At 72.0% G+C, this 43,528-nt stretch carries 40 protein-coding genes, 1 rRNA gene and 1 pseudogene (2 of these 42 running past the window's edge); 32 read left to right on the top strand and 10 right to left on the bottom strand.

The annotated features are described in order from the left end of the window. Positions 1 to 526, top strand: the 3' portion of a protein-coding gene (ftsH, locus tag KCH_RS24605; protein WP_035866535.1) for an ATP-dependent zinc metalloprotease FtsH. The gene continues 1,379 nt to the left of window position 1, outside the view; 526 of the gene's 1,905 nt are visible here — the last part of the coding sequence; its start codon lies beyond the left edge, outside the window; it ends in the stop codon at positions 524 to 526. On the opposite strand, the gene KCH_RS46160 is transcribed toward ftsH, so the two are convergent. Further along, positions 513 to 1,322, bottom strand: a complete 810-nt coding sequence (locus KCH_RS46160; protein WP_051653413.1) for a class I SAM-dependent methyltransferase — start codon at positions 1,320 to 1,322, stop codon at positions 513 to 515. The two genes, ftsH and KCH_RS46160, sit on opposite strands and share 14 nt — an antisense overlap. Positions 1,323 to 1,567: 245 nt before the next feature. Between KCH_RS46160 and proS the strand changes: the two genes are divergently transcribed. The 18 genes from proS (at position 1,568) to KCH_RS24700 (ending at position 19,294) form a co-directional block, all read left to right on the top strand. After that, the gene (gene proS / locus KCH_RS24615; RefSeq protein ID WP_035866545.1) at positions 1,568 to 2,980 is read left to right on the top strand and encodes a proline--tRNA ligase; all 1,413 of its coding nucleotides are present in this window, start codon (positions 1,568 to 1,570) and stop codon (positions 2,978 to 2,980) included. 423 nt (positions 2,981 to 3,403) lie between these two features. Beyond that, positions 3,404 to 3,982: a hypothetical protein gene (locus KCH_RS24620; protein WP_035866559.1), complete on the top strand. Its 579-nt coding sequence runs from the start codon at positions 3,404 to 3,406 to the stop codon at positions 3,980 to 3,982. Between the two features lie 353 nt (positions 3,983 to 4,335). Next, positions 4,336 to 4,764: a 30S ribosomal protein S16 gene (rpsP, locus tag KCH_RS24625; protein WP_014138264.1), complete on the top strand. Its 429-nt coding sequence runs from the start codon at positions 4,336 to 4,338 to the stop codon at positions 4,762 to 4,764. A gap of 2 nt (positions 4,765 to 4,766) precedes the next feature. After that, positions 4,767 to 5,006, top strand: coding sequence for an RNA-binding protein (locus tag KCH_RS24630; protein WP_014138265.1), 240 nt, complete (start codon positions 4,767 to 4,769; stop codon positions 5,004 to 5,006). Between the two features lie 185 nt (positions 5,007 to 5,191). After that, positions 5,192 to 5,899 carry a ribosome maturation factor RimM gene (gene rimM, locus KCH_RS24635; RefSeq protein WP_035866563.1) on the top strand — a complete coding sequence of 236 codons (708 nt, stop codon included), beginning with the start codon at positions 5,192 to 5,194 and terminating at the stop codon, positions 5,897 to 5,899. 5 nt (positions 5,900 to 5,904) lie between these two features. Next, the gene (trmD, locus tag KCH_RS24640) at positions 5,905 to 6,723 is read left to right on the top strand and encodes a tRNA (guanosine(37)-N1)-methyltransferase TrmD (protein ID WP_035873546.1); all 819 of its coding nucleotides are present in this window, start codon (positions 5,905 to 5,907) and stop codon (positions 6,721 to 6,723) included. Between the two features lie 156 nt (positions 6,724 to 6,879). Then, positions 6,880 to 7,230 (top strand): 50S ribosomal protein L19, encoded by a 351-nt coding sequence (gene rplS, locus KCH_RS24645; RefSeq protein ID WP_030458810.1) that lies wholly within the window; start codon positions 6,880 to 6,882, stop codon positions 7,228 to 7,230. Positions 7,231 to 7,295: 65 nt separating this feature from the next. After that, entirely contained in the window at positions 7,296 to 8,192 is an 897-nt protein-coding gene (gene lepB / locus KCH_RS39985; RefSeq protein WP_084223904.1) for a signal peptidase I, read from the top strand. 372 nt (positions 8,193 to 8,564) lie between these two features. Continuing rightward, positions 8,565 to 9,347 carry a signal peptidase I gene (gene lepB / locus KCH_RS24655; RefSeq protein WP_084223905.1) on the top strand — a complete coding sequence of 261 codons (783 nt, stop codon included), beginning with the start codon at positions 8,565 to 8,567 and terminating at the stop codon, positions 9,345 to 9,347. Positions 9,348 to 9,561: 214 nt separating this feature from the next. Continuing rightward, positions 9,562 to 10,473, top strand: coding sequence for a signal peptidase I (gene lepB / locus KCH_RS24660; protein ID WP_035873552.1), 912 nt, complete (start codon positions 9,562 to 9,564; stop codon positions 10,471 to 10,473). A 167-nt stretch (positions 10,474 to 10,640) separates the two neighbouring features. Next, a complete protein-coding gene (gene lepB, locus KCH_RS24665) occupies positions 10,641 to 11,387 on the top strand; it encodes a signal peptidase I (protein WP_063750178.1) in 747 nt (248 codons plus the stop codon). A 70-nt stretch (positions 11,388 to 11,457) separates the two neighbouring features. Beyond that, entirely contained in the window at positions 11,458 to 11,931 is a 474-nt protein-coding gene (locus KCH_RS24670; RefSeq protein ID WP_035866566.1) for an NUDIX hydrolase, read from the top strand. A 56-nt stretch (positions 11,932 to 11,987) separates the two neighbouring features. Beyond that, the gene (locus KCH_RS24675) at positions 11,988 to 12,314 is read left to right on the top strand and encodes a DUF2469 domain-containing protein (RefSeq protein WP_030458804.1); all 327 of its coding nucleotides are present in this window, start codon (positions 11,988 to 11,990) and stop codon (positions 12,312 to 12,314) included. A gap of 292 nt (positions 12,315 to 12,606) precedes the next feature. Then, positions 12,607 to 13,077 carry a YraN family protein gene (locus tag KCH_RS24680; protein WP_084224258.1) on the top strand — a complete coding sequence of 157 codons (471 nt, stop codon included), beginning with the start codon at positions 12,607 to 12,609 and terminating at the stop codon, positions 13,075 to 13,077. 1 nt (position 13,078) lies between these two features. Next, the gene (locus KCH_RS24685; RefSeq protein WP_084223906.1) at positions 13,079 to 14,731 is read left to right on the top strand and encodes a YifB family Mg chelatase-like AAA ATPase; all 1,653 of its coding nucleotides are present in this window, start codon (positions 13,079 to 13,081) and stop codon (positions 14,729 to 14,731) included. Positions 14,732 to 15,254: 523 nt separating this feature from the next. Beyond that, entirely contained in the window at positions 15,255 to 16,439 is a 1,185-nt protein-coding gene (dprA, locus tag KCH_RS24690) for a DNA-processing protein DprA (protein WP_244305417.1), read from the top strand. 1,141 nt (positions 16,440 to 17,580) lie between these two features. After that, complete coding sequence (gene whiG, locus KCH_RS24695; protein WP_084224259.1) at positions 17,581 to 18,468, top strand: RNA polymerase sigma factor WhiG; 888 nt, start codon at positions 17,581 to 17,583, stop codon at positions 18,466 to 18,468. Between the two features lie 214 nt (positions 18,469 to 18,682). Continuing rightward, positions 18,683 to 19,294, top strand: a complete 612-nt coding sequence (locus KCH_RS24700; RefSeq protein ID WP_084223908.1) for a TetR/AcrR family transcriptional regulator — start codon at positions 18,683 to 18,685, stop codon at positions 19,292 to 19,294. Positions 19,295 to 19,301: 7 nt separating this feature from the next. On the opposite strand, the gene KCH_RS24705 is transcribed toward KCH_RS24700, so the two are convergent. Next, positions 19,302 to 19,715 (bottom strand): M23 family metallopeptidase, encoded by a 414-nt coding sequence (locus KCH_RS24705; protein WP_208865978.1) that lies wholly within the window; start codon positions 19,713 to 19,715, stop codon positions 19,302 to 19,304. A gap of 841 nt (positions 19,716 to 20,556) precedes the next feature. Here KCH_RS24705 and rpsB point away from each other — a divergent pair. The 6 genes from rpsB (at position 20,557) to rlmN (ending at position 26,271) form a co-directional block, all read left to right on the top strand. After that, positions 20,557 to 21,429: a 30S ribosomal protein S2 gene (rpsB, locus tag KCH_RS24710; RefSeq protein WP_035866573.1), complete on the top strand. Its 873-nt coding sequence runs from the start codon at positions 20,557 to 20,559 to the stop codon at positions 21,427 to 21,429. Between the two features lie 131 nt (positions 21,430 to 21,560). Further along, positions 21,561 to 22,400: a translation elongation factor Ts gene (gene tsf / locus KCH_RS24715; RefSeq protein WP_035866576.1), complete on the top strand. Its 840-nt coding sequence runs from the start codon at positions 21,561 to 21,563 to the stop codon at positions 22,398 to 22,400. A 284-nt stretch (positions 22,401 to 22,684) separates the two neighbouring features. Next, a complete protein-coding gene (gene pyrH / locus KCH_RS24720; RefSeq protein ID WP_035866578.1) occupies positions 22,685 to 23,440 on the top strand; it encodes a UMP kinase in 756 nt (251 codons plus the stop codon). 79 nt (positions 23,441 to 23,519) lie between these two features. Then, entirely contained in the window at positions 23,520 to 24,077 is a 558-nt protein-coding gene (frr, locus tag KCH_RS24725; protein ID WP_035866581.1) for a ribosome recycling factor, read from the top strand. 139 nt (positions 24,078 to 24,216) lie between these two features. After that, the gene (locus tag KCH_RS24730) at positions 24,217 to 25,083 is read left to right on the top strand and encodes a phosphatidate cytidylyltransferase (protein WP_035866584.1); all 867 of its coding nucleotides are present in this window, start codon (positions 24,217 to 24,219) and stop codon (positions 25,081 to 25,083) included. An 87-nt stretch (positions 25,084 to 25,170) separates the two neighbouring features. Continuing rightward, positions 25,171 to 26,271, top strand: coding sequence for a dual-specificity RNA methyltransferase RlmN (gene rlmN, locus KCH_RS24735; protein ID WP_035866595.1), 1,101 nt, complete (start codon positions 25,171 to 25,173; stop codon positions 26,269 to 26,271). 73 nt (positions 26,272 to 26,344) lie between these two features. Here the strand turns inward: rlmN and KCH_RS37755 are convergent, their stop codons facing one another. The 5 genes and pseudogenes from KCH_RS37755 to KCH_RS24755 all read right to left on the bottom strand — a co-directional run bounded on the left by KCH_RS37755 (position 26,345) and on the right by KCH_RS24755 (position 30,281). Further along, on the bottom strand, positions 26,345 to 26,725 hold the full coding sequence (locus KCH_RS37755; protein WP_051653418.1) for a hypothetical protein: 381 nt from the start codon (positions 26,723 to 26,725) through the stop codon (positions 26,345 to 26,347). Then, positions 26,722 to 27,132, bottom strand: a complete 411-nt coding sequence (locus tag KCH_RS41625; protein ID WP_157032181.1) for a hypothetical protein — start codon at positions 27,130 to 27,132, stop codon at positions 26,722 to 26,724. Before KCH_RS41625 ends, KCH_RS37755 begins: the two co-directional genes overlap by 4 nt. Before the next feature lie 350 nt (positions 27,133 to 27,482). Then, a pseudogene (locus tag KCH_RS24745) lies at positions 27,483 to 28,202 on the bottom strand (ABC transporter ATP-binding protein); the annotation flags it as partial. A gap of 214 nt (positions 28,203 to 28,416) precedes the next feature. Next, positions 28,417 to 29,811 carry an aspartate aminotransferase family protein gene (locus KCH_RS24750; protein WP_035866597.1) on the bottom strand — a complete coding sequence of 465 codons (1,395 nt, stop codon included), beginning with the start codon at positions 29,809 to 29,811 and terminating at the stop codon, positions 28,417 to 28,419. Beyond that, positions 29,808 to 30,281, bottom strand: coding sequence for an Lrp/AsnC family transcriptional regulator (locus tag KCH_RS24755; RefSeq protein WP_014138339.1), 474 nt, complete (start codon positions 30,279 to 30,281; stop codon positions 29,808 to 29,810). The genes KCH_RS24750 and KCH_RS24755 overlap by 4 nt, the downstream gene beginning before the upstream one ends. A 265-nt stretch (positions 30,282 to 30,546) precedes the next feature. Here KCH_RS24755 and KCH_RS24760 point away from each other — a divergent pair, with 265 nt between their 5' ends. Then, positions 30,547 to 31,992 carry a gamma-aminobutyraldehyde dehydrogenase gene (locus tag KCH_RS24760; protein ID WP_035866600.1) on the top strand — a complete coding sequence of 482 codons (1,446 nt, stop codon included), beginning with the start codon at positions 30,547 to 30,549 and terminating at the stop codon, positions 31,990 to 31,992. Positions 31,993 to 32,152: 160 nt separating this feature from the next. After that, the gene (locus tag KCH_RS24765; protein ID WP_035866601.1) at positions 32,153 to 33,511 is read left to right on the top strand and encodes an aspartate aminotransferase family protein; all 1,359 of its coding nucleotides are present in this window, start codon (positions 32,153 to 32,155) and stop codon (positions 33,509 to 33,511) included. 284 nt (positions 33,512 to 33,795) lie between these two features. On the opposite strand, the gene KCH_RS24770 is transcribed toward KCH_RS24765, so the two are convergent. After that, positions 33,796 to 35,442 carry a PucR family transcriptional regulator gene (locus tag KCH_RS24770; protein WP_035866602.1) on the bottom strand — a complete coding sequence of 549 codons (1,647 nt, stop codon included), beginning with the start codon at positions 35,440 to 35,442 and terminating at the stop codon, positions 33,796 to 33,798. Between the two features lie 184 nt (positions 35,443 to 35,626). On the opposite strand from KCH_RS24770, the gene KCH_RS24775 reads away from it, so the two are divergent. The 4 genes from KCH_RS24775 (at position 35,627) to KCH_RS24790 (ending at position 40,090) form a co-directional block, all read left to right on the top strand. Next, positions 35,627 to 37,141 carry a gamma-aminobutyraldehyde dehydrogenase gene (locus KCH_RS24775; RefSeq protein ID WP_035866605.1) on the top strand — a complete coding sequence of 505 codons (1,515 nt, stop codon included), beginning with the start codon at positions 35,627 to 35,629 and terminating at the stop codon, positions 37,139 to 37,141. A 122-nt stretch (positions 37,142 to 37,263) separates the two neighbouring features. Next, positions 37,264 to 37,719 carry a hypothetical protein gene (locus KCH_RS24780; RefSeq protein WP_035866606.1) on the top strand — a complete coding sequence of 152 codons (456 nt, stop codon included), beginning with the start codon at positions 37,264 to 37,266 and terminating at the stop codon, positions 37,717 to 37,719. Positions 37,720 to 37,737: 18 nt separating this feature from the next. Beyond that, a complete protein-coding gene (locus tag KCH_RS24785; protein WP_035866608.1) occupies positions 37,738 to 38,460 on the top strand; it encodes a hypothetical protein in 723 nt (240 codons plus the stop codon). Between the two features lie 106 nt (positions 38,461 to 38,566). After that, positions 38,567 to 40,090, top strand: a complete 1,524-nt coding sequence (locus tag KCH_RS24790; protein ID WP_035866610.1) for a CoA-acylating methylmalonate-semialdehyde dehydrogenase — start codon at positions 38,567 to 38,569, stop codon at positions 40,088 to 40,090. 69 nt (positions 40,091 to 40,159) lie between these two features. Here the strand turns inward: KCH_RS24790 and KCH_RS24795 are convergent, their stop codons facing one another. Both KCH_RS24795 and KCH_RS24800 read right to left on the bottom strand, forming a co-directional pair. Next, on the bottom strand, positions 40,160 to 40,801 hold the full coding sequence (locus KCH_RS24795) for a TetR family transcriptional regulator (protein ID WP_035866611.1): 642 nt from the start codon (positions 40,799 to 40,801) through the stop codon (positions 40,160 to 40,162). 48 nt (positions 40,802 to 40,849) lie between these two features. Then, positions 40,850 to 41,578 carry a DUF4166 domain-containing protein gene (locus tag KCH_RS24800; protein WP_051653419.1) on the bottom strand — a complete coding sequence of 243 codons (729 nt, stop codon included), beginning with the start codon at positions 41,576 to 41,578 and terminating at the stop codon, positions 40,850 to 40,852. Between the two features lie 1,552 nt (positions 41,579 to 43,130). Between KCH_RS24800 and KCH_RS24805 the strand changes: the two genes are divergently transcribed. Next, positions 43,131 to 43,528 (top strand): 16S ribosomal RNA (locus tag KCH_RS24805); it runs 1,119 nt beyond the window's last position.

A 43,528-nucleotide genomic window follows, 5' to 3' on the forward strand; every position in this document is an offset into this window, starting at 1 on the left:
CGGGCACGCCCTGCTCGGCATGCTCCAGCCCGGCGCCGACCCCGTCCGCAAGGTCACCATCGTGCCGCGCGGCCGCGCCCTCGGCGTCACCCTCTCCACCCCCGACACCGACCGCTACTCCTACACCGAGCCCTACCTGCGCGGCCGGATCATCGGCGCGCTCGGCGGCATGGCCGCCGAGCAGGTGGTGTACGGCGTGGTCACCACCGGCGCCGAGAGCGACCTCGAACAACTCACCACCATCGCCCGCTCGATGGCCGGCCGCTGGGGCATGAGCGACCGGGTCGGCCGGGTCACCGCCATCCCCAACGACAGCCAGTCCCCGTACGGCCTGGCCGCCGCCCCCACCACCCTGGACGCCGTCGACGAGGAGGCCCGCCGGATCGTCGCCGAATGCTGGCAGGAGGCCGTCGCCCTGCTGCACCGGCACCGCGACCGCCTCGACTCCCTCGCCGCCGCCCTGCTGGAGGCCGAGACCCTCGACGAGGAAGCCGCCTACGCCGCCGCCGGGCTCAGCCGCAGCTAGCGCCCTCCGGCCGGACGCCCGCGGCCCAGCGGAACTCGTCCACCATCCGCACCGAGCCGTCCGGTTGCAGGAACGGGTGCAGCGCCTCCTCCAACTCCTTGGCCACCAGCGCCGCCCCCGCCCGCTGCTCCGCCCCGTCGAACAGGCCGGTCGCCAGCAGACCGCGGACCGCCGAGTCCAGGCCCGGGTACGCGAACGGACAGGCCACCCGGCCGGACGCCGACGGGCGCAGACCCGCGGCGGACAGCAGCGACTCCAGCCCGCCCGGCGCGGGTGCGTCCCCGACGTCCGCCGGAGCGTGCCGGTGCGCCACCTCCAGCACCGCGGTGCTCCCGCAGCGCTCCGCCGGACCCCGGTCCGCGACCACCAGCAGTCCGCCGGGGAGCGTACGCTGCGCCGACCAGGCGACCAGCGCGGGCGTCGGCGACTGCTCGAAAACCGTCACCAGGGAGTGCGCCGCCCGGGGGACGGGGTGCGCCGAACGGGTGATGCTCCCGCCGGGCGCCACCTGCAGCCCGCGGGCCGCCGCCAGCTCCCGCAGCTCCTCGTCCCACTCCACCCCCGCGACCTGCGCGCCGCGCCCCTCGGCTAGCAGCAGCGACAGGCCGGACCGGCAGCCCACCCCGAGCAGGCTGGTCGCCGCGCCGACCTCCAGCCGCCGGTAGACGTCCAGGTAGAGGGGGACGAGCATGCGCTCCTGGATCTCCGCCCAGTCCCGCGCCCGACCCCGCCGCTCCGCCGGACCGGCCGCTCCGACCCGGTCCACGGTGCTGCCGGTCACCTGCGCTGAAGCCATCGCGGCCTCCCAATCGGTCCACGTCGGTCCTCGGAATCGGCTGCGTCTGCCGCAGCCCGGCACCCCCCGGCCCCTCTCAGCGAACAGCGGGTCGCCGCCGTCGTCCAGAGGGGTGCAAGCAGGTGTCCGCGCGCCGCAGGTGTGCGCCCCGGGGTGTGCGCGGGCGCACCGCCGCCCGGGCCGCGGCCCCGCGCGGACGGAAACGGATTCACAGTCCGGTCGCCGCTCCCCGTACCATTCGGCCCATGGCTAAGGCACCCGTTCTCACCCCCCAGGCGGAAGACTTCCCCCGCTGGTACCAGGACCTCATCAACAAGGCAGAGCTGGCCGACAACGGTCCGGTGCGGGGCACCATGGTCATCCGACCGTACGGCTACGGCCTGTGGGAGCGGATGCAGCAGGAGATGGACGCCCGGATCAAGAAGGCCGGCGCCCAGAACGCGTACTTCCCGATGTTCATCCCGCAGTCGTACCTGACCAAGGAAGCCGAGCACGTGGAGGGCTTCGCCCCCGAGCTCGCGGTGGTCACCCACGGCGGCGGCAAGGAGCTGGAGGAGCCGGTCGTCGTCCGGCCCACCTCCGAGACGATCATCAACGAGTACTTCTCCAAGTGGGTGCAGAGTCACCGCGACCTGCCGCTGCTGATCAACCAGTGGGCCAACGTGGTCCGCTGGGAGCTCCGCCCGCGCGTCTTCCTGCGCACCACCGAGTTCCTCTGGCAGGAGGGCCACACCGCCCACGCCACCTACGAGGACGCCCGCGCGTACGCCTCGCGGATCCACACGGACGTCTACGGCGACTTCATGACCAACGTCCTCGGCATCGACGTGGTGCTCGGCCGCAAGACCGCCCGGGAGCGCTTCGCGGGCGCCATCAACACCCTCACGCTCGAAGGCATGATGGGCGACGGCAAGGCGCTGCAGATGGGCACCAGCCACGAGCTGGGCCAGAACTTCGCCAAGGCCTTCAACACCACGTACCAGCTGCAGGGCGCCGAGCGCGAGTTCGTCTGGCAGACCTCCTGGGGCGTCTCGACCCGCATGGTCGGCGGCCTGATCATGTCCCACGGCGACGACAACGGCCTGCGGGTCCCGCCGCGGCTGGCCGCCGTCCAAGTCGTCGTCCTGGCCATCAAGGGCGAGGACGCGGTGCTGGCCAAGGTCCGCGAGATCGGCGCCCAGCTGGAGGCCGCCGGCGTCCGCGTGGTCGTCGACGACCGCACCGACACCCCGTTCGGCCGCCGCGCCGTCGACTGGGAGCTCAAGGGCGTTCCGCTGCGCATCGAGGTCGGCCCGCGCGACCTGGAGGCCGGCACCGCGATGCTGGTCCGCCGGATCGCCGGCGGCAAGGAGCCGGTCCAGGCCGACTCCCTGGCCGCGGTCGTCCCCGGCATCCTGGAGGAGGACCAGGCGCAGCTGCTGCGCGAGTCCCGCGAGCGCCGCGAGGCCCGCACCGTCGACGTGAAGACCATCGACGAGGCCGTCGAGGCCGCCGCCACCGGCTGGGGCCGGATCTCCTGGGCCGACCTCGGCCCGGAGGGCGAGGCGAAGTTGGCCGAGCAGGGTGTGTCGGTCCGCTGCCTGGTCGCTGCCGACGGCACCGTGCCGGCCGCCGACGACCAGGACGGCAACGTCGCCCTGGTGGCCCGCGCGTACTGATCCGCAATCGCCGCGAACGTCCCCGGGCCCCGGCCCGGGGACGTTCGCGCGAGGCCACTGCCGCGGTGAGCTGTGGAAGCCCGGGTTGGGCCGGAGAATTCCCGAACCCCGGTTCGTGTGCTGGCAGTTGAGACTACTCACCAGTCAACTCCCGGGAGTACCTGACAAGCGGTACGGTATACGGCCCGTGGCCCTGTCAATTTTCGGACAGGTCGCGGGCCGTCCGCCGTGGGGATGTTGGGCTCCGCGACGGGTGCCGAGAGCCCGGCGAGCCCGCCGGGCCCAAACGTGCAGGGGGTTGGTCTTGCGTCAGTTCGGAACCGCGCAATTCGCGTGCGGAAGTGCATTCCTGAGAGTCCGCTGGGAATTCCCGGAGCACGGGGTCCGGCGGAACATCGGCTCTCTCCCCATCGTTGGTACAGCGTGAGCACGACACAGCCCCTCGTCCTTGCGGCCGAACTGGCCGCCGCCTGGAGCGACATCCAGGCCCACCACCGGGACCTGCCCGACCTGGCGTCTCCCGAGGCGCTGATCGGCGAGTCCTCGTCGGCCTGCGGCACCCAGCTCAACTTCGAGCGCCTGCTGCACGAGGCCGCGCACGGCCTGGCCGCCGCCCGGGAGATCCGCGACACCTCGCGGGCCGGTCGCTACCACAACCGCCGCTTCCTGCTGCTCGCCTCCGAGCTGGGCCTCGCCCACCCGGTCGAGCCGCACGCCAGCAGCGGCTTCTCCCAGGTGACGATGGGGCACGAGACCCGCGAACGCTACGCCGAGACCATCGAGCGTCTCGACCGCGCGCTCGGGGCGCACCAGCTCGCCGTCGCCGGCGAGGGCAACCACCGCGCCTTCCGCGGACCTGCCGCCCGGCACGGTTCCTCGGGCGGCGGCGTCCGGGTCAAGGCGGTGTGCGGCTGCGGTCGCAACGTCCGCGTCGTCCCGTCCGTGCTGGCGCAGGCCTCGATCGTCTGCGGCGCCTGCCAGCAGCCGTTCAAGATCGCTTGATCCGGGCCGCGGGCGGGGTGCCCGCGGACCGGCCGCGAGTCGGCCGGCCCCCTTGTCCGGGGGACGGTCGACGCCACACCTCCGGGCCCGATTGCCGGAGTCGAACGCCCTTCGGGAGTACTGCTGTCGCCCGGGCCGAGCGGCCCGACGACGCCCAAGAGGTCCTGCCGAGCCGTGCGGGGGCGCGGTCCGGGGGACCTCGGCCATGTGGCAGAATGGACAGCTGAGTACTCGGCAGCCAGGCAGGACCCTCTCTCCTAACGGCTGGCGTGTCCCTTGAACGGCACCTCGCGCCGCAGCCCCACGCGGCGGAGCGCTGCTCACCCACGTCAAAACCAGGAGAATCCACACCCGTGGCTGTCAAGATCAAGCTGAAGCGTCTGGGCAAGATCCGCTCCCCGCACTACCGCATCGTCGTCGCCGACTCGCGCACCAAGCGTGACGGCCGCGCGATCGAGGAGATCGGCATCTACCAGCCGACCTACAACCCCTCGAAGATCGAGGTCGACGGCGAGCGCGCCCAGTACTGGCTGTCCGTCGGCGCCCAGCCGACCGAGCCGGTGCTCGCCATCCTCAAGCTGACCGGCGACTGGCAGAAGTTCAAGGGCCTGCCGGCTCCGGAGCCGCTGAAGGTCGCCGAGCCCAAGGTCGAGGACTTCTCGCACCTGTTCGCCAAGGCCGTCGCCGGCTTCGAGGACGCCACCACCGGTGTCGCCATCACCCCGAAGGCCAAGAAGTCGGACAAGGCTGACGAGGCCGAGGCCGCTTCCACCGAGGCCTGAGCATGATCGAGGAAGCCCTCGACCACCTGGTGAAGGGCATCGTCGAGCACCCCGACGAGGTGCAGGTCCGCTCGCGCAACCTGCGCCGCGGTCACACCATCGAGGTGCGGGTGCACCCCGACGACCTCGGCAAGGTGATCGGCCGGGGCGGCCGCACGGCTCGCGCACTGCGCACCGTGGTCGGCGCCCTCGGCGGTCGCAACGTCCGGGTCGACCTGGTCGACGTGGACAGCCTTCGCTGACTCCTCGATCGACCGGCAACGTCGACCGACAGGTCGACCACCGGGTTTCTGGACCGGCCGGGACGCATCCGTCCCGGCCGGTCCTTCCCGTTTTCCGGGTTCCCCCGCCTTCCCGGGGGCTCCCGCCCCACCACCTCGTTCGCCCCAACCGGGCTCATCTCGCGCATCTCAGGAGAACGATCACCGTGCAGCTCGTCGTCGGGAAGATCGGCCGTGCCCACGGCATCCGCGGGGACGTCAGTGTCGAGGTCCGCACCGACGAGCCCGAGCTGCGGCTCGGGCCCGGCGCGGTCCTGCTCACCGACCCGGCCGGCATCGGACCGCTGACCGTCGAGTCCGGCAAGGTGCACAGCGGGCGACTGCTGCTGCGCTTCGCCGGCGTCAAGGACCGCACCGCCGCGGAGGCGCTGCGCGGCACCTTCCTGATCGCCGAGGTCGACCCGGAGGAGACCCCCGACGACCCCGACGAGTACTACGACCACCAGCTGATCGGCCTGGACGTCGTCCTCACCGACGGCACCCTGATCGGCGAGCTCACCGGGGTCGTCCACCTGCCCTACCAGGACCTGCTCACCGTCCAGCGGCCCGACGGCACCGAGGTCCTCATCCCCTTCGTCGAGCAGATCGTCCCCGTCATCGACCTGGACGAGCAGCGCGCCGTCATCACCCCGCCGCCCGGCCTGATCGACCCGGCGGACGCGGTCGTCGCGTCGACGCGGGAGGCTTCGGCGGCGGGCGAGGCGAGCGAGGGTGCTGCGGGCGCTTCGGCGGGCGAGGGCGCGGAGGGCGCTGCGGCTGAGGCGGGCGAGGGCGCGGAGGGCGCTGCGGCTGAGGACTCGGGCGGTTCCGGTGGCGCGGCCGGCTCCGAGGACTCGACGGGGGGTGCGGCGTGAGCGACATGCGGATCGACGTCGTCACGATCTTCCCCGAGTACCTGGAACCGCTGAACGTCTCGCTGGTCGGCAAGGCGCGGGCCCGCGGCCAGCTCGACGTGCACCTGCACGACCTGCGCTCGTGGACCACCGACATCCACCGGACCGTGGACGACACCCCCTACGGCGGTGGCCCCGGCATGGTGATGAAGCCCGAACCGTGGGGCGCGGCGCTGGACGCCGTCCTCGCGGCCGGACCCGAGGGCGAGGTGCCGACCCTGGTCGTCCCCACCCCCAGCGGACGGTCGTTCACCCAGGAACTCGCCCAGGACCTGGCCTCCCGCAGCTGGCTGGCCTTCGCGCCCGCCCGCTACGAGGGCATCGACCGGCGGGTCATCGAGGAGGCCGCGACCCGGATGCCCGTGGTCGAAGCCTCCATCGGCGACTACGTGCTGGCCGGCGGCGAGGTCGCCGTGCTGGTGATGGTCGAGGCGATCGCCCGCCTGCTGCCGGGCGTGCTCGGCAACGCCGAGTCGCACCGGGACGATTCCTTCGCCCCCGGCGCCATGGCCGACCTGCTGGAGGGCCCGGTGTACACCAAGCCCGCCGAGTGGCGCGGCCGGGAAGTGCCGGAGATCCTGCTCAGCGGCCACCACGGGAAGATCGCCCAGTGGCGGCGGGAGCAGGCGTTCGCCCGCACCCTCGCCAACCGGCCCGACCTGGTGGCCCGTTGGCAGCGCGAGGCGTTCACCAAGAAGGAGCGCGAAGCGCTCAGCGTCCTGGGCCTGGCCTGGGACGAAGCCGCCGGCCGATTTCGGTCTGCGGTGGAGCCTGTGGAAGAATAGGCGATTGCTGTCTGTCGCCCGGCTCCCCTCGTGGGGGGCCAGTGGACCGGTGCCCCCGCCACGGGGGGTTCACCGCCAGCCGAAGCGGCCCGCAGCACCACCCAGTTGAGACTAATTTCCGTGGGCGGCCCGTGGCGCCTGCGATGGAGAGCAACGATGAGCAACAAGCTCGCTGCTGTCGACGCGGCCTCGCTGCGTACCGACATCCCCGCCTTCCGCCCCGGCGACACCCTGAAGGTGCACGTCCGAGTCATCGAAGGCAACCGCTCGCGCGTCCAGGTCTTCCAGGGCGTCGTCATCCGTCGTCACGGCGCCGGCATCGGTGAGACCTTCACCGTCCGCAAGGTCAGCTTCAACGTCGGTGTCGAGCGCACCTTCCCGGTGCACACCCCGGTCGTCGAGAAGATCGAGGTCGTGACCCGCGGTGCGGTCCGCCGCGCCAAGCTGTACTACCTGCGTGACCTCCGCGGCAAGGCCGCGAAGATCAAGGAGAAGCGCGACGCGTGATCGCGCAGGCTCGACGGGGGTCGGCCCACCGACCGGTTTAGACCGGGAGGATAAGCTCACCCCCGATGAGCACGCACGAGCCACCGACGGACCGCGACGGCAGTCCCGAACCCACGGGTACGGATACACCGGCGCGGTCCGTCGTCGTTTCCCGGGACACGGCTGACGGCGGAAGCCGGGACGGGGTCGGAGACGGGGACGCAGGCGGTAGCGAAGGTGCTGCCGAGGCCGAGGCCGAGGCCGACGCCGACGGTGATGCTGAGCCGGGTGCTGACGCTGATGCCGAGGGCAGTGGTGGGCGGCGGTGGTCGCGGGACCTGCTGTGGATCGCCGCGGTGTGCGTGGCCGCGCTGCTGCTGGTGAACGCCTTCGTGGCCCGGCCCTTCGCGGTGCCCTCCGGTTCCATGGAGGGGACGTTGCAGCCGGGGGACCGCGTCCTGGTCAACCAGCTCGCCTACGCCTTCGACGGGCAGCCGCAGCGGGGCGACGTGGTGGTCTTCGACGGCATCGGCTCCTTCCTGCCGTACCAGGCTGAACCGTCCGGAGTGAAGCGGCTGTTGACCAGCGCCGGACTGGCCCCGGCCGGCGACACCGTCTATGTGAAGCGGGTGATCGGCGTCGGCGGCGACCGCATCACCTGCTGCGGCTCCGACGGCCGCCTGCGGATCAACGGGGTGCCACTGGACGAGAGCGCGTACCTGCTCCCCGGTGACGCACCGTCGGCTGTACCGTTCGACGTCGTGGTTCCTTCCGGCAAGTTGTGGGTGATGGGCGACCACCGCAGTGCGTCCCGCGACTCCCGGGACCACCTCGGCGAGCCCGGCGGCGGCACCGTGCCCGTGGCCCGGGTGATCGGCCGCGTCGACTGGCTGCTGTTCCCCCTCGGCCGGACGACCTCGCTCGACCGGCCGGCGGCTTTCGCCGCGATTGAGGGGACTGGTGGCCATGGGGAGCAGAGGTAGACCCCGAGGCGCCGCCGACGGCACAGCCGACTCCGGGCAGCGGGCGCACGAGCCGCACGGCGAGCTGCCGGAATCTGTGTACGTGCCTGCCGGAACCACCGCCGCGGCTGTCGGCGACGGTGCCGGAGAGGCCGGCAACCCCACTGGGGCCGAAGGGACTTGGGCCGGCGGTGCCAATTCGGTCGACCGACTTGGCGGGCTCGGCGAGCTCGCCGGGGTTGATGGGCACGACGGGGTCGACGGGATGGACGGGGTCGATGGGGTCGATGGGGTGACCGAGGGCGCCGGGGACGGCGCCGGGGGCGGCCCGTCCGGGGGCGTGCCGAGCGGCGGCGCACCGCCAAGCGTGCCGCACGCCGGGGTCGGCGCTCCGTGTTGCGCGAGCTGCCGGTGATCGTGCTGGTGGCGTTGGTCATCGCGGTGGTGCTGAAGACCTTCCTGGTCCAGGTGTTCGTGATTCCCTCCGGTTCGATGGAACCGACCCTGCAGGTCGGCGACCGCGTCCTGGTCGACAAGCTCACCCCGTGGTTCGGCTCGGAGCCGGAGCGCGGCGAGGTGGTGGTGTTCAAGGACCCGGGCGGCTGGCTGGAGAGCGACCACAAGCCGTCCACGGACGGGACCGTGGTGCGGCACATCAAGTCGGTGTTCTCCGCGGTGGGCGTCCTTCCTTCCGAAGACGAACGGGACTTGATCAAGCGGGTGATCGGTGTCGCCGGAGACACCGTGGAGTGCTGCGACGCCCAGGGCCGGCTGAGCGTGAACGGCACCCCGCTGGACGAGCCGTACATCGCGCCCGGCAACGTGCCCTCGCGGATCACCTTCAAGGTGACGGTCCCTCAGGGGCGGCTGTGGGTGATGGGCGATCACCGCGACCTGTCCGCGGACTCCCGCTACCACATGGGCAATCCGGGCACCGGGACGGTGCCGGTGGCCAACGTGGTCGGTCGCGCCTTCGTGGTCGCGTGGCCGCTCTCCCACTTCGGTCAACTGAGTGTTCCCGATTCACTCTCCTCGTTGCCGGTGCGGGTGGCAGGATCATCGGCCGTCGGGCCGGTTCCTGCGGAACCCCCGCTCGTTATGGGTGTGTTGGGCGTCCTTCCGGTCGTCGTCCGGCGGTGGAGATCGCACCGGCGGGCCGGGTCGGTGGCCGACTGACATACCGGTCGGCGCGTGGAAACACCGGCTTGCCGACCGGGAGTGATAGAGAAGTGCTGAAGTGCTCGGTTCCGGCCTGGTGTCGGGCGTGCCCGGGTAGGGCAAGCCAGAGGCGGGTTTTCGATCGATCGCAGAGTGTGGTGCCCGCTGTGCGGCACTGGTGAGCGCGGACGCGCAGGCGTCCGCACAGCAGGGAGGAGATGTCGTGGGGGATCTGGTGATCGGTGCCCGCTCAGGTGCTCCGGAGCCCGACGGGGAGCCTTCGGGCAACTCCGAGGGCCGGCCCGCGGAGGACGGTGACGCCCTGCGGGCCGCCGACTCCGGGGAGACGGAGGAGAGCGACTCGGCGTCGGGCAGGGCCAGGAGGGCTCCCAAGCAGCGTTCCTTCTGGAAGGAACTGCCGATCCTGATCGGCATCGCCCTGATCCTGGCGCTGGTGATCAAGACCTTCTTCGTCCAGGCATTCTCGATCCCCTCGGGCTCGATGGAGAACACGCTCCAGGTCGGCGACCGCGTGCTGGTCGACAAGCTCACCCCCTGGTTCGGTTCGGAGCCGGAGCGCGGCGAGGTGGTGGTCTTCAAGGACCCGGGCGGCTGGCTGAACGACGAGCCCGCCCAGCGCAGCAACAACTCCTTCGTGCGCGGCGTCCAGGACGTCTTCAGCTTCATCGGGCTGATGCCGTCCAGCGACGAGAAGGACCTCATCAAGCGCGTCATCGCGGTCGGCGGCGACACCGTCGAGTGCCAGGACTCCGGCCCGGTCAAGGTGAACGGCATCGCGCTCGACGAGCCGTACATCTTCGCGGGCAACACCCCCTGCGGGGAGAAGCCGTTCGGCCCGGTCAAGGTGCCCGACGGCCGGATCTGGGTGATGGGCGACCACCGCTCCAACTCGCTGGATTCCCGGTACCACATGGACCAGCCGGGTGGCGGCACCGTCCCGGTCGGGAACGTCGTCGGCCGCGCGTTCGTGGTGGCCTGGCCGATCGGCGACTGGGCGACGCTGCCCGTCCCCGACACCTTCGACCAGAAGGGCCTGGCGGCCGGCGGGCCGCTCGCCCCGACCCTGGCCGGCGCGGCCCTGGCCGCCCCCGCGGTGTGGTGGGTGCGCAAGCGCCGTCGCTGATCGGTCGCAGACCGGCCGCGAATGACTCTTGCGCGGGCCGTGGTACTCGTGAGTAATCTGCTCGCACGTGCCACGGCCCGCAGTGCTGTCCAGCCCAGGACGGCGAGGCTCGGGCGGGCAGCGAGCGCTCGGCCGGAGCGCGTGAGCGCCAGGAGAGGGCGAAGCCGATGAGCAGCGTCGCGGAGCGGACCCAGCCCGCGGAGGCCCGACCGGCCGGACGCCGGAGCCCGGCGTCGATCGTGCAGGGTCTGGTGATCGCGATCGGGTTCGTGATGCTGGTCGGTGGCTTCGGCGTGCTCGCCGTGCAGTACCGGCCCTACAAGATCCCGACCGGGTCGATGAGCCCCACTCTGGAGAGCGGCGACACCGTCCTCGCCCACACCGCCGACGGGAAGTCGACCGGCCGGGGCGACATCGTGGTCTTCCAGGACCCGGACTGGGGCAACGTCACCCTGGTGAAGCGGGTGGTCGCGATCGGTGGCGACACCGTCTCCGGCGACCGTGAGGGCCGGATCACCGTCAACGGCCGCCAGGTGAACGAGCCCTACCTGGAGAAGGCCGCGGTGCTGGCCACGGCGTTCTCCGTGACGGTGCCCGAGGGGCGGCTGTTCGTGCTGGGCGACTTCCGGGGGAACTCGCTGGACTCGCGCAGCCACCTGGACGTGGCCTTCGGCTCCGTTCCCGCCTCCGGGGTGAAGGCGCGCGTCGAGGCGGTGATCCAGCCGCTGTCCCGGGCAAGGCTGGAGGGGCGCACTGCGGCCTTCGACGAACTGGGTGCGCCGAGTGCTCACCAGGCAGGCGCCCTGGTGCCTGCCTCGTGGACGTCGGTCGGCGGAGCAGTGCTGATCGTGCTCGCCTCGGCGGCGGGCTGGACGGTCTCGCTGGCCCGCAAGCTGCGGGGGCGGAAGGCCTGAACCGGGGGCCGGCGGCACACCGGGGCCGGCCCGGAAACGTGCGCAGAACCTCAGGACGGAGCTGAACCAGGTGGCGGTCGAGCGTCGCAGGGCCGTCCGCGTGCTGCTGCTGGACCCGGACGGGCGCGTCCTGCTGCTGCACGGGACCGACCCGGCCGCGCCGGGCGCCGACTGGTGGATCACGCCGGGCGGCGGCATCGAGCCGGGCGAGAGCCCGGCCGAAGCGGCCCGGCGCGAGCTGGGCGAGGAGATCGGGCTGACCGAGGTGGAGTGGGGACCGCTGGTCGCGTACGGCATGGTGAGGTTCTCCTTCCGAGGCAGGGACTACGAGCAGGAACAGTCGTTCCACCTGGCCCGCACGGGGCGCGGCGAGGTGTCACTGCGGCAGAGCGGGGCCGAGGAGCACGCGCTGCTGCTGGCCGTCCGCTGGTGGACGGTGGGGGAGTTGAGGACCACCGGGGACACCGTGTACCCGCTCGGACTGGCCGCGCTGGTGGAGCGGGTTCTGACCGAAGGGCCGCCAGAACCGCCAGTACGGCTCTGAGCACGGGCCCGGTGGTCCACAATGGGGTGGACGTGACGAGTGAGGGGACGCTTGGAATGAGTGCCGAAGACCTCGAGAAGTACGAGACCGAGATGGAGCTGAAGCTCTACCGGGAGTACCGGGATGTCGTCGGCCTGTTCAAGTACGTGATCGAGACCGAACGGCGTTTCTATCTGACGAACGACTACGACCTGCAGGTGCACTCGGTGCAGGGCGAGGTGTTCTTCGAGGTTTCGATGGCGGATGCGTGGGTCTGGGACATGTACCGACCGGCCCGGTTCGTTCGGAAGGTCCGCGTGCTGACCTTCAAGGACGTGAACATCGAGGAGTTGGCCAAGAGCGATCTGGAGCTGCCCTCGGACGACTCCGCGTTCGGGAACTGACCGCTCTGCGACTGAACGGCCGGCCCGGGAGCGCCCCGGACCCGAGGAGCCGGGGTGGGCGATCGGAACGGCGCGGCCGACCGCGCCCTTCCCACCGGGAGACCGCACCAGGATGACCTGCTGCGATGCCCGGGCCACCGAGACTGGTCGCGCCGACCGCCGGCTGTCCAGCGCATTTTTGGGTTTCTCACTCGAACGAGCGAGCTAAGTTGTCCACAGGCCCGGGTTATCCACAGGCCTGACGATTTCGCTGGCCCGCCTCCCGGCCGTGACGGCAACCTTCCGGCCGGAGGTGATTGCCGTGCAGAATCCCAACAAGCTTTCCACCAACGGCCTCGGACGCTACGGCGAGGAGGTCGCCGCCCGCCGGCTCACGGAGGGCGGCCTGTGCATCCTGGAGCGCAACTGGCGTTGCGCCGAGGGCGAGCTCGACATCGTCGCGCTGGACGGGGACACCCTCGCGGTGTGCGAGGTGAAGACCAGGTCCGAGCGGGGCTTCCAGCAGCCGTCCGAGGCGATCGACCAGACCAAGGCCGACCGGCTGCGGCACCTCGCCGAACGCTGGCTGGCCGAGCGCTGGCCGGTGCACTTCTCCCGCCTGGTGCTGGCGGCCGAGCGGGCCGAGGGCAGCGCACCACCGGACGAAGCAGCGGTCGGCGGGCCGGCGCCCCCGCCGCCCGGCGGCGTGCGCATCGACCTGGTCGCCGTGGTCAACCCCGTCAAGGGCGCCGCCGCGGTCGAGCACCTGCGCGGGGCGGTGTGAGATGGCCTTCGCCCGCACTTGCTCGGTCGCCCTGGTCGGGGTGGACGGCGTCGTCGTCGAGGTCCAGGCCGACCTCGAACCCGGACTCGCAGCCTTCAGCCTGGTGGGCCTCGCCGACAAGGCCCTCCTCGAAGCCCGCGACCGGGTCCGCGCAGCAGTCTCCAACAGCGGCGAGAAGTGGCCGCTGCGCAAACTCACCGTGGGCCTCACGCCGGCCTCCGTACCCAAGAGCGGCAGCGGGTACGACCTGGCCGTGGCCTGCGCCGTCCTAGCGGCCGCCGAACGGCTCGACCCCGCGTCGATCGACGGCCTGCTGATCATCGGCGAGCTCGGACTCGACGGCCGCGTGCGCCCGGTGCGCGGCGTCCTGCCCGCCGTACTCGCGGCGGCGGACGCCGGCTACCGGCAGATCGTGGTCGCCGAACAGACCGCCGCCGAAGCCGAGTTGGTGCCCGGCGTCTCCGTCCTCGGCGTGCGGAGCCTGCGACAGCTCATCGCCATCCTCACCAACGCCCCTGTCCCCGACGAACCGCCCGACCTCTCCACCGGCCGCCCCGACTCCTCGTACGCCGGACTCCTGCTGCCCGGGCTCGGCGTCCGCGACGTCACCTCGGAGCAGACCTGCCGACCCGACCTCGCCGACGTGGCCGGGCAGTACGAAGCCAGGCAAGCCCTGGAGATCGCCGCGGCAGGCGGCCACCACCTGTACCTGAAAGGACCGCCCGGAGCCGGCAAGACCATGCTGGCCGAACGGCTCCCCGCCCTGCTCCCGCCACTCACCCAGTCCGAAGCCCTCGAAGTGACCGCGATCCACTCCGTGGCCGGCCTGCTCCCACCCGACCGCCCACTGATCGACACCGCGCCCTACTGCGCGCCGCACCACTCGACCACCATGCCCGCCATCGTGGGCGGCGGGACGGGCCTGCCCCGGCCCGGCGCCGTCTCCCTCGCCCACCGCGGCGTGCTCTTCCTCGACGAGGCACCCGAATTCCCGGTCCGGGTCCTCGACGCCCTGCGCCAACCCCTGGAGTCGGGGGAGGTGATGATCGCCAGAGCCGCGGGCTCGATGCGGCTCCCCGCCCGGTTCCTGCTCTGCCTGGCCGCCAACCCCTGCCCCTGCGGCCGCTATTCACTGAGAGGAGAAGGCTGCGAATGCACACCCGTCATGGTCAACCGCTATCAAGCGAGACTGTCGGGACCGCTGCTCGACCGAGTAGACCTCCAAGTTCAGGTTTCCGGGGTCACCAAGGTCGAGCTGATGCACCAGGGCAGAAACGCCGAGAGCACGGCCACGGTCGCCGAACGCGTGAGGGAGGCCCGCGAACGAGCCGCCGCTCGCCTCGCCGACACCCCGTGGCGGACGAACGCCGAAGTGCCCGGGCACGAACTGCGCACGCGCTGGCAGCTCGCACCCGGCTCGCTCGCCGACGCCGAGCGTGACCTCGACCGTGGCCTGCTCACGGCCAGAGGCCTCGACCGGATCCTGCGCGTCGCCTGGACGGTCGCCGACCTCGCCCGCCGCCCCCGCCCCACCCGCGCCGACGTCCAGACCGCGCTGACCCTGCGCACCGGAGTCCAGCGCTCCACCCGACCGACCGACCGCCGACCCGACCCCTACGGCGACGTGGACGCCGACCTCGGCACCGGATCCTGAGCCCCCGTCACCTGGCGGCCCGTCAGCGACACCAGCACCGTCCCACCCTGAATCCGCCCGCGCCCGGCCAGCCGCCCGCCGGACAACCACCACAGGAGGAGACCCCGTGACCGCAGTTCCCGCACCCCACCGGCATGCTGATCCCGCCGCCCCACCGCTGCTCCCGACGGCACCCGGAAGCCCGGCCCGCGACGGCCACCCCGCGAGCCCGAGCGTCAGACTCCACTTGCTCGCCGATCCCACACCATTGGGCCCACCCGAGGACGCCTGTCCGCCCCACCCGCCCGACACCCGGACACCGCGCGAGGGTGGCGACCGGCTGCGCCACCTAATCCGGGGAGCCGGCCCGCCGGTCCTCCAGCGGCCGGGCCCGGACGCCCCGAGCCCCTCCCTGCCCACAACCGACGCCGTGACCGTCGCGGGCCATGCCCCGCCGAACGCGGCAACGAGTCGGCACTGTGCGGTCGAACCGGCCGCCGTGGGTCATTCCACCCGTACGGGGCCGTCCCGGAACGACCACCGGGTGATCCGGCCCACGCAGTGGGCCGCGGCGGCACCCACACCGGATCCGCCCGAGCCGGAGCGGGTGGCCAGGGCGGCGCTCACCCGCCTGATCGAGCCGGGGGACGCGGCGATCGGCCGGGCGATCCAGCGGCTCGGCGTGGTCCGCCTGGTGCAGGGCTTCTACGAAGGGGCAGCACCGAGCGCACTCGGGCTCGGAGCGGACCGGATCACCGCCTATCAGGAGCGGCTGCGAATGTTCAACCCGGCCACCGACCTCGAGCGAATCGCCAAGCTCGGTGGGAAGTTCATCATTCCGGGCGACACCGAGTGGCCGTCCCAGCTGAACGACCTCGGCGACGGCAGACCGGTCGGGCTGTGGGTGCGCGGCCGCCCGGGGCCGCGGCTTCCCTCGCTGCGCCTCCTGGCGCTGAGATCGGTCGCCATCGTCGGATCCCGGGCCTGCACCGCATACGGGCGGCACATCGCCGGCCAGCTCGGCTCCGAACTGGCCGAGCGCGGCTGGGTGGTGGTCTCCGGAGCCGCGTACGGCGTCGACACGGCGGCCCATCACGGAGCTCTGGCCGTCAACGGGATGACGATCGCGGTCCTCGCCAGCGGTGTTGACATCTGCTACCCGCGCGGGAACGAGGCACTGATCGAGCGGATCGGGAACGACGGGCTGCTGGTCAGCGAACTGGCGCTCGGAATGAACCCGACCAGGTTCAGATTCGTGCTGCGCAACCGGGTGATAGCGGCGCTCACCCGAGGCACCGTCGTGGTCGAGGCCGCGCCGCGCAGCGGGGCGCTCAGCACCGCCCGCCGCGCCCGGGACCTCAACCGTCACACCATGGGCGTTCCCGGTCAGGTGACGTCCGAACTCTCGGCGGGCGTACACGCATTGATCAGAAGCGGCGCGGCGACGCTGGTCACCAACGGCGCCGAGGTGGGCGAGCTGATCGGCTCCATCGGAGACGACCTGGCACCCGAACGGGTCGGCCCGATCCTGCCCCGCGACGCGCTGGAGCCGCCGGTCGCCCGAGTCCTGGAGGCGGTGCCGGCGAGCGCGGACGGTGCACCGGTGCAGCGGGTCGCCCACTACGCCGCCCTCTCCCCGCAGGAGACCGTGCACCACCTGCACGAGCTGAGCTCGCTCGGCTTCGTCGAACGGCACGGCGCGCACTGGAGGTTGGTACGACGCAAGTGATCGGTTCTGAGCAGCAGCGGACAAGGTGGGTCGACCGAACGGGGCAGCCCGTCAACAGAAAGGAACCCCAGGTGAGTTGAGAGAGGCGCCGAGACGACTGAGCTCGGGCGGGCGACAGCGGGGTGCTGGTGTGACCGGGAGATTCCCACGTGTCGCAGGAGGTCTGCGCTGGTCGGCGGCCCAGCGGGGGCGGACTGCCCGGCAGCCCCTCGGGGGCCGCACCGCGACGCGCCGGTGGAAGCGGTCAGTGCCACCGGATCGGGCGACGCCCGAGTGGCGGTAGCACTGTGCAGCTACTTGGTCACGCTACGCTCCCTTATGGCGTCCCTATCAGCACATGACTCGGCAGAACGGCGCAGACCAACGCATGCCCACTCACATTCCCGGACACAGGGTGACCGGTGACGGCCGGTCCCCGGACGGGACGGGGGCCGAGACCCGCAGCGCCGCGGAGCTGCGGGCCAGGCCCTCGGGAGTCGTGGGAATGACGAGGTCGGGCACCTCCCCGACCACGACCCCACAGTCCCAGGCCCGTCCCGCCTCGCCCTCGCCCCTACCCCGTCCCCCCGCCCCGCAGGGGCCGTCGGAGCACCGGCAGTCCTCGGCCCGCTCACCGGCCGAACGCCCCGGCCAGATGCTGCCCTGCCCGCAGACGGCACCACCGGGCGCGCCCGCCAAGACCGGGCCGCGCGGCGACGAGCTCACCGGCGGCCCCCCGGACGGGCCGGTGCCGCTCGGCGGTCAGCGCCCCGAGCGCCTCGGTGGCGACCGGTTCGGCGAAGGCCCGGCCGACGAGGGCCCGCCGGCGGGGCCGGACGCGGCCGAGGCGGGCGGGCGGCCGGTGCACGGCCAGTCCAAACGCGGCGCCCGGTCGAAGCCGAAGCCGGGGGAGGGCGGCACCCGGAGCTCGCAGGTCCGCAGGCAGGCGAGCGGCCCGGAAGCCGAACGCGCCCCGGATCCCGCCGCCCCGGCGCCGAAACCGGGCGCGCCACAGGCGGAGCCGCCGGACGGGTCGACCTCGCTGCCGACACCCGCGAGGCCCTCCGCGCAGCCGACGCCCGCCGCCACGGGCGGGGGTGCGGACGGGCAGGGCCGGGCCAAGGCGGTCGGCCGGAAGCCGGGCGCGCGCCCCGGCATGACGGTGCCCGCGCCTGCGGCGGCGCCCGCAGCGAGCGGGGCCGGGTCGAGCGGTGCGGGCGTCGCCGGAGGGGCAGCGGCGAGCGCCACCACGGGCAGGGGAGCGGAACGGGGGAGCGCGAAGGGGACGGACCAGTCGGCGCTGCAGGCGCTGTGGCGTTCGTACAAGGAGACCGGTGACCACGGGCTGCGGGACCAACTGATCCTGCACTACTCGCCGTTGGTGAAGTACGTCGCGGGCCGGGTCGGGGTCGGGCTGCCGGCCAACGTGGAGCAGGCGGACTTCGTGTCCTCGGGGATTTTCGGACTGATCGACGCCATCGAGAAGTTCGACATCGATCGGGCGATCAAGTTCGAGACGTATGCGATCAGCCGGATCCGCGGGGCGATCATCGACGAACTGCGGGCGCTGGACTGGATCCCCCGGTCGGTGCGGCAGAAGGCCAAGGCGGTCGAACGGGCCTACGCCACCCTGGAGGCCCGGCTGCGGCGGACGCCGCACGACCCCGAGGTGGCGTCGGAGATGGGCATCTCGCTGGACGACCTGCACACGATCTTCAGCCAGCTGTCGCTGGCCAACGTGGTGGCGCTCGACGAACTGCTGCACTCGGCCGGCGAGGGCGGCGACCGGCTGACCCTGGTGGAGACGCTGCCGGACAACGGCGCCGACAACCCGGTCGAGATCGCCGAGGACCGCGAACTGCGCCGCCTGCTGGCCTCCGCGGTCAACACCCTGCCCGAACGGGAGAAGACCGTGGTGACGCTCTACTACTACGAGGGCCTCACGCTCGCCGAGATCGGCCAGGTGCTCGGGGTCACCGAGAGCCGGGTCAGCCAGATCCACACCAAGTCGGTGCTGCAACTGCGGGCGAAGATGTCCGACGCCCGCTGACCGCCACGTCGGCAGTCCAACCGGCCGTCCAACCCGCCGTCCAACCGGCCGTCCAGGCCACCCGTCCAAGCGACCGGACGACCGACCGGACGACCGGCCGGATGACCGGACGGGACAGGGCCCGGCAGCTGGGCCGGCGGGGTGCGCGGTGTGCGCCCCCGTCGGCCGTCGGCGTCCGTAGAGTTGGGGCGTGCCGAAAATCCGGGCGGCCACGGTGGCCGAGCATCGACAGTTGCAGCAGGCAGCACTGTTGGACGCCGCGCGCGTCCTGTTGGCGGAGGGCGGCAGGGAGGCGCTGAACTTCGGCGCGCTCGCCGCGCGTACTGGCCTCGCCAGGTCCTCGGTGTACGAGTACTTCCGGTCCAAGTCGGAGCTGGTGGAAGCGCTCTGCACGGTGGATCTCCCGCTGTGGGCCGCCGAGATCGAGGCCGGCATGGCGGCCCGCGAGGGCGCGGCCGAGCGCGTCGAAGCCTACGTCCGGGGACAGTTGGCGCTCGCCGCAGACCCGGTGCACCGCGCCGTGGTGGCCGTCGCCGAGTACGAGCTCGACGACGCCGCGCGGGCGCGGATCAGGGCGGCGCACACCGGCCTGACCGCGATGGTGGTGCGCACCCTGGAGGAGCTCGGCCACGCCCGGCCCGCCGTCGCGGCCTCGCTGCTGCAGGGTGTGGTGGAGGCCGCGGTCCGGCAGATCGAGCGGGCCCGGGAGTCCACCGACAGCGCGGAGATCGCCGACGCAGCGGTGCGGTTCGCCCTGAACGGCCTCCGGCCCGCCGGCGCAGCAGCCACCGCCGCCGTGGCGGACGGCGAGACGGACGAGGGCTGAGCGGGCCTCAGGGCGCCGGCGGGTCGAGCGGCAGCAGACGGGCCCGACCGGTGCCGAGCAGGGCGAGCGGGTCGAGGTAGCGGGTGCCGCGGAGCAGTCCCCAGTGCAGGCAGTCGACGGGACAGTGGCCGGAGTCGGCGGTCAGTTCGCCGATCGGGTCGCCCGCCGCGACCGCGGTGCCGACGGGCGCCGAGCCCGCCACCGGCAGGTAGGTGGTCCGCAGCGGGGGAGCGCCCGAGCCGGAGTGGGTCACCACCACGACGGGACGCCCTGCCACCTGCCCGGAGAAGGTCACCATGCCGGGCGCGGCCGCCCGCACCACCGTCCCAGGCGCGGCCGCCAGGTCGACGCCGCGGTGCCCGGCCGCCCAGCGCACCGGCGGTGGATCGAACCTCCGCAGCAGCGCCGACCGGTCGCCCACCGGCCACACCCGCCCCGGCCCGGGCCCACCGCCCCGGAGAACCCCGCCGCGACCACCATCACCGGACGCCCCGAACCCCCGCCACCGCCCCGCCCCGCCGCCCGGCACGGGCGCGAGCACCGCCCGACCACCACCAGCGCCACCCCCGCCCGCAGCACCGCCGCCCGCAGCACCCCCGCCCGCAGCGCCCGCACCGGAACCACCCCGCCCCGTCCCACCGGAACCCGATCGGAAGCCCGGGCGAACGCCCGAGCGAACACCCGAGCGAACGCCCGAGCGAGGGCCCGAGCCCGAACCCGCCACCACCGCACGCCAACCTCCCCTTAACGCGACGAAACCGGCACAGCGCCAACACCCGGCGCAAACCGCGACAAGCCCGCTCAGCAGGCGGAACCCCACCCTGGACGTCGAGGAGCCGGCTCCGCCCGCCGTTTCCGGAAGCTGTGGACAGACCGGGGGCTGTGGACAACTGCCGTCCCCCGCAGGGGTGAACGGCGGGCGGCCACGGGCCCGGAGCGGTGCTGAACAGGGCGGCGGGGCCGCACGGAGTCGCCCGCCGCTCGGGGCTTCCCGTACACTTCACACGCGACCCGGTCTGCCGGGTCGACTTCGCACGCCCCGCCACCGACGGCCCGCCCCCTCCGGGAGCAGTCGCCGGTGCGAGTGCCGCTCGGTCCGCCGAGCCTGCCGAGGCCGCAAGCCCCGTGCAGGCAAAGCGGCTTGGCACGTCGGGGCGTCAGGCGTGACGGTCGCCCGACCGGCACGGACAAACCGAGAACCCCGGCACCCCGCAGAACGCACTGCGTCGCGGCGCGCCGGGCAACACAGAGGAGCACGGCACATGGCCGTCGTCACGATGCGGGAGCTGCTGGAGAGCGGCGTCCACTTCGGTCACCAGACCCGTCGTTGGAACCCGAAGATGAAGCGCTTCATCTTCACGGAGCGCAACGGCATCTACATCATCGACCTCCTGCAGTCGCTGAACTACATCGACCGCGCCTTCGAGTTCGTCAAGGAGACCGTTGCCCACGGCGGCAGCGTCCTCTTCGTCGGCACCAAGAAGCAGGCCCAGGAGGCCATCGCCGAGCAGGCGACCCGCGTGGGCATGCCGTACGTCAACCAGCGCTGGCTGGGTGGCATGCTGACCAACTTCTCGACCGTCTACAAGCGTCTGCAGCGCCTCAAGGAGCTCAGCGAGATCGACTTCACGGATGTGGCCGGCTCGGGCCTCACCAAGAAGGAGCTCCTGGTCCTCCAGCGCGAGTACGACAAGCTGGAGAAGACCCTCGGCGGTATCCGCGACATGCAGCGCGTTCCCAGCGCTGTCTGGATCGTGGACACCAAGAAGGAGCACATCGCGGTCGGCGAGGCCCGGAAGCTCAACATCCCGGTCGTCGCCATCCTCGACACCAACTGTGACCCCGACGAGGTCGACTACAAGATCCCGGGCAACGACGACGCGATCCGCTCCGTCACCCTGCTGACCCGCGTGATCGCCGACGCCGTCGCCGAGGGCCTGAAGTCCCGCGCCGGTGTCGCCAAGGGCGACGCGAAGGCCGAGCCGGGCGCCGACCAGCCGCTGGCCGCCTGGGAGAAGGAGATCCTCGAGGGCGAGAAGGCTGCCGAGGCCCCCGCCGCCGAGGCGCCCGCTGCGGAGGCTCCGGCCGCCGAGGCCGCTGCCGAGGCTCCGGCCGCCGAGGCCGAGCAGGCCTGACGTACCACCAGGGTGAGGGGCACCGGCCGGGCTGAGCCGGTGGGTGCCCCTCTCTCCCGTGCCGGGGGCCCGTACCTCGGGCCCCGGCACTTTCCCACGCAGACACGCGAGACGTGAGAAGAGATCACACCATGGCGAACTTCACCGCCGCGGACGTCAAGAAGCTCCGTGAGCTCACCGGCGCCGGCATGATGGACTGCAAGAAGGCCCTGGACGAGGCCGAGGGCAACGTCGAGAAGGCCGTCGAGCTCCTGCGCATCAAGGGCCAGAAGGGCGTTGCCAAGCGCGAGGGCCGCGACGCCTCCAACGGCGCCGTCGCCGCGCTGATCGCCGAGGACAAGAAGTCCGGCGTTCTGGTCGAGCTGAACTGCGAGACCGACTTCGTCGCCAAGGGTGGCAAGTTCGTCGAGGTCGCCAACGCGATCGCCGCGCACGTTGCCGCCACCTCCCCGGCCGACCTGGACGCCGCCCTGGCCTCCGAGATCGCCCCCGGCCAGACCGTCCAGCAGTTCGTGGACGAGGCCAACGCGACCCTGGGCGAGAAGATCGTCTTCCGTCGCTTCGCCCAGTTCGACAACGACGGCTTCGTCGCGGTCTACATGCACAAGTCGGACCCGGACCTGCCGCCGACCATCGGTGTTCTCGTCGAGCTCGACAAGGAGAACGCCGAGACCGCCAAGGACGTCGCCCAGCACATCGCCGCCTTCGCGCCGAAGTACCTCTCCCGCGAGGAGATCCCGGCCGAGGAGCTGGAGAACGAGCGCCGCGTCGCCGAGGCCACCGCTCGCGAGGAGGGCAAGCCCGAGGCTGCCCTGCCGAAGATCGTCGAGGGTCGCGTCACCGGCTTCGTCAAGGAGAACGCCGTCCTGGAGCAGGCGTTCGCCAAGGACAACAAGAAGTCCGTCGCCAAGGTCCTCGACGAGGCCGGCGTCACCCTCAAGCGCTTCGTTCGCTTCCGCGTCGGCGCCTGAGACCGTTCCGCGCAGCTCGTCCCGCCAGGTCCGGCCCCGTGCCGGACTTAAGGTAGGAGAGCGCCCGTCCGTACGGATGGAGGAACGCGCCGACCGCGCCCTCCAGTACCCCGTGAGGGCGGCGTCGGCACCATGAACGACGAGGAGGCCATTGCCGTGCAGGAGACCGTACCGGTTCCCGCGGCAGTGGCCTCCTCTCGTGTACACGGCACCGGGCCCGCACGTCCGGCGCCGTGAGTAGCACTTGCAGATCTGCTGACCAGCAGGCGGAGAAGGGAAAGTCCATGCAGGAGACGCAGGAGACCGCGCCGGACGGCACCCGCCGCCGGGTACTGCTCAAGCTGTCCGGCGAGGCGTTCGCCGGCGGAGGCGGCCTCGGCGTCGACCCGGACGTGGTGCACGCCATCGCCCGTGAGATCGCCACGGTGGTCCGCGCCGGGACGGAGGTCGCCATCGTGATCGGCGGCGGCAACTTCTTCCGCGGCGCCGAACTCCAGCAGCGCGGCATGGACCGGGCCCGCTCCGACTACATGGGCATGCTGGGCACCGTGATGAACTGCCTCGCGCTCCAGGACTTCCTGATCAAGGAGGGCATGGAGACCCGCGTGCAGACCGCGATCACGATGGGCCAGGTCGCCGAGCCGTACCTGCCGCTGCGCGCCATCCGGCACCTGGAGAAGGGCCGCGTGGTGATCTTCGGCGCGGGCATGGGCATGCCCTACTTCTCCACCGACACCACCGCCGTGCAGCGCGCCCTGGAGATCCACGCCGACGTCCTGCTGATGGGCAAGAACGGCGTCGACGGGGTGTACGACTCCGACCCGCGCACCAACCCGGCCGCGGTCCGGTTCGACGCGCTGGACTACACCGAGGTGATCTCCCGCGACCTGAAGGTCGCCGACCTGACCGCGATCACCCTGTGCAAGGACAACGGTCTGCCGATCCTGGTCTTCGAACTGCTCGCCGAGGGCAATATCGCCCGTGCGGTCAAGGGTGAGAAGATCGGCACACTCATCAGCGAGGACTCCGCCCGGGCCTAGGCACCGGGGCACTGAGCAGCAACAGCCGTCCGGGGCACCGGTACGGACAACAGCAGATGAACCGGACAGGGAGCACACAGTGATTGACGAGACCCTCCTCGAGGCCGAGGAGAAGATGGAGAAGGCCGTCGCGGTCGCCAAGGACGACCTCGCCGCCATCCGCACCGGCCGTGCGCACCCGGCGATGTTCGCCAAGATCGTCGCCGAGTACTACGGCGCCCTGACGCCGATCAACCAGCTGGCCTCGTTCTCCGTGCCGGAGCCGCGGATGGCCATGGTGACGCCGTTCGACAAGACCGCGCTGAAGGCCATCGAGACCGCGATCCGCGACTCGGACCTGGGCGTCAACCCGTCGAACGACGGCTCCGTCATCCGGGTGGTGCTGCCCCAGCTCACCGAGGAGCGCCGCCGCGAGTACATCAAGCAGGCCCGCGGCAAGGGCGAGGACGCCAAGGTCTCGGTCCGCTCCGTCCGCCGCAAGGCGAAGGACGCGATCGACAAGCTGGTCAAGGACAAGGAGATCGGCGAGGACGACGGCCGCCGCGGCGAGAAGGAGCTCGACGACCTGACCGCCAAGTTCGTGGCGCAGATCGACGAGCTGCTCAAGCACAAGGAAGCCGAGCTGCTGGAGGTCTGATCCAGACCCCGCGCGTACGCCCCGGACCGGCGGCAGGACCGCCCGGCCCGGGGCGCGGCTCGACCCGGGCCGGCACCAAACGGGTCACTCGCGGCGGCCTCCGGCATGACGAGGGGGCGGCGCGGCACAGACTCAGTTCATGCCCCCCGCCCAGGAGAGCCCCGTGGCCCAGACCGACCAGCAGCCCCGCAAGCCGCGCGGCGGCCGCAACCTGCCCGCCGCGATAGGTGTGGGAGTCGGCCTCGGGGCGGTGGTCGCGGCCTCGCTGTTCGTGGTCAAGGCGGTTTTCATGGTGGTGGTGGCCGCCGCCGTCGCGGTCGGCATCCGGGAGCTCACCAGCCGCCTCGCCGAGCGCAAGGACGTCCACGTCCCGCAGGTCCCGCTGCTGATCGGCGGCGTCGGCATGGTGGTGACCGGCTACTTCGAGGGCGGCCAGTGGTCGGCCGCGGTGCTGGCGCTCACCGGCCTGGCGATGATGGTCGCCCGGATGGCCACGCCGCCGGAGAACTACCTGCGCGACATAACGGCCGGCGTGTTCACCGCCTTCTACGTGCCGTTCCTGGCGACCTTCGTGGCGCTGATGCTGGCCGCGGACGACGGCGCCTGGCGGATCCTGCTGTTCCTGGTGGTCACCATCTGCTCGGACACCGGCGCGTACGCCGTCGGCTACAAGTTCGGCCGCACCAAGCTCGCGCCGACCATCAGCCCCGGCAAGACCCGGGAGGGCCTGGCGGGCGGCATCGGCCTGTCGATGATCGCCGGCGCGCTGCTGATGCACTTCCTGATCGACGGCGGCGCCTGGTGGCAGGGCCTGATCCTGGGCGGCTGCGCGGCCGTCACCGCGACCCTGGGCGACCTCGCCGAGTCGATGATCAAGCGCGACCTCGGCATCAAGGACATGGGCACCCTGCTCCCCGGCCACGGCGGCATCATGGACCGCCTGGACTCCCTGCTGCCGACCGCCCCGGTGGTCTGGCTGCTGCTCACGGTCTTCGTCGGCAACTGACGCCCCGCAGTCCGGAACGGCCCCCGCCCGCGGGGGCCGTTCGCCGTTTTCGGGGGAGGTTCCGCGGTCTGAGACACTGGAACAACCATGCCTAAGCCCGGAGAACTGACCTTTGTCGCGCCGCGCGGCGCCAAGCCCCCGCGACACCTTGCCGACCTCAGCCCTGCCGAGCGCAAGGAGGCCGTCGCCGAGCTGGGCGAACAGCCGTTCCGCGCGAAGCAGTTGTCGAACCACTACTTCGGCCGGATGTCGAACGACCCGGAGAGCTGGACGGACATCCCTGCGGCCAGCCGGAGCAAGCTGACCGAGGCGCTGCTGCCCGAGCTGATGTCCGTGGTGCGGCACGTCTCGTGCGACGACGACGAGACCCGCAAGACGCTGTGGAAGCTCTTCGACGGCACGCTGGTCGAGTCGGTGCTGATGCGGTACCCGGACCGGGTGACGATGTGCATCAGCTCGCAGGCCGGCTGCGGCATGAACTGCCCGTTCTGCGCGACCGGTCAGGCCGGGCTGACCCGGAACCTGTCGACCGGCGAGATCGTCGAGCAGATCGCCGCCGGCATGCGCGACCTGAAGTCGGGCTCGGTGCCCGGCGGCGAGGCTCGGCTGTCCAACGTGGTGTTCATGGGCATGGGCGAGCCGCTGGCGAACTACAACCGGGTGCTGTCGGCGATCCGCCGCCTCACCGACCCGGCGCCGGACGGCTTCGGGCTCTCGCAGCGCGGCATCACGGTCTCCACGGTCGGCCTGGTCCCGGCGATGCACCGGTTCGCGGACGAGGGCCTGAGCTGCCGCCTCGCGCTGTCGCTGCACGCCCCGGACGACGAACTGCGTGACGAGCTGGTGCCGGTGAACACCCGGTGGAAGGTCGCCGAGGTGCTGGACGCCGCCTGGAACTACGCGGAGAAGTCCGGCCGCCGGGTGTCGATCGAGTACGCGCTGATCAAGGACATCAACGACCAGGCGTGGCGGGCGGACCTGCTCGGCCGGCTGATCAAGAACCAGCGGGTGCACGTGAACCTGATCCCGCTCAACCCGACTCCGGGTTCGAAGTGGACGGCCTCCCGCCCGGAGGACGAGCGCGAGTTCGTCCGCCGGCTGCAGGCGCACGGCGTGCCCACCACCGTCCGCGACACCCGCGGTCAGGAGATCGACGGCGCCTGCGGTCAGCTGGCCGCGGCGGGCTGAGGCAGCGGACGAACTCCCCGGTGGTCCTCGACGGAGGACCGCCGGGGAGTTCGCGTCTTCCGGTGCCGGGCGGTTACAGCGGGCAGAGCGCCAGGGTCAGGCCGCCGGTCACCAGCAGGACGGTGCCGGCGCCGAGGGCGCGCAGCACGACGGTGCCGGTGAGCAGGCCGGCCGGGGCGCCGAGGCGGTCCAGGGCGGCGGCGGTGGGGCGGCGTTCGGAGCGCAGTTCCAGCAGGCGCGCGGCGACCGCGGCGACGGTGCAGGCCAGGATCAGCAGGCCCTCGACCAGGGTGAGCACCGGCACCTCGGCGTCCTCCCGGGCCCAGTTGCGGCCGGCCACCAGCAGCAGCGCGGAGATCGCGGTGAGGACGGCCAGCGGCGCGCCGAGCCGGTGCGACTGGGCGGTGAGGGCGCGGCCGGACAGCAGGCGCAGCGGCGCGGGCCGGCGGATCACCAGCAGCCGGCCGGCGAGGGCGAGCAGCGGCCCGGTCCACAGGGCGAGGGCGAGGGCGGCGAGGGTCCAGCCGGCCAGCAGGGCGGGGCTTGTGGCGGGCAGGCCACCGGGCAGGTCGAGGGTGCGTTCGGCGTCGGTGGCGCCCGGCCGCAGTCCGTACAGTTCGAGGCCGATCCCGGCGAGCAGCAGGGGCGCGGGCAGGGCGGCGCGGCGGGCGGTCCAGCGGGCCGGGCGGGCTCGGCGGGCCGGCCGGGCAGGGCGTCGGGGAAGCGGATGGCGCAGGCCGCGGCGACGCCGGCCACCAGCGCGGGGACGGCGAGCAGGGTGACGGGCGCGGCCGCGGGCAGCGGGACGCCCATGCCGATGTCGGGGGCGAGCGAGGGCCCGGCGATGTCGTTGCGCAGCACCAGGAAGAGCAGCAGGGTGAGGGCCGAGCCGAGTGCGCAGGCGAGGGCGATCTCGCCGGCGATCAGCAGCCGGATCCGGGCGGGCCCGGCGCCGGCGGCGGTCAGGCCGGTGATCCGCTCGGGGTGCTGGGCGGGGACGGCGCGGGCGGCGACGGCCGCGAACCAGGCGACGGCGGCCAGCGGGGGCAGGCACCAGAGCAGGCGGTCGGGCCGGCGGCGGGTTCGGCGAGGGCCCGGCCGAGGGCCCGCAGCAGGAACGCGGCGACCACGGCGGCGGCGCCGGCGGTGAGCAGCCAGCGGGCCAGGTCGAGGGCGCGGTAGCCACGGGCGAGTGCGAGGTAGTACACGTCGGCCCTCTCAGCGCCCGGCGGCGACGGCGGCAGCGGCGGGGCGGCCTCGATCCGGCCGTCGACCAGGCGGACGGTGCGGTCGGCGTAGCGGGCGAGCTCCGGGTCGTGGGTGGCGATGACCAGGGTCAGGTGGTGGGAGCGGGCGGCGCTGGCCAGTATCCGCAGGACCTGTTCGCGGGCGTCGCGGTGCAGCGGGGCGGTGGGGTCGTCGGCGAACACCACGGGCGGTTCGGGGGCGAGCGCGCGGGCGACGGCGATCCGCTGGCGGATGTCCTGCGGGAGGTCGGCGGGCCGGAGCTTGGCGCAGCCGGTGACATCGAGGCGGTCGAGCCACTCGCCGGCGGCGCGGTGGGCGGCCCGGTGGCCGGCGCCGGCCAGCAGCAGCGGCAGGGCGACGTTCTCACGGGCCGTCAGTTCCGGTACCAGGTGCGGCTCGGGGCCGACCCAGCCGAAGCGTTCGCGGCGCAGCCGTTCGCGGCCGGCCCGGCCGAGGGTGTGCACGGGGGCGCTGTGGAACCAGACCTCGCCCTCGTCGACCGGGAGTTGCGCGGACAGGCAGCCGAGCAGCGTGGACTTGCCGGAGCCGCGCGGTCCGGTGACGGCGAGCATCTCGCCCTCGCGGACGGCGAGGGAGACGCCGCGCAGGGCGGGCGTGCCGTGGTGGGACTTGACGATCCCTCGGGCCCAGAGCACGTCGTTGTCGGGCGGGGCCGCTGACATGTGATCCATCCAGGTGCCGACGGGGATATGACAGTCGTCAGATTAGAACGATCGGACGGCTGTGCGGGCGCGCCGCACTGACCCGAACCGGGCGGAATCACCACGAAAGCGGCGTGCGGTCGCCGAATCGTTCCCGGACACGCCGAAGGGCGGTCCCGACGGTGAGGAGTCGGGGCCGCCCTTCGGTGGAGGGTGGGGAAAAAAGCTCAGACGATCAGATCTTCGCCCACGCGTCGGTCAGGCTGGTCCGCAGGATCTGCTCGATCTCGTCGAAGGTCGACTGGTCGGAGATCAGCGGCGGGGCCAGCTGGACGACCGGGTCGCCACGGTCGTCGGCGCGGCAGTACAGGCCGTTGTCGAACAGCGCCTTCGACAGGAAGCCGTACAGGACGCGCTCGACCTCGTCGTCGTTGAACGACTCCTTGGTGACCTTGTCCTTCACGAGCTCGATGCCGTAGAAGTAGCCGTTGCCGCGGACGTCGCCGACGATCGGCAGGTCGCGCAGCTTGTTCAGGGTGGCCAGGAACTTCGACTCGTTGTCGAGGACGTGCTGGTTCAGGCCCTCGCGCTCGAAGATGTCGAGGTTGGCCAGCGCCACCGCGGAGGACACCGGGTGACCACCGAAGGTGTAGCCGTGCAGGAAGGTGTTGTCACCCTTGTAGAACGGCTCGGCGAGGCGGTCCGAGATGATCGTGGCGCCGATCGGGGAGTAGCCCGAGGTCATGCCCTTGGCGCAGGTGATCATGTCGGGCTGGTAGCCGAACTTGTCGGCGCCGAACATGGTGCCGAGGCGGCCGAAGGCGCAGATGACCTCGTCCGAGACCAGCAGCACGTCGTGGCGGTCGCAGATCTCGCGCAGGCGCTGGAAGTACCCGGGCGGCGGCGGGAAGCAGCCACCGGCGTTCTGCACCGGCTCGACGAAGACGGCGGCGACGGTCTCGGGGCCCTCGTTGAGGATGGCCACCTCGATCTCGTCCGCGCACCAGCGGCCGTAGGCCTCCGGGTCCACCGTGCCGTCGGGGCCGGCCAGGAAGGACGGGGCGCGGTAGATGTTGGTGTTCGGCGCCTTGTGGGTGCCCGGCACCAGCGGCTCGAACGGGGCCTTCAGGCCCGGCAGGCCGGTGATCGACAGGGCGCCCTGCGGGGTGCCGTGGTAGGCGACCGCGCGGGAGATGACCTTGTACTTGGTCGGCTTGCCGGTCAGCTTGAAGTACTGCTTGGCGAGCTTCCAGGCGGTCTCGACGGCCTCGCCGCCACCGGTGGAGAAGAAGACCTTGTTCAGGTCGCCCGGCGCGTAGTTGGCCAGGCGCTCGGCCAGCTCGACGGCCTTCGGGTGGGCGTAGCTCCACACCGGGAAGAAGGCGAGCTCCTTGGCCTGCTTGGCAGCGGCCTCGGCCAGCTCCTCGCGGCCGTGGCCGGCCTGGACGACGAACAGGCCGGCGAGCCCGTCGAGGTACTTGCGCCCCTTGTCGTCCCAGACGTAGGTGCCTTCGCCCTTGACGATCGTCGGCACGGGGGAGTTCTCGTACGACGACATGCGGGTGAAGTGCATCCACAGGTGGTCGTAGGCGGTCTTGGAAAGGTCCTTCTGCGCCGGCTCGGCTGTCATCGGGTGCCCCAGGTGTAGGTCTGTTTCCGGAGCTTCAGGTAAACGAAGCTCTCGGTGCTCCGCACGCCGGGAAGCGAGCGGATGCGCTTGTTGATCAGTTCGAGAAGGTGCTCGTCGTCCTCGCACACCAGCTCCGCGAGGAGGTCGAACGAGCCCGCGGTGCAGACCACGTAGTCGACCTCGTCGAACGCGGCCAGCGCGTCCGCGACCGGCTCGATGTCGCCCTCGACGCGGATGCCCACCATCGCCTGGCGGGTGAAGCCGACGGTGAGGGGATCGGTGACGGCGACGATCTGCATCACGCCCTGGTCGAGCAGCTTCTGGACGCGCTGCCGGACGGCCGCCTCGGACAGGCCCACGGCCTTGCCGATGGCGGCGTACGGACGGCGCCCGTCCTCCTGGAGCTGCTCGATGATCGCCTTGGAGGCGGCGTCGAGGGGAACGCTGGCGTTCCGGTCACGGTTGGCCACGCCGACACTGTGCCCGACGGGCGGAGGAATCGCAAGCGGTGGTTCTGCTGATTTCGTCGTTCTTTCGATGATCAAGAACGGAATGCGTGGCGCTTCGGGCGGGGCCCTGTCGATTACGGCAGTGACAAGGGTACTCTGGCTACGTACACGCGCGAGCGTGCACACCGCCGATCGTGGCTTGTCGCTGACATGCTGTGTCCGACCGGGCCCGGAGTAATCTGGCGCCCGGGGCTGCAACGACGCAGGCCCAGACCGAGGAGAGACCGTGAGCGAGCTTCGTACGCTGCGCAACTACATCAACGGCGAGTTCGTCGACGCTGCGGACGGCCGCACGCTCGACATCGTCGACCCGACCACGGGCGAGGTGTACGCGACCTCCCCGCTGTCCGGAGCCTCCGACGTGGACGCCGCGATGGCAGCGGCCGCCGCCGCGTTCCCGATCTGGCGCGACTCCACCCCGTCCACCCGGCAGAAGCTGCTGCTCAAGATCGCCGACGCGGTCGAGTCCCGGGCCGACGAGATCGTCGACGCCGAGGTCCGCAACACCGGCAAGCCGCGCGCGCTGACCCTCTCCGAGGAGATCGGCCCGATGGTCGACCAGCTGCGCTTCTTCGCCGGCGCCGCCCGCCTGCTGGAGGGCAAGGCCGCGGGCGAGTACATGGACGGCATGACCTCCATCGTCCGCCGCGAGCCGGTCGGCGTCTGCGCGCAGGTCGCGCCGTGGAACTACCCGATGATGATGGCCGTCTGGAAGTTCGCCCCGGCGATCGCCGCCGGCAACGCCGTCGTGCTCAAGCCGTCCGACACCACCCCCGCCTCCACCGTGCTGCTCGCCGAGATCATCGGCGGCGTGCTGAAGGACATGGAGCTGCCGGCCGGCATCTTCAACGTGATCTGCGGCGACCGCGAGACCGGCCGCCTGATGGTCGAGCACCGCACCCCGGCGATGGCCTCCATCACCGGCTCGGTCCGGGCCGGCATGCAGGTCGCCGAGTCCGCCGCGAAGGACGTCAAGCGGGTCCACCTGGAGCTCGGCGGCAAGGCCCCCGTCGTCGTCTTCGAGGACGCCGACATCGCCGAGGCCGTCGAGGGCATCTCCATGGCCGGCTACTTCAACGCCGGCCAGGACTGCACCGCCGCCACCCGCGTGCTGGTGCACGAGTCGATCCACGACGCGTTCGTCGAGGCGCTCGCCAAGGCCGCCAAGGACACCAAGACCGGCGGCGTCGACGACGAGGACGTGCTGTACGGCCCGCTCAACAACGCCAACCAGCTGAAGCAGGTCACCGGCTTCATCGAGCGCCTGCCCGCGCACGCCAAGGTCGAGGCCGGCGGCCACCGGGTCGGCGAGGTCGGCTACTTCTACGCCCCGACCGTGGTCTCCGGCCTGAACCAGGACGACGAGATCATCCAGAACGAGGTCTTCGGCCCGGTCATCACCGTGCAGAAGTTCACCGACGAGGAGCAGGCCGTCGAGTACGCGAACGGCGTCGAGTACGCGCTCGCCTCCTCGGTCTGGACCAAGGACCACGCCCGCGCGATGCGGATGTCCCGCCGCCTGGACTTCGGCGCGGTGTGGATCAACACCCACATCCCGCTGGTCGCCGAGATGCCGCACGGCGGCTTCAAGAAGTCCGGCTACGGCAAGGACCTGTCGTCCTACGGCTTCGAGGACTACACCCGGATCAAGCACGTCATGACCGCGATCTAGCGGGTCAGGACGGTCGGGCGCAGTACGACCGCTGTCTGAGTCCGATGGGAAGGGGCGCGAGGATCTGTTCCTCGCGCCCCTTCACGTTGTCAGGGCGCGACACGCCCTCCGTGACAGGCTGCATCTGCCTGGGGGAGGGGCGCGTCCCTACGCTGGGCGCATGAGCACTTCCTCCGCTGACTCGGTCGCCGGGCAGGCCGTCAAGGCCGCCGACCGCGCGCACGTCTTCCACTCGTGGTCCGCCCAGGCCCTGATCGACCCCCTCGCGGTGGCCGGTGCCGAGGGCTCGTACTTCTGGGACTACGACGGCAACCGCTACCTGGACTTCTCCTCGCAGCTGGTGAACACCAACATCGGGCACCAGCACCCGAAGGTGGTCGCCGCGATCCAGGCGAAGGCCGCCCAGCTGTGCACCATCGCCCCCGGCTTCGCCGAGGAGTCGCGCAGCGAGGCCGCCCGGCTGATCGCCGAGCGCACCCCCGGCGACCTGGACAAGATCTTCTTCACCAACGGCGGCGCCGAGGCGAACGAGAACGCGATCCGGATGGCCCGGCTGCACACCGGCCGTCACAAGGTGCTCTCCACCTACCGCTCGTACCACGGCGCCACCGCCAACGCGATCACCCTGACCGGTGACCCGCGCCGCTGGGCGAACGAGACCGGCGTCTCCGGCATCGTGCACTTCTGGGGTCCGTACGCGTACCGCTCCAACTTCCACGCCGAGAACGAGGCGCAGGAGTGCGAGCGCGCGCTCGCGCACCTGGAGCAGACCCTCGCGTTCGAGGGCCCCGGCACCGTCGCGGCGATCATCCTGGAGACGGTGGTCGGCACCGCCGGCATCCTGGTGCCGCCGGCCGGCTACCTGGCGGGCGTGCGGGAGATCTGCGACAAGTACGGGATCGTGTTCATCCTGGACGAGGTGATGGCCGGGTTCGGCCGCACCGGCGCGTGGTTCGCCGCCGACCACTGGGGCATCACCCCGGACCTGCTGACCTTCGCCAAGGGCGTCAACTCCGGCTACCTGCCGCTCGGCGGCGTGGCCATCTCGGGGGCGATCGCCGAGACCTTCGCGCAGAAGGCGTTCCCCGGCGGCCTCACCTACTCCGGCCACCCGCTGGCCTGCGCCTCCGCCGTGGCCACCATCAACACGATGGCCGAGGAAGGCATCGTGGAGCACGCCAAGCACATCGGCGAGACCGTGCTCGGCCCCGGCCTGCGCGAGCTGGCGGAGCGTCACCCGTCGATCGGCGAGGTCCGCGGCCTCGGCGTGTTCTGGGCGCTCGACCTGGTGAAGAACCGCGAGACCCGCGAGCCGCTGGTGCCGTACAACGCGGCCGGCGCCGACAACGCGCCGATGGCGCAGCTCGCCGCGGCGTGCAAGCAGCGCGGCCTGTGGCCGTTCGTCAACATGAACCGCTTCCACGTCGTTCCGCCGTGCAACATCAGCGAGGAGGACGCCAAGACCGGCCTCGCGGTGCTGGACGAGGTGCTCACCCTCACGGACGCGCACACCGTCTGACGAACCGTCGGCGAAGGAGGCCCCGGGCGACCGCCCGGGGCCTCCGTGCTGTCGGCGGCCGGTCTTCACCGACCGGCGGATCCTGCTGGCCGGCAGCGGTGCGAGCCGCACCCCGCGTGCGCTCGGCGGACTGCCCTACGCCCGGCTGCGCCGCGTCGAACCCCGGCACACCTGGGAGTCCGACCGCATCGACCTGCACTTCGCGGACGGGTCGCCGGCCGCGCTGGAGATCACCGAGAAGGAGTTCGCCAGCCCCGTCGCCCTCGGCCCGCGCTGACCAGCCGTCAGCGGCGCACCGCGTCCAGTGCCAGCAGGGCCACGTGCAGCGACAGGCAGGACTCCACCTGGTCCAGGTCGATGCCGAGGATGCGCTCGACCTTGTGGAGCCGGTCGTAGAAGGACGGGCGGGACAGGTGGGCGGCGTCGGCCGCGGCGGACTTGTTCCGGCCCTGCTCCAGGTAGATCCGCAGCATCTGCACCAACTGGCCGCCGTGCTCGGCGTCGTGGGCGAGCAGCGGGCCGAGCTCGCGCTCCACGTAGGTCTGCAGGCGCTCGTCGTCGCGGAGCAGGTGGAGCAGGCCGCGCAGGCGGACGTCGGGCAGCCGGTAGTAGGCGGCGCGGTTGCCCGGGGCGTCGTGCAGTGCGGCGTCGGCGACCTGGGTGGCCTCCAGCAGGGTGCGGCGGGCGTCGCGGACCGAGCCCACCGAGGAGCCGACCGCTATCACCGGCTCGGCGGCCGCGCCGTCCCGGCCGGCCTCCGCGGACAGCCGGCGCAGCGCCGCCGCGAACGCCTCCAGCGAGGCGTGCTCGTCCTGCTGCGAGCCGAGCGCGACCAGCACGCCCACGCCCTCGTCGTCCAGCGCGCCGACCAGCGCGGACAGCCGGGCGGAGCGGATCGCGGTGGCCGCCAGCTCGGTGAAGTCGCGCAGCCGGGCCTGCGCCTCCAGCGCGGCGGGCAGCGGTCCCTGACGCTGCCTCAGCACCACGCCGACCAGTCGGCGGCCCTCCAGCGGGACGCCCAGCGCCTGGGCGCGCAGCGACACCTCGGAGACGGTGAGCGCGTGGGTGAGGATGCCCGACAGCAGGGTGCGGTGGGTCTGCCGCTCCAGCGACTCGCGGTCGCGCACCACCAGCCGGTTCAGCGCCAGCGTTGCCGCGCCGCGCTCCAGCAGCATCGCGTGCGGGTGCGGCACGTCCGGCGGGAGCGGCACCGGCTCGTCGACCAGCACCAGCCGGCCCCAGTCCTGGCCGCGCGCGCCGACCGTGGTCACCAGCCAGCCCGAGCGCGGGTCGTAGCCGGTCCGGCCCGGCGGGTTGACGCCGCGCGAGCGGTGCTCCCAGTTCTCCAGCAGCTCCTGCTCGCCGCGCCCCGCCGTGTCGTGCGCCAGCACCTGGTGCGCCAGGTTCTCCAGCACCACCGGCGCGCCCGCCATCCGGCCGACCTGCCGGACCACCTCGGCGGGCTCCGCGCCCTCGGTGGCCAGCTCGTTGAACACCTGGTGGACCGCCTCGGACACCCGCAGCTGCTCCAGTTGCGCGTTCACCACCAGGGCGTGCACCGCCTCGGTCACCGCGACGAACTTCAGCTCCCGGCGCAGCACCACCAGCGGCAGGTTGTGCCGCTCGGCCGCCGCGACCAGCGCCCGCGGCAGCGAGTCGAAGTAGCGCCGGCCGAACTCGATCACCAGCCCGGCCACCCCGATCTCGGCCAGCTCCCGCACGTACCGGGCCAGGCCGTCCCGGTCCTCCGGGAGCGCGATGCCGGTGGACAGCACCAGCTCGCCGCCGCGCAGCACGCCCGCGACGTCCGGCAGCTCGCTGACGTGCACCCAGCGCACCGGGCGCTCCAGCGCGCCGGCGCCCGCCACCACCTGGGGCAGGCCGCGCCGCATCACGTCGAGATCGAGCACGCGGGCGACGGTGGGCAGCATCGCGGACACCTCCAGGGGGTTTCAGGGTGTCAAGTCAATCATGCCCTGCCGCGACGCTGTGTCGCCCCGGCGGAGCCTTGCAGCGTGTAAGGCCGCCCGCCCGGGCCGTTGCTGAGTGACGCTTGCCCCGAGCACCCGAACCGAGGCATCGTCGGCCGGGTCGAGTAGGCAATGGAGGCAACTCATGGACCTGACCAGCTTCAACGACGGCGCGCAGTACATCGCGGGCCGCCCGACCCGGGGCTCCGGCGGCGAACCGTTCGACGTGGTCAACCCCGCCGACGGCAGCACCGTCCAGCAGGTCGAACTGGCCTCCACCGCCGACGTCGACACCGCCGTCGCCGCCGCCCGCGCCGCGCTGCCCGAGTGGTCCGGCGCCACCCCCGGCGCCCGCTCCGAGGCGCTGAACCGGTTGGCCGGCATCCTGGCCGACCGGGCCGGCCAGTTCGCCCGGGTCGAGACCGCGCAGACCGGCAAGCCGATCAAGCTGTCCACCGAGTTCGACGTCCCCGGCACCATCGACAACACCGCGTTCTTCGCCGGCGCCGCCCGCAACCTCGAAGGCAAGGCCGCCGGCGAGTACAGCGGCGACCACACCTCGTACGTGCGCCGCGAGGCCATCGGCGTGATCGGCAGCATCGCGCCGTGGAACTACCCGCTGCAGATGGCCGCCTGGAAGATCCTGCCGGCCATCGCCGCCGGCAACACCATCGTCCTCAAGCCCGCCGAGATCACCCCGCTGACCTCGCTGCTGTTCGCCCGGGCCTGCACCGACGCCGGCATCCCCGACGGCGTCGTCAACGTCGTCACCGGCGCCGGCCGCACCGCCGGCGAGCACCTGATCGGCCACCCCGACGTCGCCATGGTGTCCTTCACCGGCTCCACCGCCGTTGGCAAGCGGGTCGCCGAGATCGCCACCGCCACCGTCAAGCGCACCCACCTCGAACTCGGCGGCAAGGCCCCGTTCGTGGTCTTCGACGACGCCGACCTGGACGCCGCCGTGCACGGCGCCGTCGCCGCCTCGCTGATCAACGGCGGCCAGGACTGCACCGCCGCCACCCGCGCCTACGTCCAGCGCCCGCTGTACGACGCCTTCGTGGCCGGCGTCGCCGAGCTGTACGCCGCGATCCGCCTCGGCGACCCGCTGAACCCGCAGACCGACATGGGCCCGCTGGTCTCCTTCGCCCACCGCGACCGCGTGGCCGGCTTCGTCGAACGCGCCCGCTCCTACGCCACCGTCGTCACCGGCGGCCCCGCCGACGGCAAGGGCCACGACGGCCACGACCTCTCGCGCGGCGCCTACTACCGCCCCACCCTGATCACCGGCGCCGCCCAGGACAGCGAGGCCGTCCAGGGCGAGATCTTCGGCCCGGTGCTCGTCGTCCTGCCGTTCGACAGCGACGAGGAGGGCCTGCGCCTCGCCAACGACACCCCCTACGGCCTGGCCGCCTCCGCCTGGACCCGCGACATCCACCGCTCGCTGCGCGCCACCCGCGAGATCGCGGCCGGCTGCGTCTGGGTGAACGACCACATCCCGATCATCAGCGAGATGCCGCACGGCGGGTACAAGGCCTCCGGCTACGGCAAGGACATGTCCCAGTACTCGCTCGACGAGTACACCCAGGTCAAGCACGTCATGTTCGACACCACCGCGGTCGCCCGCAAGGACTGGCACCGCACCGTCTTCGGCGACCGCTGACGGAACGCCGGGCCCCCGGGGCCCGCGACCCGTGTAAGAGAACACCGGTACCCCGCTCTTCCCGGTGGCGACAGCAGGCACCCCGCCCGCTGCCCGTCACCGGGAGAGACGAGGAACCGCACGTGAGCACCACCCGCCACCCCAGCGCCCTGCACTGGCTGGCCGACGCCGCCCCCGACCCCGACGACTGCCGCCGCACCTGGGAACGCACCGGCCTCGGCCTCGCCCTGCTGCCCGCCGGCCGCCGCTGGGACGTCCTGCACGCCCCCGGCCCGCTCGGCCGCCCCGCCGCCGCCCTGCTCGACCGGCCCGGCGGCGGCCCCGTCCTGGAGGACCCGGCCGGGGACACCGTCGGCTTCCTCGTCCCCGTCGGCACCGCCGACCGCTGGCTCGGCACCGGCATCCGCCGCTCCGGCGACGGCACCTGGATCGCCGTCCCGCACCCCGAACTCCCCACCCGCGGCCCGCACTGGCTGATCCCCCCGCACCGCAGCGGACGCCTCGTCGACCCCGCCGCCCTCGAACTCGCCCTGCACGACGCCGCCGCGCACCTGCACTGCCCGCGATTCCCGCGCTGAACGGCCCACACTGTCCCCATGGACACCAGCACCGCCGACCCCGGGCCGCCCGTCCGCGACCGGCACACCCGCCTGCTCACGGACGCGCAGCCCTACTGCCTGCGGCACGCCCTCGCACTCGCCGGACCGGACGCGCTCCGCCTGCACGGCCTGCCGGTCCGCGTCCACGGCGCCGACCTGCTGCTGGTCACCGCCGAAGGCCCGCCGCTCGGCGACCTCGCCGCCGGACTCGCCGAGACCCTGCGCGCCGCCGGCCACCGCACCGAGGCCGCCCCCGGCACCGCCCGCCGCCACCAACTCGCCGTTGTGGACGGCGAGTCCAGGGTGGGCATCGAGCTGCGCCGGGAACCGCTGACCCGCCCGCCGGTGCTGCCCGAGGACGCCCCCGTCCCGGTCGCCGCACTGGAGGACGCGGCCGCGCTCGCCGTCCTCACCCTGTGCGAACGCGCCCTGCCCGCCGAGCTGTTCACCGTGCACGCGCTCACCGCCCGGCTGCGCGAAGGGCAACTCCTCGCCCTGGCGGCCGCGTTCGACGAGGAGTTCACCGCCGCGACGCTCGCCGACCGGCTGGAGAGCGCCGCCGCGCCGCTCCCCTCCGGCGCCGACGACACCCGGCAGTGGGCCGAGAACTGGGCCCAGGACCTGCGGCTCGACCTGCTGGAGACCACCGAACTCGCCGACGGACTGCACGACCCGTACCTGGACGACGCCGACCCCGACGGGGCGTCCGACGACCTGTAAGGGTGAATCGCGCTTCCCCGTCAGGGTGCTCGTTGAGCGCGCCGGGCAGGCCGCGCAGACTGGAGAACGAGCGCGGGACATCCGTGGACATCGGAGGCAGAGACCCTTGAGCAAGCACATCACGCACTGGATCGGCGGCCAGTCCGTCGCCACCGCCGGAACCGCGCCCCGCCGCGGCGACATCTTCGACCCGGCCACCGGCCAGGTCACCGGCCACGTCGACTTCGCCGAGATCGCCGAGGTCGACCAGGCCGTCGCCGCCGCCGCCCAGGCCTTCACCTCCTGGCGCAAGGCGTCCATCGCCAAGCGCACCCAGGTGCTGTTCAACTTCCGCGAGCTGTTCAACGCCCGCAAGGACGAACTCGCCGCGATCATCGTCTCCGAGCACGGCAAGGTGCACTCCGACGCCCTCGGCGAGCTCGCCCGCGGCCAGGAAGTCGTCGAGTACGCCTGCGGCATCCCGCAGCTGATCAAGGGCGGCTTCACCGAGCAGGCCTCCACCGGCGTCGACGTCTACTCGATCCGCCAGCCGCTCGGCCCGGTCGCCATCATCTCGCCGTTCAACTTCCCGGCCATGGTGCCGATGTGGTTCTTCCCGATCGCCATCGCGGCCGGCAACACGGTGATCCTCAAGCCCTCCGAGAAGGACCCGTCCGCGGCCAACTTCATCGCCGAACTGTGGAAGGAAGCCGGCCTCCCCGACGGCGTCTTCAACGTCGTCCACGGCGACAAGGTCGCGGTCGACCGCCTGCTGGAGCACCCCGACGTCAAGTCGGTCTCCTTCGTCGGCTCCACCCCGATCGCCCGCTACGTGTACGAGACCGGCACCCGCTACGGCAAGCGCGTGCAGGCCCTCGGCGGCGCCAAGAACCACATGCTGGTGCTCCCCGACGCCGACCTCGACCTGGCCGCCGACGCCGCCATCAACGCCGGCTTCGGCGCGGCCGGCGAGCGCTGCATGGCCGTCTCCGTCCTGGTCGCCGTCGACCCGATCGGCGACGAACTGGTCGCCAAGATCAAGGAGCGGATGGCCACCCTCAAGGTCGGCCCCGGCTGCAACGGCGACTCCGAGATGGGCCCGCTGGTCACCGGCGTCCACCGCGACAAGGTCACCTCCTACGTCGAGTCCGGCGTCGCCGACGGCGCCGAGCTCGCCGTCGACGGCCGCAAGCACGCCATCACCGGCGAGGACGCCAACGGCGCCCCCACCACCGACGGCTTCTGGCTCGGCCCCACCCTGTTCGACCACGTCAAGCCGGGCATGTCCGTCTACAACGACGAGATCTTCGGCCCGATCCTGTCGATCGTCCGCGTCCCCTCCTACGACGAGGGCCTGGACCTGATCAACAACAACCCGTACGGCAACGGCACCGCCATCTTCACCAACGACGGCGGCGCGGCCCGACGCTTCCAGAACGAGGTCGAGGTCGGCATGGTCGGCATCAACGTGCCGATCCCCGTCCCCGTCGCCTACTACTCCTTCGGCGGCTGGAAGGCCTCGCTGTTCGGTGACAGCCACGCCTACGGCGCCGACGGCGTCCAGTTCTTCACCCGCGGCAAGGCCGTCACCCAGCGCTGGCTCGACCCCTCGCACGGCGGCATCAACCTCGGCTTCCCCACCAACAGCTGACACCGCCGAACGCCGAACGGCCGGCCCCCTGCCAGGGGGCCGGCCGTTCGGCGTTCCCGCGTCGGACGGCTACTCCGCGCCGCTGTTCCGCACCTGCCGGCGCACCGTCGCCCGCACCGCCCGCGACACCACCGGACCCAGCCCGTCCACCACCTCGACCAGCACCCCCAGCTGGTCCAGCGCCGCGAACGCCCCCGCCGCACCCTCCGGATCCACGCCGTCGTACAACTCCAGGCCGATGAAGCCCGCCGTCACCGCCCGCGCCAGACCCGCCAGATCGAGGAACTCCGCCAGCGGATGACCCGTGAACAGCCGCGCCAGGACGGCCTCGATCTCCACCGTCCACAGCCGCAGCGCGTCGCCCGTCACCTCCGCGAGCTGCGGATATCCCTTCGCCCCCGCCAGGAACTGCCCCAGCAGCGCGACGTTCCCGTCCTCCCGCTCCCGCGCGTGCAGCTCCTGACCCACCGTCAGCAGCTCGCGCAGCGACCGCACCTCCGCGAACCGCTCCCGGTACCGCTCCAGCCGCAGCCCCGTCTCACGCAGCGCCGCCGCCGCGAGCAGCCCCTCCACCGTCTTGAAGTGGTAGAACACCAGCGCCTGATTGGCCCCGACCTCCGCGGCGATGCTCCGCGCCGAAACCCCCGAGATCCCCTGCCGCTTGAGCGCACCGATGGCCGCATCCATCAACCGCTCACGTGTGTCGCTCATGCGCCGCAGCGTAGCCGTCGGCCGCCCCGGCCGGTCGCCCGCATCCCGCTACCCCCGGACGTACTCGCGGACCGGACGCACATGACGCGGAACCCCCTCCGCCCCCACCCGCGGGTACTCCGCCGTGAACCACCCCTGGTACCCCAGCACCAGCCCCACCACCGGATTGGTCACCCGCACCCGGATCCGAAACCGACCCGCCTCCTCGTCGAACCACTCGTGCAGATCCGCCCGCCCCGTCAGCAACTCCGGCAGCACCGGCGCACCGACCAGCGAGGCCACCCGGTGCGCCTCCGAGGAGATCACCAGCCCGCCGCGCGGCGTCACCCCCAGCCGCAGACCCACCGCCAGGTGCTGATGCGTCCCCAGATAGTCGAGCACCGTCCCCGGCCGCCCCGGCGCCGCGACCATCGTCGCGTCGAAGCGCCGCGGCCGGGTGAACTGGAACGTCCGCACGAACGTCACCGTCTCCCGCCCGTACCCGTCCCGGTACGCGTAATTGGCGATCGTGAACGGCACCTCCCGGCCCTGCTCCGGAAACAGGATGTTCCGCCGCGTCCCCGCCCACAGCAACGGCACCAGTAGGCGCGACCCGCGCTCGATCCGCTCCATCCGCCCCGTACCTATGCAGGCGATCCCGTCCGCACTGGAGAAGCCGAACCGGCGCTGCAACTCCGGATGCAGCCGGTCGAAATCCTTGCCGAGCGCCGCATGGAAGATCGACCGGGTCCGGGTGGCGGCGGGGCAGACGGACGGGGCGACAGCGGTGATGGTCATACCTGCTCCAAGGTGCTCGTGGTCGTCTTCGGGAATGCCGGACCGTGCTGTCGGAAGCCGACGGCGCTAGCGCTGCGGACGGCGCTGTCCGCTGCGGACGGCGGGGCGAGGGCGGCCAGCAGCTCCGGCGGACGGGCCGCCCTCCGTTGCGGGCGCCGCCGGCAGCGGCGCGCGGCCGGAGTGAGGCGGGACGGGGGACGACTGCGGAGAGCGCCAGCAGCGCCCCCGCGGTCAGCACGCCCGCCGCGGGCCGGCCCGTCGCCGCCGCGGTGCCCCACGCCGCGAGGGCCGCGACTCCCGCCCGCGCCGCGATCTCGCCCAGGCAGTGCCGGAGCGCCCGCTCCGGCGAGACGCCGCGCTCCGCCCACAGCCGCAGCCGGTCGAACGACCACGCCGTCAACCACCCGACGAACGGCCGCACCAGCCACCGGTCCAGCTGCGCCCCGCCCGGCCAAGGCCAACTGCGGTAGTCGTAGCCGGTGACGAAGGTGACCGTCGGGACACCGTCCGGCGCCACCGTCTCCGGCAGGTAGCGCCAATACCCCGCACCCTCCTGCAGCGGGGACCACCCCGAGTCGGCAACGAACCGCAAGGCACCCACCCGCTGCCCGTCCGCCCGCCACCGCTCCGCCGTCGTCACCCCCGTCCCCGTCAACGCCGGCCCCCGAGCCGGCCCCAGCAGGTACCGGAACCGGACCGGCCCACCCCGCCGCTCCCCGCCGGGCGGCTGGGGTTCGGGCGGATGCAGATAGTCGATCCGGCTGAACCGGCCGTCCCAGCGCTGGTGCAGCCACGGCTGCTGGGTGAGCTCCCAGAGCGTGTCCAGATCCGTGCGCATCGACAGCTCGACGTAGATGGGCGCGGCCGAGCGTCGCCTCTGACCAGGCATGGATGTCCCCCCGTCGGTGGATTTGAGCGATCGCTCAATCCGTGGCGCGGCCATCATGGCAGAGGTTTGAGCGAACGCTCAAGAGCCGCGGGAGGCGAGTGGCCGGCGGCTGCCCGCGGAGGTGTTTGCACCTGGCGCGGATCCGGCGTAGTGTTCACTGGTCGCTCGGCAGGGAGCACCGGACACGCATCTGTGTGGACGGTCCCGGGGCGGCCAATCCCTGAGAACCAAGTAGCTGATCCTGACGGGTCGCGTCCTTTTCGCGTCTCCGTTCGTATTTGTTGTGCGCGTTTTCGGAGATTGCGGCGGATTCGCTTTTCGGAGCGGGGATCGGCTAGAGTTTGAAACGTCGGACGGGCCGTCAGGTCGCAGAAGACAACAGCGAGTCGGATCGAAACTCCGGAAAACGGAGCGGAAAACATCTGATAAGCTGGAAACACGAAAGAACGAAGCGCCCGGAGGGTCCGCAGGAGTGCGGCTCGAAGGAAGCGTCCGTTCCTTGAGAACTCAACAGCGTGCCAAAAGTCAACGCCAGATATGTTGACATCCCCGGCCGGTCTTGATTGATCGGTTGGAGATTCCTTTATGAAGTAATATTAGCGAGGACGCAGTGCGCAGGACCGCCCTATTCCGGTGGTTGCTGTGCCGCTCCCCGTGGAGACATTCACGGAGAGTTTGATCCTGGCTCAGGACGAACGCTGGCGGCGTGCTTAACACATGCAAGTCGAACGGTGAAGCCCTTCGGGGTGGATCAGTGGCGAACGGGTGAGTAACACGTGGGGAATCTGCCCTGAACTCTGGGACAAGCCTTGGAAACGAGGTCTAATACCGGATACGACCTTCTCCCGCATGGGGGTTGGTGGAAAGCTCCGGCGGTTCAGGATGATCCCGCGGCCTATCAGCTTGTTGGTGGGGTAATGGCCTACCAAGGCGACGACGGGTAGCCGGCCTGAGAGGGCGACCGGCCACACTGGGACTGAGACACGGCCCAGACTCCTACGGGAGGCAGCAGTGGGGAATATTGCACAATGGGCGAAAGCCTGATGCAGCGACGCCGCGTG

This window comes from Kitasatospora cheerisanensis KCTC 2395 (assembly GCF_000696185.1).
GTDB classification, from domain to species: domain Bacteria; phylum Actinomycetota; class Actinomycetes; order Streptomycetales; family Streptomycetaceae; genus Kitasatospora; species Kitasatospora cheerisanensis.

Coding starts and splice junctions, on each gene's coding strand:
- KCH_RS46160 (WP_051653413.1), bottom strand. CDS start 1,322: ATGGCTTCAGCGCAGGTGACCGGCAGCACCGTGGACCGGGTCGGAGCG.
- proS (WP_035866545.1), top strand. CDS start 1,568: ATGGCTAAGGCACCCGTTCTCACCCCCCAGGCGGAAGACTTCCCCCGC.
- KCH_RS24630 (WP_014138265.1), top strand. CDS start 4,767: ATGATCGAGGAAGCCCTCGACCACCTGGTGAAGGGCATCGTCGAGCAC.
- trmD (WP_035873546.1), top strand. CDS start 5,905: ATGCGGATCGACGTCGTCACGATCTTCCCCGAGTACCTGGAACCGCTG.
- rplS (WP_030458810.1), top strand. CDS start 6,880: ATGAGCAACAAGCTCGCTGCTGTCGACGCGGCCTCGCTGCGTACCGAC.
- lepB (WP_084223904.1), top strand. CDS start 7,296: ATGAGCACGCACGAGCCACCGACGGACCGCGACGGCAGTCCCGAACCC.
- lepB (WP_063750178.1), top strand. CDS start 10,641: ATGAGCAGCGTCGCGGAGCGGACCCAGCCCGCGGAGGCCCGACCGGCC.
- KCH_RS24675 (WP_030458804.1), top strand. CDS start 11,988: ATGAGTGCCGAAGACCTCGAGAAGTACGAGACCGAGATGGAGCTGAAG.
- KCH_RS24685 (WP_084223906.1), top strand. CDS start 13,079: ATGGCCTTCGCCCGCACTTGCTCGGTCGCCCTGGTCGGGGTGGACGGC.
- rpsB (WP_035866573.1), top strand. CDS start 20,557: ATGGCCGTCGTCACGATGCGGGAGCTGCTGGAGAGCGGCGTCCACTTC.
- tsf (WP_035866576.1), top strand. CDS start 21,561: ATGGCGAACTTCACCGCCGCGGACGTCAAGAAGCTCCGTGAGCTCACC.
- pyrH (WP_035866578.1), top strand. CDS start 22,685: ATGCAGGAGACGCAGGAGACCGCGCCGGACGGCACCCGCCGCCGGGTA.
- KCH_RS24730 (WP_035866584.1), top strand. CDS start 24,217: ATGCCCCCCGCCCAGGAGAGCCCCGTGGCCCAGACCGACCAGCAGCCC.
- rlmN (WP_035866595.1), top strand. CDS start 25,171: ATGCCTAAGCCCGGAGAACTGACCTTTGTCGCGCCGCGCGGCGCCAAG.
- KCH_RS24750 (WP_035866597.1), bottom strand. CDS start 29,811: ATGACAGCCGAGCCGGCGCAGAAGGACCTTTCCAAGACCGCCTACGAC.
- KCH_RS24765 (WP_035866601.1), top strand. CDS start 32,153: ATGAGCACTTCCTCCGCTGACTCGGTCGCCGGGCAGGCCGTCAAGGCC.
- KCH_RS24770 (WP_035866602.1), bottom strand. CDS start 35,442: ATGCTGCCCACCGTCGCCCGCGTGCTCGATCTCGACGTGATGCGGCGC.
- KCH_RS24775 (WP_035866605.1), top strand. CDS start 35,627: ATGGACCTGACCAGCTTCAACGACGGCGCGCAGTACATCGCGGGCCGC.
- KCH_RS24785 (WP_035866608.1), top strand. CDS start 37,738: ATGGACACCAGCACCGCCGACCCCGGGCCGCCCGTCCGCGACCGGCAC.
- KCH_RS24795 (WP_035866611.1), bottom strand. CDS start 40,801: ATGAGCGACACACGTGAGCGGTTGATGGATGCGGCCATCGGTGCGCTC.
- KCH_RS24800 (WP_051653419.1), bottom strand. CDS start 41,578: ATGACCATCACCGCTGTCGCCCCGTCCGTCTGCCCCGCCGCCACCCGG.